Origin of the sequence: Staphylococcus sp. HL28 (genome assembly GCF_021117155.1) — a bacterium.
Lineage (GTDB): Bacteria > Bacillota > Bacilli > Staphylococcales > Staphylococcaceae > Staphylococcus > Staphylococcus warneri.
In genome coordinates this window covers 865,073-922,743 of the sequence record NZ_CP088218.1, presented here as the reverse complement: position 1 = coordinate 922,743, position 57,671 = coordinate 865,073, and the positions used below count along the sequence as shown (strand labels likewise).

Sequence of the window (57,671 nt, the reverse complement as noted above, 5' to 3'; positions counted from 1 at the left end):
GATATCCTACTGTTACTGCACCGCTCGCATTATCGATACTGATTCCTGTTGGCGTCTCATTTAATATCCACTGATTGCCTACTTTTGTTGCGATTACTTCTTTTGGATCGCCGTTTGGCGCAATATAGTGCACCGTCATTTTATCTGCATCACCTTGTGGTATGACTGTTACACTCGCATTCACTTCATCTTGGGTAACAACAGGCGCCGTCGGCGTTGCTTCTTTCACTGGTACATTCGCTCTTACTTCTGGACTTGCATCACTATTACCATGTGTTTCGCTTGCGCTGACTTCGCTGCCATTTTGAATGCCTTTATAACTGACAGTTACTACGCCACTTGTATTATCGATACTGATACCTGTTGGTATCTCATTTAATGTCCACTGATTGCCTACTTTAGTTGCGATAACCTCTTTTGGATCGCCATTCGGTGTCACATAATGAATTGTCATCTTATCTGAATCAACTTGTGGTGTAACTGTTACACTCGCATTTGCTTCATCTGGTGTTATCACTGGCGCCATCGGCGTTGCTTCTTTCAATGGTACATTTGCTCTCGCTTCTGGACTTGCGTCACTATTGCCATGTGTTTCACTCGCGCTTACTTCGCTACCATTTTGGATGCCTTGATAACTGACAGTTACTGCTCCGCTCGTATTATCGATACTAATTCCTGTTGGTATCTCATTTAATGTCCACTGATTGCCTACTTTAGTTGCGATAACTTCTTTCGCATCTCCATTTGGCGCAACATAGTACACTGTCATCTTATCCGCATCACCTTGCGGTACTACCGTTACACTCGCATTCGCTTCATCAGATATGATTGTTGGCGCCATTGGCGTTGCTTCTTTCACTGGTACATTCGCTCTCGCTTCTGGACTTGCGTCACTGTTACCATGACTCTCATTGGCTGTGACTTCACTTCCATTTTGGACGCCTTGATAGCCTACTGTTACTGCGCCACTTGTATTATCAATACTTATTCCAGTCGGTGTCTCATTTAATGTCCATTGATTACCTACTTTAGTTGCGATTACTTCTTTTGGATCGCCATTCGGTGCCACATAATGAATTGTCATCTTATCTGAATCAACTTGTGGTGTAACAGTTACACTCGCATTTGCTTCGTCTGGTGTTATCACTGGCGCCGCCGGCGTTGCTTCTTTCACTGGAACATTCGATCTAGCTTCTGGACTTGTATCACTATTTCCATGTGTTTCGCTTGCTCTGACTTCGCTACCGTTTTGTACGCCTTGATAACCTACTGTTACTGCGCCACTCGTGTTATCGATACTTATTCCAGTCGGTGTCTCGTTTAATGTCCACTGATTGCCTACTTTAGTTGCGATTACTTCTTTCGTATCTCCATTTGGTGCCACATAATGCACCGTCATTTTATCCGCATCACCTTGTGGTGTAACTGTTACACTCGCATTTGGTTCATCTGTTGTTATCACTGGCGCCATCGGCGTTGCTTCTTTTATCGGTACATTTGCTCTTACTTCTGGACTTGCGTCACTGTTGCCATGTGTTTCGCTTGCGCTGACTTCGCTACCGTTTTGTACTCCTTGATAACCTACTGTTACTGCGCCACTTGTATTATCGATACTGATGCCAGTCGGTGTCTCGTTTAATGTCCACTGATTGCCTACTTTAGTTGCGACAACTTCCTTCGCATCTCCATTTGGTGCCACATAATGCACCGTCATTTTATCCGCATCACCTTGTGGTGTAACTGTTACACTCGCATTTGGTTCATCTGTTGTTATCACTGGCGCCATCGGCGTTGCTTCTTTTATCGGTACATTTGCTCTTACTTCTGGACTTGCGTCACTGTTGCCGTGGGTTTCGCTTGCGCTGACTTCGCTACCATTTTGGACACCTTGATAGCCTACTGTTACTGCGCCACTTGTGTTATCGATACTGATGCCAGTCGGTGTCTCGTTTAATGTCCACTGATTGCCTACTTTAGTTGCGATAACTTCTTTTGGATCGCCGTTTGGTGCCACATAATGCACCGTCATTTTATCCGCATCACCTTGTGGTGTAACTGTTACACTCGCATTTGCTTCATCTGTTGTTATCACTGGCGCCGTCGGCGTTGCTTCTTTCACTGGCACATTTGCTCTCGCTTCTATACTTGCGTCACTGTTACCGTGGGTTTCGCTTGCGCTGACTTCGCTACCATTTTGGACACCTTGATAGCCTACTGTTACTGCGCCACTTGTGTTATCGATACTTATTCCAGTCGGTGTCTCATTTAATGTCCATTGGTTGCCTACTTTAGTTGCGACAACTTCCTTCGCATCTCCATTTGGCGCAATGTAATGCACTGTCATCTTATCTGAATCACCTTGTGGTGTGACTGTTACACTTACATTCGCTTCGTCTGGTGAAATTGTTGGCGCCGCCGGCGTTGCTTCTTTCACCGGTACATTCGCTCTCGCTTCTGGACTTGCATCACTATTGCCATGACTCTCATTGGCTGTGACTTCACTTCCGTTTTGGATACCTTGATAGCTTACTGTCACTGCGCCACTTGTATTATCGATACTAATTCCTGTTGGTGTCTCGTTTAGTGTCCATTGATCGCCTGTCTTTGTTGCGATAACTTCTTTTGGATCGCCATTCTGTGCCACATAATGTACAGTCATCTTATCCGCATCACCTTGTGGTGTGACTGTTACACTCGCATCCGCTTCATCTGGTGTTATCAATGGCGCCGTTGGCGTTGCTTCTTTCACTGGCATATTTGCTCTCGCTTCTGGACTTGCATCACTGTTGCCATAACTCTCATTGGCTGTGACTTCACTTCCATTTTGAACGCCTTGGTAATTCACTGTTACTGCGCCACTTGTATTATCAATACTTATTCCAGTCGGTGTATCGTTTAGTGTCCATTGATCTCCTGTTTTTGTTGCGATTACTTCCTTCGCATCTCCATTCGGTGCCACATAATGCACGGTCATCTTATCTGCATCACCTTGTGGTGTAACTGTTACACTTGCATTTGCTTCATCTGGTGTTATCACTGGTTCTGGTGGTGTATTTTGTTTTAAAGGAACATTTTTTCTAACCTCATCACTTGGGTCACTATTACCACTTGTATCATATGCAGAAACTTCACTTCCGTTTTGTACACCTTGATAATTGACTGTCACAGAACCATTTGTATTATCAATACTAAAACCTGTTGGTGTGTCATTCAATCTCCATTGATTTCCTGCTTTAGTAGCAATAACTTCCTTAGTATCTCCATTTGGCGCAATATAGTGCACTGTCATCTTATCAGAATCTCCTTGTGGAGTAACCGTTAAACTTGCATTTGCTTCATTAGTAGTCATTACTGGTGTAGAAGGTGTAAGCCGTTTAAGTTTGATTTTTTCGTGTTCAATTTCTGTAGTAATTTGATTGATAAAATCTTGATTTTTTCTATCTGCCATTGGCACATTATTGTTAGCTTCATCTAAAATAGCTTTTGCTTCATCAAGTTTTAGTTTTAAATTATTAACTGAAACTGTTGTATAATCGGCTTCATTAATTGTATCCAAATATTGTTTCGTATCATTATATTTGTTTCTTAAGTCTTCTTTATACATTAATATCGCAACTTGTTGTTGCTCTACTTCATCTATACCTGATTTTTGTCTATCATTTCCTCGGAATGAAGCATCTGTTCTATAAGTTACATTTCCATCTAAATCTACAATACTTGGTTTAATAGCTGGAAAATCAACTGTATACGATATCGTCTTAGTGGTGCCAGCAGCTACTTTTCCTGCATTAAGCGTTAATAAACTTGTTGCCTCATTATAGTTTGTACTCGCGTTTGTTGCAGAAACAAATTTTGTTCCTTGAGGTAATGTTACTCGATAAATAGTTTCATTTGAGCTTGTATGACCTTTATTTTCAAGAATTACTGTAATCGTGCCACGTGCATAATTTGAAGTTGATGATTCACTCGTAAAATCGTATTTGACTTCAGTTACTCTAGATACAACATAAGCACCACTATTAACATTAACCCTACTAACAGCACCACCATACATGTAATTTGGATTATCTCCAAAACCATACGCACTACTTGTTTGGTTAGAAGTTAATGTGTATGAATTTGAAATTGGAATAAAAGATAGTCTAACTCTGTTAACATCACTCGGTATATTAATCATGAGATTAAGCTTTCCAGTTGGGTATTTACCCATACCATTTATTTGTTTATCAAATAATACTCGATTACCGTCTGGCGTTGTAATTTTGGCTTTTACACCAGGCCAAGCATTAATTGTTGCTAAAGCTGATGATATGAAATCTACGACTAATTCTGAATTAGGTGCAACATCAATATCTTGATAAATACCAGCTACTCTAGGGTCAGGTACACGTCTTTCAAATCCATCTGTAGTTCTTGCTAGCACGACACCATAAGGCGCAGAACTATCACTCATAAATGTTGGGTAGTTTCTAACTTTAGTAGTCATTACAATTGGAAATTCTTTATCTGGATCTGTAGATAAACTCGTCCATCCTATAACATCTTTAACAACCGTTAAACTTGTATTTTGATTGGGTAAATTCCCTCCAGAAACTTGATCAAAGTGTCCGTTAATCACACCTGTATTAGTTTCATTGTATTTTAATGGGTCATTGCTGTTTTGATTAGGTACAGCTCTAAAACTTGTACCGTTTGATTGTCGTACAACGTGAGAATGTTGATTATTTCTTGATGGTTCTGTATTTGTTGCTGGTATACCTTTATTGTCATTTTGTTCTTTTCTAATTTGAAATTCATTATTATTCTTTTTTCTTTTTAATTTAGATGCACTGTTAATAAAATTTCTGTAATAGTCATCAATTTCTGATTGAGTAGATTGATTTTGTAAAAATTTTTCAGCATTAGAAATATCATTGCTAAATTCTTTTATTGATTCATCTGTTTTATCATCTAAATTTATTTTTTTATACTGTTGAATTAATTGTTTTAATTGATCATTATTTCCACTTATTGATTGATTAGAAGTCACCTGTTTATGATCCATTTTTTGCGCTGCTTCATTGTTTGTATTATTTGGTGTTCCATTTGGTGTTTCATTTATTTTTTCGTTATTTTGATTAAGTTGTTTCTCATCTTGCTTATCTTCAATCACTTTACTATTTGTATAGTTAATTTCTATTTCATTAGGTTGATTGATTTCTGCTGCATTTGCCATATTGGAATGTCCAAATATTAAATACAAAGAAGCTACAGTAATACTTGTTACGCCATACCCTTTTAATTTTCTAATGGAAAAATAGTTTATTTTTTTATTTTCTTGGTTGTCTTTTCTAGGGTGTTTCAATTATGACTTCCTCCTCGTTATTTGATTGTCAAAAAGAATAAAGTATTAATTCAAGCTAACATATCGACTTCGAATTAAAACATTTATTTATAAAAATCACAATAAATAATATAACACTTAAGAAGTGGTGTCACAACTATTTTGTTCTATGTATTTTTTGCTATTTTATTTGAAAAAGTTGTTATTATTTATACTAACTAGCTTAAAAACGCATAATTTTCGATAAATAAAAAACTTTCTAGTGTAATATATCACTAGAAAGTTTTTATTATCTTTATGTCTAATTTATGAAGTTTTTATCAATTGCCCAATGCGATGGAGTGAACTTACATCATACCTGGCATGCCGCCACTCATTCCAGCTTGTTCTGATTGATCTTTTTCTGGAATAGTTGCTACTACTGCTTCTGTTGTTAAGAACATTGCTGCTACACTTGCTGCATGTTGTAATGCTGAACGTGTTACTTTGGTAGGGTCTACAATACCTTCTTCAAGCATATTAACCCATTCATTTGTTGCTGCATTGAAGCCAACGCCTGCATCTGCATTTTTAAGACGTTCTACAATAATGGAACCTTCTAAGCCAGCATTTTCTGCAATTTGTCTAACTGGTGCTTGCAATGCTTTTAGAACAATATTAACGCCTGTTTCAACATCGCCAGTTGCATCAATTTCGCTTACTTTTTTATAAATATTTACTAACGCTGTTCCACCACCAGCTACGATACCTTCTTCAACAGCTGCTCTAGTTGAGTTTAAAGCATCTTCAATACGTAATTTGCGTTCTTTTAATTCAGTTTCACTAGCAGCACCTACTTTGATTACTGCAACACCACCAGCTAATTTAGCAAGACGTTCTTGTAGTTTTTCTCTATCAAAGTCAGAATCAGTTTCTTCAATTTGTGCTTTGATTTGGTTAACTCTTGCATCGATATTATTTTCATCACCGTCTCCATCAACGACAGTCGTATTATCTTTAGTAACTTCAACTTTATTAGCGCTACCTAACATATCAATTGAAGCATCTTTTAATTCTAATCCTAAATCATCTGTAATGACTTGTGCACCTGTTAAGATTGCTAAGTCTTCTAACATTGCTTTACGACGATCTCCAAATCCTGGTGCTTTAACTGCTACTGCTGTAAATGTACCTCTCATACGGTTTAATACAATATTAGTTAATGCATCGCCTTCTACTTCATCAGCTACAATTAAAATTGGACGATTAGATTGAACAACTTGTTCTAATAAAGGTAAAATATCTTGGAAAGAAGAAATTTTCTTATCAGTAACTAAAATATATGGGCGTTCTAATTCCGCAATCATTTTATCTGAGTCAGTGACCATATATGGTGATTGGTAACCTCTATCAAACTGCATACCTTCTACAACTTCTAATTCAGTATTAAAACCACTAGATTCTTCTATAGTAATAACACCGTCATTGCCTACTTTTTCCATAGCTTCCGAAATATATTTACCAATTTCTTCATCTGCTGCAGAAATGGCACCTACTTGAGCAATTTCATTTTTATTTTCTACTTTTTGAGAAATCTCATGTAAAGCTTCAACCGCTACTTGAACTGCTTTATCAATACCTTGTCTTAAACCTACAGGGTTTGCACCACTAGTTACGTTTTTTAATCCTTCTTGAATCATTGCTTGTGCTAATACTGTTGCAGTTGTAGTACCATCACCAGCAATTTCATTCGTTTTGTTAGCTACTTCTTGAACTAATTTTGCGCCCATATTTTCATACGGATCTTCTAATTCAATTTCTTTTGCAATTGTAACACCATCATTTGTAATTAACGGCGCTGTATATTCTTTATCTAATACAACATTGCGTCCTTTTGGTCCAATTGTCACTTTCACGGCATTTGCCAATTTATCTACACCACGTAACATTGCTTGACGTGCGTCTTCTGAGAATTTTAAATCTTTAGCCATTATGTCTAACCTCCAGTATTGTCAATCTACTTACTTTTTATAATACGTTTATTTTATGCTTCAATAATTGCTAAAATGTCATCTTCATTTAATACGATGAATGTTTCATCGCCACGTTTAACTTCTGTTCCTGCATATTGTTGGAATACTATAGTATCCCCTTCTTTTACTTCAGGAGCAACTCTAGAACCATCGTCTAATAAGCGACCTTTTCCGACTGCTTTAACGATGCCTTCATTTGATTTTTCTTTAGCACTATCTGTTAATACGATACCACTTTTAGTTGTTTGTTCTTGTTCTTTTCTTTCAATAATCACACGATTTCCTAATGGTTTAAGCATGATTGTTCCTCCTTGTTGAGTACGAATTTTAGCACTTAAACTTTTAGAGTGCTAAACTACTTTTATAATAATCAAATTTGGTCAATATTTCAAGCAGGACGGCTCTGAATTTATTTTGTACATAATGATTATTTACGATAAAATAAACTATAAACAGAAAATCGGAGGTCCAATATGAAAAGATTTTGGGTGTCATTATTAACAGTATTAATTTATGCCTTAGCTCAATTTTTACCAGGCATGTTATTACGAAGTGGATTAATCCATCCAGAAAAAGGTATGGAAACAACTCAATTTATGATATATACACAAGTATCATTATTTATTATTGCTGCTATATTAATCATATTAATTAACTTATATATAAAAAATCCTACTCGATTGGAAGCAGGTCATAAAGAATCTAAACGATACATCATCAGTTGGGCATTACTTGGATTTTGTATCGTCATGGTATATCAAGTTATTGTAAGTTTAATTTATACATTAGTTTTAGGACAACAACAACAAAGTCCTAATACTGAGCGATTAATGGCTATAGCTAAACAAATGCCGGTCTTTATTATTTTAATTTCAGTAGTTGGTCCAATTTTAGAAGAATATGTATTTAGAAAAGTGCTTTTTGGCGAATTATATAATGCTATCAAAGGTAATCGTATCCTTGCGTTTCTAATAGCTTCCATTGTAAGCTCACTTCTTTTTGCATTAGCACATAATGATATTAAATTCTTACCTATGTATTTCGGTATGGGAATGTTGTTCTCATTAGCTTATGCATATACTAATAGAATCGCTATACCGATTGGCATTCACATGTTACAAAACGGTACCGTTGTCATTATGCAAGTCTTCGGTGGTGAAACACTTAAAAAAGTACAAGAACAAGCGAACTTTATCATCCAAATTATATTTAATTAAATATAAATTAATAGAGCCAGTCACTCATATGTACTGAATCCCAAAGTTGTACTTTGGTTTAGTATAATAAAGTGATTGGCTCTATTTTAATATTACTATTTTATTTTGCACCTTCATCATGCTTACGACGTTTTAAAAGAAATGCAATGATTACACCAATGAATATTGCAACAATACTTGTACCTAATGTCATTAATAATCGATTAGTTTTCTGCTCTTTTTGATAACTTTCTTTTTGTTGATTTGATGTACTTATTTTGTCATCGCTATGATTTTTGAAAGAACTTTTATCACTTGATTCTTTATCTTCAGGTTTCTTCAAATCAGGCATAGATCCTATATCACCAGTAATTAAAGCTAAGACTTGATCATCTAAATTTTTATAATATTTCTTTGAATCTAATGGATTAAAATACTGAAATCTAAAATAATTAGATGATTGTTGTAATGAATTTAAATATTGATTTCCACTAAAAGTTTCTTTTCTAAAAATATTATAAATATCCTTATCTGAAACAGCACCATTGGAGTTATCAAGTTGATGTATTTGATGAATCACAAATGGATTATATTTGTATGAACCTTCCGCTAATGAGTTAAATCTTCTTATTAAAGACTGTTGATTGGATGTATGCTCAAAGCCTTTTTGATTGTTTAAAATCGAATCCGGTCTTTGCCACATGAAACGATTGCTATCATAATTAGGTGTATTAGATTGTGACTGATAATGTGAATTTGATTTTCTCACAGGTCCTAAAACTTGATTTTGAGTATCGTATCGAGGCATTAATTGAACTGAATTATGATTAGAATTCTGATATTGACCATTTCTTATATTTTGGTTATTTGTATTTTGCCAATGATTGGGTCTTTGATAATTTGGCTGACCTTGATTCTTAGATCCTGGTCCATTAGTTTGATGATTCGAATTATCTATACCAGGGGATTGTGAATTTCCACCTTGAGATGTTTGTTGACCATGATTTGTTGGTGGTTGCTGGTTGCCTGGTTTAGGTTGTTGATGATTATTTTGTCCTGAACCAGGTTGTGTACTCGGTTTACCACCATTTGGTTTGTCTGTATTATTAGATCCATTGGGTTTGTCTTGTCCATTTTGGTTAGACCCAGGCTTGTCAGTATTGTTGTTTCCATTTTGGTTTGAATTAGAATCATCATTTTTTCCATTATCATTGTTGTCTTTATCATTTGGATTATCATCAGGTTTAGTACCCGGTTTATCTTGGTTTGAATTAGAATCTTGATTATTATCTGCCCCATCATTTTGGTTATCATTTGGCTTATCTTGGCCATCATCAGTCTGATCCTGACCATCTTGATTTCCAGGTTTATCATTATTATCAGAAGATCCACCGTTTGAATTAGAGTTATCGTTTGAATCGGAACCATCATCTTGTCCTGAATTTTGGTTATCATCTTTACTACCGTCTGAAGTATTATTACTATTATTTGGATTATTTTGATCTTGGTTAGATTGATTTGAATCATCTTGATTTGAATCAGAAGGTTGAGACGTATCCTTTTTATCATTAGTTGATGGTTCATTATTATTACTATCATTTGTTGTATTATCAGTTTTATTCTGATCATTGTTATTCCGATTTGAATCACTTGTTTGAGTTGTATCTGATTGAGGTGGCTTATTTGAATTATCAGCAGCAAAAACTGACGGATTTAGAAATGATGTACTTAATATTAATGCAAATCCAGGTACCATTAATTTATGTTTTAACTTTTTCTGCATCAAAAGTCACCTCCTATTATTATTTCTCTACTAAACCAAGTATATATAAAGTAATCAAAGAATGCATTGATATATGTTTATTGATAAAAAATATTAATATTTTTGAAATTTTCCAGTAATTATTAGTTTACTTTGCCGAGTATAATATTTATACTTAAGGTATAAATAGTTCTTAACTATAACAAAGGAGATTGATTATGGGTTTATTTAATAAAAAGAACAATGACGTTTCATTTAATGACGCTATGGAGCAAAGACGCACAATATACAATTTAGAAAGTACTATTTCAATTGACGATTCAGAGTTAGAAGAGTTAATTGCACATGCAGTTAAACATGTACCTTCAGCATTCAATTCTCAATCTACTCGTATCGTTTTATTATTAAATGATAAAAATGAAAAATTCTGGGAAAACACGAAAGCTATTTTAAAAGAAACAATGGGTCCAGACCGTGATTTTGAACCTACACGTCAAAAAATTGATAACTTCAAACATTCATACGGAACGATTCTTTACTATGAAGATCAAGATGTTATTACAGGATTACAAGAAAAAATGCCAAACTTCTATGACAATTTTGAAATTTGGTCTAATCAAACAAATGCTATGCATCAATATGCGATTTGGACTGCATTAGCAACTAAGGGTATTGGTGCTTCATTACAACATTATAATCCAATCGTTGACGAAGCAACTGCAAATGAATTTGGCATTCCTAAAACATGGAAATTAGTAGCTCAAATGCCATTTGGTAATGTACGTGAGCAAGCTGGCGAGAAAGATATTAAACCAGTTGAACCACGCTTCCTTATTAAAAAATAATTAAATCATTTAAATTTTAAGTGGGTGTATATTTCGTACAGAAATTACCCCACTTTTTTGCTATCTAGATTTAATTTTAGTATCTTATAATTAACCATTTAAGAGGAGTGATATATATGAAAGTTCAACTATTTCAAATATATATCGAATATGGACAATCTGAGAAAAATATGGCAAAAATTGAACAATGGTTTCAAGATAAATTAGAGAGCGACACAGATGTTGTAGTTATCCCTGAAATGTGGAACAACGGCTACGCATTAGAGAAATTAAATGATTTAGCAGATGAAAACTTAAACAATAGTTTGCCATTTATTAAGAATCTAGCTCAAAGGTATCATGTTGATATTGTTGCAGGCTCTGTATCAAATAAAGTTGATCAAAATATTTATAATACAGCCTTTACAGTTTCATCTAATGGTAAATGTATTAATCATTATAATAAAATACATTTAGTTCCAATGTTAAGAGAACCTGATTTTATGTCGCCAGGTGTGAAAGTTCCCGAACCTTTTGCTTTGTCTGATGGGACTTTGGCTACTCAAATTATTTGCTATGACCTAAGATTTCCAGAATTACTACGATATCCCGCTCGTAGCGGCGCAAAAGTAGCTTTTTATGTTGCACAGTGGCCAACAGTAAGATTAAATCATTGGCTCGCTTTACTAAAAGCACGCGCAATTGAAAATGACATGTTCATTATCGGTACAAATAGTTGTGGCAATGATGGAGAAACAGATTATGCTGGGCATTCTATTGTTATCAATCCTAATGGTGAAATCATTGGAAGTTTAGAAAGTAAAGAAGATATTCTAAGTGTAAATATAGATATTAACGAAGTAACAAAGCAACGCCAATCAATTCCAGTATTTGATAACCTTAAACTTGATTTATATAAGTAATACATGAATTATTCCCACTCGATGATACTCATTGAGTGGTTTTTTGTCATCTATATGAATAAGCCGTGAGCTTGGGAGGGGCTCACGGCTTTTGATAACTTATTATTAAGGGAATGTTTTTACAGTTATTTTTTCAATCTATTTTTTGGGGATGTTATTAATTATGAAAAAATTTTAGTGAATTTATCTCTTTTTATAATGATAAATTGAATGTTGTTTTACGATAGCTTACATGTTAGAAAAATACCTAATTAAAGGTAGCTAAGAATAATACGTAACACTGAGTCCAAGGAAAACTACAGTCATATTAGTAAATGTTTGGTCACCTACTAATGTTGCAAGTTATTAAGTTGGGATGGCTTAATAACTCACCTTTTATACGAAGAAAACAAAGTTACAATGAATTTCTACTATTATTTAGTGAATTTTTTTACTGTATCTAAAATCCATTTTACAAAATCACCAATTGTTGAAATGATATCTGCAGTCATTGAAATCACTCCTTCCATTTGAATTATTGTAAACCCTAAATACTCATCTTAACTAACTAGAAAAAATTATTTTTGGAATTTTTTCACAGTGTTAATGATTAATTTTACTAAATCACCGATTGTTGAAATGATATCTGCTGCCATTGAAATCACTCCTTCCTTCAAGTAATGGAACTAGAATTACTTTGAAAAATAATTCTAATAAGTAGATTAAGCAAATTTTCAACTCTATTTCCATCACATCTCTGTGATATGAGTCTATTAAAACATGGTTATAACCCTTTGACTTAAAAAATTCCTAACTTGCAATATTTTATACTAAACTGTAAGCCTTTTTATGATAAAATACTTTTTAGAAAGTACATTATACAGTTAAGTATTTATTTTTGACAGTTAGGCATAAAATCCAAAATAAGTTGCGCAAAATTGTATAATGATACTTAAGGAGAGTAGTGAACAAGTGAAAATAATAGATAAAAAAATTGATCAATTTGCCAACTACTTACAACGTAGAAATAACTTGGATCGCATACAATTTCTAAAAGTTCGTTTAGGTATGCAAGTTGTAGTAAGTAATATAGCGAAATTTATAGTAACTTATGGGTTAGCGATAATATTTCATATTTTCTGGTATACGTTAACTGCACATCTTGCTTATGTTCTTATTCGTTTTTTTGCACATGGTGCACATGCAAAATCTTCACTATTATGTCATATACAAAATATTATTTTATTTATCATCATACCATGGTTAATAGTTGCATTTAAAATTAACTTCATAATATTTTTAATCATTTCAATATTTGGCTTAATATTTGTTTGGCTTTACGCACCAGCAGAAACGAAGAAACAACCTATACCTAAGCGTCTGATTAAGAGAAAGCATGTACTCTCCATCATTTTTTATATTTTATTAGTGATTTTAAGTATTATTATAGTAATGCCTTATTCTATCTTGATTTTGTATGGTATTACTTTATCAGCAATAAACTTATTACCCATTTTTATATCCAAGGAGGAGTAACATTATGGAATTCTTATTTAACTTCGTATTAAATATCTTCACTAAAATTTTTGAAACAATCGGCTTAGTTGCTGGTGCAAATCCATGCGTAATGTATTATGATGAACCAGAAGTACCTGAAGAATTAAGCAAAATCTATGAGTAAAAGTATATTTTGGAAAGTGTGTAAGTTATGGATCCATTAAATTTCTTACCTTTTGCAAGCATTCAGACAGCTTTATTAATATTTTTAACAAAAACTATTGTAAATCTTAAATTTTATTTAAAGGATTATTTATTCTCACTAGGATTAATAATCCTTTCTACTTTAATGTATTACTTTTTAGGAAATAGTTTCTTATTATTTTTAGTAGCTTTACTAATCATATTTTTCTACAGAAAAATAAAACTTTATTCAATTATCGTTGTATTAATTAGTAATTTGATAATGTATTTGACAAATTTTATTTCTGTTATTTTTTACCTAACTGCTAAGAATACCATTGAAAATAATATAATAGTATTCATTTCCTATTTTATAGTATTTATAACTTTAGCTATTATTTTAGGTTACTTTATCAAATTTTTATTTACTAAATTAAAAGAATCTTACCTATCAATTAATACTACTTATATTACAGTAATAGTTCTTGTATTAGCTATTTCTTTTATGTTCTTTTACATAATTTCTCAAACAGATATGAGCGCACCAAATAGTTTGAGATTATATGCTATTATTTTTGTTGGTTTAATTATCTTTTTAAGCATCATCATTTTCATTCTTTCAATGTTCACTTTACGTGAAATGCGTTATAAACGTAATCTTCAAGAGATTGAAACGTATTATGAATATACTTTGAAAATTGAATCTATTAATAATGAAATGCGTAAGTTTCGACATGACTATGTCAACATTCTTTCTACGATGTCTGAATTTATTCGTGAAGATGATATGACAGGCTTACGTCAGTATTTCAATGAACAAATTGTACCGATGAAAGATAACTTAGAAACACGTTCACTTAAACTTAATGGTATTGAGAAGCTCAAAGTTCGTGAAATCAAAGGTCTTATTACAACGAAGATCCTTCAAGCTCAAGAAAAAGAAATCGCGATTAGTATTGAAGTACCTGATGTTATTGAACGCATTGATATGAATACCATAGAATTAAGCCGTATGATTGGTATTACATTGGATAATGCGATTGAAGCATCAGAATCATTAGAAGATGCTCTTATTCGTATCGCCTTTTTCAAAGAAGATGAATCAGTAACGCTTATTATCATGAATAAATGTAAAGATAACATTCCTCGTGTGCATGAATTATTTGAAGAAGGTTTTTCTACAAAAGGTGATAATCGAGGTTTAGGTTTATCTACACTTAAAGAAATCACTGATAATAATGATAATGTATTATTAGATACAGTCATTGAAAATGGCTTTTTTATTCAAAAAATAGAAATAATCGATAAAGAATCATAAGGATGTGAAATCATGAAAATATTCATTTGCGAAGATGATCCAAAACAACGAGAAAATATGGCTTCAATTATTAAAAATTATATTATGATTGAGGAAAAGCCTATGGAGCTTGCTCTCGCAACTGATGATCCTTATGAAGTGCTTGAGCAATCCAAAAATATGAACGACATCGGTTGTTATTTCTTAGATATTCAACTTGAAGCTGATATTAATGGCATTAAATTAGGTAGTGAAATTCGAAAACATGATCCCGTAGGTAATATCATTTTTGTAACAAGTCATAGTGAATTAACATATCTCACTTTCGTTTATAAAGTGGCTGCAATGGATTTTATATTCAAAGATGATCCTGCAGAACTGAAAACACGTATTATCGATTGTTTAGAAACAGCTCACACAAGACTCAAATTATTATCTAAAGAAAGTAATGTAGAAACAATTGAGTTAAAGCGTGGTAGTAATTCAGTTTATGTACAATATGACGATATTATGTTTTTCGAATCATCTAGTAAATCACACCGATTAATTGCACATTTAGATAATAGACAAATCGAATTTTATGGTAATCTTAAAGAATTAAGTCAATTAGATGATCGTTTCTTTAGATGCCATAATAGCTTTGTGATTAATAGGAGAAATATTGAGTCCATTGATTCTAAAGAACGCATTGTCTATTTTAAAAATAAAGAGCACTGTTATGCATCAGTTCGTAATGTCAAAAAGATATAATTCCATTAATAATATAAATAATCAACCATCCGTCATCGTAAAACGGATGGTTGTTTTATTATGCGTTATCAATTTCTTCTAATGTAGGAATACTTTCAATAGCCCCATATTTTGTTGTAACTTTTGCTGCAACAAGATTACTAAATTGCAAGATTGATTCACCCTGTTGTTTAAATAGTGACTCTATAGCCACATCTTGTTGTGTTAACATTTGACTTATTACGGCACCTATAAAAGCATCTCCAGCACCAGTAGTATCGATAGCTTTGACTTTAAAGCCTTTATGATGTTTAACGGTACCATCTTTCAAATATATTGAGGCGCCCTTATCCCCTTGAGTATAAATTACCGCTTCAACATTGCCTACAAATAGTGATTCAATTGCTTTAGATTCATCTTGCTCTCTCGTAATAAATTCAATTTCTTCATCTGAGACTTTAATGACATGTGCTTTAGGTATAAATGTCAATATAGCGTTACGACAATCCTCTTCATTATCCCATAAAGGTAAGCGAACATTAGGATCAAAAACAATGGTTCCTTGTTGTTGATTAAATTTCTCGACCAATGCTAAATGTGCTTGTTTCATTGGGCTATCTACTAAATCAACCGAACAGAAATGTAAAACATCACCCTTACTTACGTCTATATTTTCAATATTTTGAGCTTCATATAACATATCTGCGGATGGTTTCCGATAAAATGAAAAGTCTCTTTGCCCGTCTGCCTTTAAACTCACAAATGCAAGTGCTGTATTCGCTTCATCTGTTCTCTTAATATAATCTGTACCAACACCAATATGATGCAGTGTCTCAACGATAATATCTCCAAACGCATCATTGCCGAGTTGCGTAATCATTTCAGCATGTGCACCTAATTTTTGAACTGTACAAGCAACGTTACAAGGTGCACCTCCTACTTGACGAGAAAATTGTTCAACGTCTTTTAGTGCAGTATCAGTTACTGTTGGCATAAAATCTATTAACGCTTCACCTATTGCGAATAAACGTCTCATGAAAGATCACCTTTCAAATTATATTTTGTAAATTGTAAATAGACTTGTCCTGATTCAGTCGAAGTCTTAATACCTGTTGCTTCCTCTGAAGGGAAAATTCTTGATGTTAAGACACGTTCACCATCATTACAGAAAATTTCTATACTAGAAGTATCTACAAAGATTCGTAACTGTGTTAATGTTGAGTCTAATTTTGTACTACGTGTAGTACCTTCCACATTACCTGGTAATACACCGCTATCAGTTCGATCAAGTGTCACTTTATTGTCTTGTTTATTATAAGAAATCATTGTCGATTGATGTCTTGATGTTCTTAACTCAAAATATATTTCAGAGGCATCATTTTCCAAAATATCAATGATCAATTCGTACTGTTTACCTTCATAAGGATGTAACTTCGTTGTAAATTTATTAGCGTAACCTAAAGCTGTTTCTTTGTTATATCTTAATTTTTCTATGCTTTGAATAGGTCTTTGTTTCAACTTACCATTTTCAATATTTAATACTCTTGGAATAGTTAAACAATGCGCCCAACCTTCTTCATCTGTAGGATATGTTGTTTCTGGTAATCCCATCCAACCAATTAAGATACGTTGACCATTTTTATCAACAAATGTTTGTGGTGCATAAAAATCAAAACCTCTGTCCAATTCTAAAAATGATTGATGATCAAATTCTAACGTATCTAGATTTAAATCACCCATAATATAGCCAGATTGATAAATATTACGATACTTATCTTCATCACTATCAAGACCTTGTGGGCAGAACATAATGACATCATGGCCATCTAGTTCAAAATAATCAGGACACTCCCACATATAACCAAACTGATTTAATGATGTTTTAATTTCTCCTTGGAAATGCCAATTCACTATATCTTTCGAGCGATATAATAACAATCTACCAAATTCATCTATAGTTTGCGCACCCAAAATCGCATAAAATTCATCCTCAACTTGAAATACTTTTGGATCTCTAAAATGACTTGTATAGCCTTCCGGTTGTTGACTAATAACAGGTTTAGGAAATTTCTCTACTGATCCGTCAGCTTTCATTCTAGCAATCATTTGTGATGAATGTCTTTGCCATGCGTGGTCACGGTGATTCCCAGTGTACATATAATATAAATGGCCCTGATATTCAAAAGCACTTCCGCTATAAACGCCATGACTATCGAATTTAGTATCTGGACTTAGTATCACACCTTGTGGTTCGAAATGAACCAAATCGTCACTTGTATAATTAAACCAATACTTTAAACCATGTACGGCACCTAAAGGGAACCATTGATGTGAGACATAATATTTTCCATTAAAATAAATTAAACCATTGGGATCATTTAATAAACCCGTTTCTGGTTGAATATGAAAAGTTTGTCTATACGGAGATAGTTGTACTTGTTGTTTTAAATTTAATAATTTATCGCTATCTGCATCTTCAATGCGTTGATAACGTTCTTCTTTTGTCCATTCAGTCATTCATATCCCCCTATTTTTATAGTAATCTTTTAAGTTTATGGAGTTAAGTTTATAAATAATAAAGAACCACTTAAACATGTCATTTTGTTCAATTATAAATATTAAACAAAACTTGAAATTAAATGCTAAGTCATACGCGTTTCTATAAATGTATGTCTTTATCATTGTTTTCCCCAACTTGCATTATCTTTAGAATTTCTTGTCGAAATCCTATTTACTTGAGTCATTTGACCCGATAAGAATGATGTATCTATTTTATCATTTCTACTGGTATCGGTTCCATATAAATTGAAGATATTCTCTATAATTTAACTGGTATCACAATAGTTTCTTCAATAGCTTCACCCTTTATCAACTGTCTAACTTCTAGCATGGCACGTTGTCCCGCTTCAAAATAATTAAACTGTATCGTACGAATAATTGGTGAAACAATTTGCGTCATAGGGTCGCCACCAAAACCATGAATCATTGTTGGTTTTAATAATTGATCTGAATTAAAACTATATTTATGAATAGCCAACGCAATTGCATCGGTCGCACCTATAATGACATCAGCTTCATTGATTTTTGATAACGTTTGCTCAATGTCTTGTAATGCTTCTTCATATTTAAAAGAGGTTTCAAATATATCTGGTTTAATTTGATACTTTGATAAGCCCTCGACTAATCCACTTTTTCTATGCACACCCACCGCAATATCTTTCTCAGTTACACTAAAAAATACAACACGTCGTGGTCGTCTTTGACCTATCCATTCACCCACTGTTAATCCTGCTTGATAATCATCATGCGTAATACTATGTAAACCAGGGTATTCTTGTCCAACAATAATGACAGGTACGTTAGCTTTATCAATCACTTCCAAGTGTTTATCAGTAATATCGGTTGCCATTAAAATAATTGCATCCACTTTACTACGAGATAACGTTTCAATTGCTTCTATTTCCGCATCCAAATGTAAACCGGTATAGTTGAGCAGTAATTGATAGTTATGTTGTTGGCATTGATCTACGATGCCCTTCACTGTTTCATCAACAGCATAAGAGTTCATCCTTGGAATAATCGCACCTATGATACGTGTTTGAGTCGCTCTTAGGCTTTGTGCAAATTGATTCGGTTGGTAGTCATGCTCATTAATAATTCTGCTTAATTTTATACGCGTCTTTTGACTTACAGATCCATTATTTAAATACCTAGAAACTGTACTTTTTGATACTCCTGCTAATTTTGCGATATCCGATATATTTTTCATAAAAGTTACTCACCCATCATATTTTGGAAAACTTATATTTATTCTATCACACATGTAATCGCTTTAAATACTATTTTCTAGTTCTATGAAATGAAAAAGAGCACCCTATGTAGGATGCTCTGTCTATATTTTCACTACTTTACGCTTTTTGAACAGTAATTGTCCAAGATGCATCACCGAGTTGTTCATAATTAGTAACAGGGTAACCATTTTCTGCCGCCCAATTAGGGATTGCCTCAGTCGCCTGCGTGCAATCAAAGTCAATTTTTAATTCATCACCAGAATCTAATTCAGTCATTTTCTTTTGAGCTTCTATTAATGGGAAAGGACAAACCATCCCAACTGTGCCTAATTCATATACCATTATAAATCCTCCTTATGTCGTTTGTGTTTGTTGTTTAACTGTTGTTTGTTGATTTTTAGTCGATTGTTGTAATTGTTTCATAGGTTTAATAAAAATAAAATAACTCATAAACCATACACCTAGAATCATTGAACCTAAGCCAATCCAGCCTTGCCAGCTCATTGTTGCCGTTTCAACTAAACCATTACCGATTGAGCAACCACCTGCAACAGAGGCTCCAAAGCCCATTAAAATACCACCAATTGCACTATTTCTTATTGTTTTCTTATCTGGTAAACGCCATTTGAATTCTTTTGAACCTTTAGCAGCAATATAAGAACCAAGGAATATACCTACAACTAAAAATGCACCCCAATCTATGAGTTTTGTATTTCCAGTAATTAAGAAATTAACAATATTGGCTGAAGGCGTCGTAATTCCTAATCCATAATCTCTACCTGTAGAACTACTCATTGGCCAAGCTAGTAATGCGATTAATCCTACTGCAATGGCTGCTAGAAATGGATGATACCTTCTTTCAAATAAATAATGTCTTAAACCTGAATACTTCTGTTTTAATTTAGGAACGGCTACTTTAGGTTTTCTAAGTGTTTTAGTCACTAATATTAAAGTAATAATCGTTGTAAGAATGACTAAAATCCAATTTGGAATATGCAATGTATCTGCCATACTTGCATTTACATTTGTGGGTTGGTTAATTACTTTTAGAACTGGCGATAAAATACCTGACTTAGTCATAGCACTTGTTAATGCATATAATATAAGTGCAACCCAACTACCTATTAAACCTTCTCCCGCTCTATAATATGTTCCAGTAGCACAACCTCCTGCTAATACGATACCTATGCCAAAGACAAAAGAACCGATAACTGTACCAACAATTGGAAATGTATGTGCTGGAACATTAACTAAGCCTAAACTTGTTAAAATTAATAAACCAATACTTTGAACTGTAATCGCAACAAGCAAGGCATAGAACATTTTATTACTTTTTTGTACATACATATCTCTAAAACCGCCTGCTAAACAAAAGCGAGTTCGTTGCATAACGAATCCTAATAGTACACCGACAATCAAACCGCTTATAATCATCCAAATCACATTATCACCCTTTTCCGATATAAATACTAAGTTATTTTACAGGATAAAGTGTTATATTTCAAGTTCACTATCTAAATTATTTCTCCCACTGTATATCTTTATTGAATGTAGCTTTTACTTTAATAAAAAAATAGCACACCTCGATCAGATGCACTATTAATTATCGCTATTTTAAAGCGCTTGTATTTCGTCTATATGATGAACTAACATTTGTAAGTCATTTGCTTTAAATTGACTGAATTTATACCAAGTCTGGTTATAATAAATAAATAATTTATGACCTAATAATCCCTTACGTACTTGGTAACGAATTATTTTTTTAACATCAATATCTAAATTTAAAGGATTATGATTTGTATAATAAGACTTGAAAACTAATGTATGATTTTGCAACTCCAATTGGCCAGGAATGTATATCAATGTAGGTAAATGTGCTTTATACATACAACCTACTTGAATCAAAATTTTACCATTCATAAAGCGTCCTCCTAATGATCAATACGCTATTTCATTGATTCATCATAATTTCTCATAAAGAAAAGTAAGGACTGTAATTCAATACCTAAATCAATATGATGTACTTGTACATCAGTTGGCGTAGTCACTCTTGCTGGCGTAAAATTCATTATACCTTTAATACCGGATTCAACAAGCTCGTCTGTCACACTTTGCGCAACATGTTCAGGAGTAGTGAGAATAACTACATCAATATCTTGATTTGATAGCGTTTGTTTTAAAGTTTTACTATCTTTAACAACTACACGACCTACTTGTTCACCGATGACATCTTGATTCACATCAAATGCTTCAGTAATTGTCATTTCATCGTGAATTGAGAAGTTATATGTCAATAATGCTCGACCTAAGTTACCCACACCAACAATTGCAATTTTAATATCATTGCTACCACTAATTTCAGATTTAAAAAATTCAATTAAACTATCTATATTATAGCCATATCCTTTTTTACCTAATTCGCCAAAATATGAAAAATCTCTACGAATCGTAGCTGAATCTATTTGTAATGCTTCGCTAATAGCTTTAGAATTAACACGGTCAATACCTTTAGTTTTTAGATTACTCACAAATCTATAATATAACGGTAAACGTTTTAAAGTTGCTCGAGGAATTTTAACGTTACTTGCCATTTTATTTGTCTCCCTTCGACGCTAAACGGTTTCAATTTTAATTAATTTTATGTATATATATGTTTGCAACAATAAAAATCCAAATAATTGTTTACAATGAATACTTGCTAATTATACATTAATAAAATTTAAAAATAAATATCCTAGTTTCAAGACACAGCTTAATACTGTAAAATAAATATTAATATGATAAATAAAAATTTAAACATATCAAACTATATGTATAGTTTATAATGATATCGCATATTTAGAAAGGTGAAGTCGGATGATACTTTTACAACTTAATGACATCTCTAAATCGTTCGATGGTGAAGATATCTTTACTAACGTTGATTTTGAAGTGAAAACAGGCGAACGTATAGGCGTTGTTGGACGAAATGGTGCCGGTAAATCAACACTAATGAAAATCATTGCTGGCGTTGAAGATTATGATAGTGGTCATATTTCAAAGATTAAAAATCTTAAAATGGGCTATTTAACACAACAAATGACGCTGGACTCAAACGCCACTGTATTTGAAGAAATGTCAAAACCATTTGAACATATCAAAAATATGGAACTATTAATCAAACAAGAAACAGATTGGTTAGCTGCTCATGCAGATGAGTATGAAACCCCAACTTATCAAGCACACATGGAAAAATATGAATCTTTATCAAATCAATTTGAGCAACTAGAAGGTTATCAATATGATAGTAAAATTAAAACCGTTCTTCATGGGTTGAATTTTAATGAAGATGACTTTAATAAACCTATTAATGACTTTAGTGGTGGTCAAAAAACAAGATTATCACTTGCACAAATGTTATTAAATGAACCAGATTTATTATTACTTGATGAACCTACCAACCATCTAGATTTAGAAACCACAAAATGGTTAGAGGATTATTTACGCTACTTTAAAGGCGCAATTGTCATTATCAGTCACGATAGATATTTCTTAGACAAAATCGTTACACAAGTTTATGACGTCGCTTTAGGTAGCGTCAAACGATATATTGGTAATTATGAAAAATTTATTCAACAACGTGATAAATATTATGAAAAACGTATGCAAGAATATGAAAAACAACAAGAAGAAATTAAAAGATTAGAAACATTTGTAGAAAAAAATATTACAAGAGCTTCAACAAGTGGCATGGCAAAAAGTCGTCGTAAAACGTTAGAAAAAATACAACGTATAGATAAACCTATGATTGATGCAAGAAGTGCCAATATTCAATTTGGATTTGATAGAAATACCGGAAATGACGTCATGCATATCAAACAATTAGAAATTGGTTATGATGATACCCCTATTACTAAACCTATTAATATGGAAGTATCCAAAGGTGATCACATCGCAATTATTGGGCCAAATGGTGTCGGTAAAACCACTCTAATTAAGACCATTGCTCAAAGACAACATCAACTCGGTGGCGAAGTCACATTTGGTGCTAATTTGAAAATAGGTTACTATGATCAAAAACAAGCTGAATTTAAATCAAATAAAACCATTTTAGATTATGTGTGGGACCAGTATCCAAATATGAACGAAAAAGATATTCGAGCAGTATTAGGACGCTTTTTATTCGTACAAGATGATGTCAAAAAAATCATCAATGATTTATCAGGTGGCGAAAAAGCAAGACTACAACTAGCCTTATTAATGTTACAACGTGATAATGTACTTATTTTAGATGAGCCTACCAATCACCTCGACATAGATTCGAAAGAAATGTTAGAACAAGCTTTAGAGCATTTTGCAGGTACTATAATATTTGTATCCCATGATAGATATTTCATCAATCAATTAGCCAATAAAGTATTTGACTTAGATCATGATGGTGGCAAAATGTATCTTGGTGATTACCAATATTATATTGAAAAAACAGAAGAAGCTGCTGCCCTAAAAGCTAAGGCAGAAAGTAAAATTGAGTCTACAAATAACTCAAATATAAATCAGACATCAACATCATCATATGAAAATCAAAAACAACGTCGTCGCGAACAACGCAAAATAGAACGTGAAATCGAACAACGTGAAGCTATCATCGAATCCTGTGAAGCAAAGATTGAAGACATTGATTATCAACTAACACAACCTGACGTTTATAGCGACCCTATTAAATCCAATGAATTAGCGGAATTAAAATCAAACACCGAACAAGAATTAGAACAAGCAATGATTGAATGGGAAGAATTACAAGAAAAATTATAAATAACCATTATTTTGCCAGACATTAAAAAGTAGATTTTCTACTTTTTAGTGTCTTTTTTCTAATGTTTTATTGATTATTATTAACAATGATTTTTGCCTATATGAAAGCTATCCACAGAGTTATCCTAGTTATCCACAAGTAATATGTAACCAATTTTTAAAGTTATTCAGATAAAAATATACTATATCCACAAAAATCAACACCACTTATCCACAACTTGTGCACTTATTGTTGATAAGTACGCATGTTCCCTATTGACATAACTTCTAACTTCTCATTATTGTCATTGATTGTTTCACATTAAGTGATATGAAATAATTAAAATAACTATATATAAAGGAGTTTTTCAATGAACGATGCACAGTTATTTTTATTATTTGTATTAGGCATTATTATTTTAACTACAGTCGTTAGTATTATTACATCTATCATCAATAGAAGACAGTTCATTAATAAAATTAACGGCTTATGGCCTAAACAAGAAAAGATAGAAAAATTTATCAGACCGAATGCGAAATATGATTATCAATTTCAAACATATAGTGATAACTATAATGAACATCAACTTATAGATGACAAGACATGGTCTGACTTAAATATGGATGCCCTATTTCAAAGTATGAATTTCAATTTCACAGCTCTTGGTGAAATGCGCATGTATGCTACTTTACGTAGGATGTATAAAGTAAACAATAAAATATTACTCAAACGTTTTAAAGAAGATACATCGTTTAGGAATCAAGTTTCATTACGGTTAGGTTTAGTAGGTAAAAGTGTTTATCCCCATTTTCCCGATCAACTCACACCTATTAAGTGTCAAAAAATATTTATGCTAGCACCATTATTACCGATTATCTCTTTAATTTATACATGCTTTGATGCGTCAAATGGCATTCTGATATTCGTCATGGCATGCATAATTAATATCATTTTATCGGTCAGTTTAAAACGAACATTTGAACAAGATTTAAAAACCATTTTTTATACTTCTTATATTTTAAAACAGTGTAAAAATCTTACTGAGATAGAAGGAACACCACAAGTAGACGTCAATTTCAATCACTTTAAAACCGCACGTTATTTGAGTGGCATATTAGCCAAAGTCGAAAGTACTGACTTTGTATCAGCCTTTGTTTTATTGATTAAAACTATATTTATGTTAGATTATTTAATTTTCCATACTATTCAACATAGTTACTATAAATACATAGATGAAGTATTAAAATGCTATGATTATATAGGCCATTTAGATAATCATTATGCCATTGCTCTATATCAAGAGTCATTGCAAGAATATTGCGAACCAGAAATCATTCAAAATAGTAATACTCATCAACAATTATGTGAATTTAATCAACTTGTACATCCATTAATCAACAATGCTGTTCCAAATGATTTAAATCTCAATCGAAATATTTTATTAACAGGCTCGAATGCGTCTGGTAAATCAACCTTCATGAAGACTGTTGCACTTAATCTTATTTTGGCTCAAACAATTGACACTGCAACAGCCTCTCAATTTAAATATGTACCCGGATTAGTATACACATCTATGGCTAATGCGGATGATGTCTTATCAGGAGATAGTTATTTTATGGCTGAACTAAAATCAATTCGTCGGTTATTCAATATTTCTACAAAGAATCAGGTATACTGCTTCATTGATGAAATATTTAAAGGAACCAATACTACAGAACGTATTGCCGCTTCCGAATCGGTATTAACCTACTTATCTCATCTGCCTAATTACTATGTATTAGCAGCAACTCATGATATTGAATTATCAAATTTATTAAATATATCTTATACAAATTATCACTTTAATGAATCAATTAAAGATGATTCCATTGCGTTCGACTTTAAAATCAAACCAGGTAAAGCTAATACAAGAAATGCAATCGAATTGTTAAGACTGACACAATTCCCTTCTGATATTTATGAACGTGCCAAACAACAAGTTAAGGATATATAATAAAAAGTCAGTAGTATGAGATTCTATTTAATCTCGCACTACTGACTTTTATATTATGATAAGGATTCAATTGAAAAATCTTCAATATCGATGTTATTTTGTCCATTCATTGACATATCACCACGAATGCCTGCTAAATAAAGGTAATGACCTGCTGCACCAATCATCGCTGCATTGTCAGTACATAGTTTCGGTGTAGGTATGGTTAATTGAATTTGATTGTCTTCACATTGTTTAGCAATACTTTCTCTTAATCCACGATTACTTGCCACACCACCAGCAACGATTAGCCGCTTAACGTTATACGCTTTGCAAGCATGTATAGCTTTAGTCGTTAACACTTCAACAACACTGTTTTGGAAGCTTGTAGCTACATTTTCTGGTACAATATCTTGTCCTTTTTGACGTTGATTATGCAATTGATTAATAACCGCGCTTTTTAGTCCACTAAAACTAAAATCATAACTTTCCTTTTCTAACCAAACTCTAGGAAATTGATACGTATCTTCGCCTTTAGCTGCTAATTGATCAATTTGAGGTCCACCTGGATATGGTAAATCAATAGTACGTGCTACTTTATCATAGGCTTCACCTACCGCATCATCTCTTGTTTCGCCTATGACCTCGAAATTTAAATGATCTTTCATATAAACCAATTCTGTATGACCACCTGAAACAATTAAAGCCATCAATGGAAATGTTAATGGCGTTTCTAAATGATTCGCATAAATATGGCCTGCAATATGGTGAACTGGTATTAATGGCAAATCATATGCAAATGCAAGTGCTTTCGCCGTATTAATACCTATGAGCAACGCACCTATAAGTCCAGGCCCTTGAGTTACAGCAATAGCATTGATATCATTCATGGTCACATTTGCAGTTTGTAAAGCGGTATCTATTGTCGTTGTAATCCCTTCGACATGATGACGACTAGCAATTTCTGGTACAACACCGCCAAAGCGCTTATGACTTTCAATTTGGCTTAACACTGTGTTAGATAATATTTCTGTACCATTTTTAATAACACTTACACTTGTTTCATCACAACTTGTCTCTATTGCTAAAATTAATGTCTGTTGATTATTCACGTAAATTCACCCACATGACTAATGCATCCTGCCCTTCTCCGTAATAATTTTTTCGTTTTCCACCATATTGAAAACCTAAATTTTGATAAACATGTTGAGCGACTGTATTATCCACTCTAACTTCTAAACTCATGACATCACATTGATGACTTGCGTAATTCATAACGTATTTTAATAATAATTGTCCTAAACCATATCCTCTAAAATGCTCTGTAATGGCAACTGTTGTTATTTGTGCTTGATCAATGACAACCCATAATCCTAAATATCCAATAATCGTCTGATTAAATTCTATTACAAAATAATTAGCAAACTCATTCTTTTCGATTTCATGATAAAATGCATCAATTGACCATGAACTATCATTAAAACTGCTTCTTTCAATGTCAAAGACTGCTGGAACATCATCTTTACTCATTCTTCTAATATTTAATTGTTCTTCTGTTGGTCTATCCAATTTCTTTCCGCCTCAGTTATTTTATGATATTTAGGAACAAAACTATGGATTTCAGTGGGCTCGGTAATTAAATTACTCATCACTGACGCTTGTGGTAATTGATTAATCCCCTCAGCATCTATTAAATGTGCTAATTTAACTGTATCTTCACCGATATATACATAGGGCTGATTAAGTTCATGTAATTTCTGTTTCAAGTCGTTGATTGAAATATACTGATCATCTAATACAGTTTCTAATAGTCCATTTTTTTGTTGATATATCCCTGCATATACCGCTTCACGTCTTGCGTCAAAAATGGGTACTAAAAGTTTGTTATTCTCACTAATAGTTGCTGCCAAAGCTTTTAATGAAGAAACACCATATAATTTACAATTTAATGCATAGGCCAGCGTTTTAGCAGTCGTCACACCAATTCTTAATCCAGTATATGAACCAGGACCTTCAGCAACTACGATGCCATCAAGATCATTTTTTGACATATTACTTTCATTAAATAAACGTTCAATCATAGGCATTAGTTGCACTGAATGATTCGTCTTTGAATTGTTGGTAATTTCAGCTAGCACATCATTGCCATCTGTTAATGCAACAGACAAAGGCTGATTGGACGTATCTATCAATAATAATTTCATTGTTCTAACGCCTCCTTCATTGCTTTATAATGTTCGCCTTTAGCTTCTATCGTGATGTGTCGCTTCATTTCATCAATCACTTCAATATTTATTGTCAGCGATTCATTAGGTAATAAATCCTCAATAAATTGGCTCCATTCAATTACTGTTAACGCATCATCTTCAAAATATTCATCAAAACCTAAATCTTCATCCGAATCTTCGAGTCTATAGCAATCCATGTGATGTAACTTTAAATTTTTACCCTTGTAAGACTTAATAATATTAAATGTAGGTGAATTGATTGTTCGTTTAACTCCTAAAGCTTCACCTATAAATTGAGTGAATGTTGTTTTACCAGCACCTAAATCTCCATTAAGTAAAACTAAATCTCCAGGTTGCACTAGTGCTACTAATCTTGTAGCAAAATGTTTCATTTCATTTTTATCTTTAATACTAATCATAGGTCATTCTCCTATTTTCTTTTTAACTACTCAAGAAATATATTAACTTAATAAGTGTAACAAATTTTGTCTTATATTTCTTCGTAAATATTTTTAACAAAATAGATTTAGAATTGTTAGAAAATTCTAAATTATCATTGACATCATTTTCGACTTATAGTAAATTAAGTTTATAAATTTTAAAACAATTCAAACTATTTAGAATAAATAACCATTCAACGAAAGGAGTATAATAAAATGAGACATTTTACAACTCAACATTCAACGACAACTTCAAATATTATTATTTTATTATACTCTCAAGGGCTCGAACTTTAGTAATTTTTTCATTTACTAAATGTTTAAGTCCTATTTGTAATTGAATGGGACTTATTTAACGTCCCAATAATCATTGGGACGTTTTTTATTTTCTTATAGTACAAAAAATACGGGGGAATTTATTATGCGAAGCGACATGATCAAAAAAGGAGATCACCAAGCTCCAGCAAGAAGTCTTTTACATGCTACGGGCGCTCTTCAAAATCCAACAGATATGAACAAACCTTTCGTAGCTATTTGTAATTCATATATTGATATTGTTCCTGGACATGTTCATTTAAGAGAATTAGCTGATATTGCAAAAGAAGCTATTCGAGAGGCAGGCGCCATTCCATTTGAATTTAATACCATTGGTGTAGATGACGGTATTGCGATGGGTCATATTGGAATGAGATATTCCTTACCTTCTAGAGAAATTATTGCTGATGCAGCAGAAACTGTCATCAATGCCCACTGGTTTGACGGTGTGTTTTATATTCCAAACTGTGACAAAATCACACCAGGCATGTTCCTAGCAGCAGTGAGAACTAATGTACCTGCAATTTTTTGTTCAGGTGGTCCGATGAAAGCTGGTTTATCTGCTCAAGGTAAAGCATTAACATTATCTTCTATGTTTGAAGCGGTTGGAGCTTTTAAAGAAGGTTCTATTTCTAAAGAAGAATTCTTAGATATGGAACAAAATGCTTGCCCTACTTGTGGTTCATGTGCAGGAATGTTCACTGCCAATTCAATGAACTGTCTCATGGAAGTGCTTGGTTTAGCACTACCTTATAATGGTACAGCCTTAGCAGTTAGTGACCAACGTCGTGAAATGATTCGTCAAGCCGCATTTAGATTAGTAGAAAACATCAAAAATGATATTAAACCTAGAGATATTGTTACCAAAGAAGCGATTGATGATGCATTTGCACTTGATATGGCTATGGGTGGTTCTACAAATACTGTACTACACACATTAGCCATTGCTAATGAGGCTGGCATTGAATATGATTTGGAACGTATTAATGAAGTCGCTAAAAAAACACCTTACTTATCTAAAATTGCACCAAGTTCTTCATACTCAATGCATGATGTACACGAAGCTGGTGGTGTTCCAGCAATTATCAATGAATTAATGAAAAAAGAAGGTACATTACATCCAGATAGAATTACAGTGACTGGAAAAACTTTAAGAGAAAATAATGAAGGTAAAGAAATCAAAAATTTTGATGTTATCCATTCCCTTGAAAAGCCATACGATAAAGAAGGTGGTTTATCTATCTTATTTGGTAACCTGGCTCCTAAGGGTGCAGTTATCAAAGTTGGTGGTGTAGATCCTTCTATTAAAACATTCACTGGTAAAGCGATTTGCTTTAATTCACATGATGAAGCAGTTGAAGCGATTGATAATCATACAGTAAGAGAAGGACATGTGGTCGTTATTAGATATGAAGGACCTAAAGGCGGACCAGGTATGCCTGAAATGTTAGCCCCTACTTCTTCAATTGTCGGCAGAGGATTGGGTAAAGATGTCGCATTAATTACAGATGGTCGTTTTTCTGGAGCAACACGAGGCATTGCAGTAGGACATATTTCCCCTGAAGCCGCATCTGGTGGACCAATCGGACTCATTCGAGATGGTGACGATATCACAATCGATTTAACAAATCGTACTCTTAATGTTGATCAACCTGAAGAGGAATTATATCGTCGTAGAGAACAATTAGAACCATTTAAAGCAAAGGTTAAAACTGGTTATCTTGCCCGTTATACATCATTAGTAACAAGCGCCAATACTGGTGGCATTATGCAAGTACCTGAGAACCTTATCTAAATAATAGGAGTTGATTTTAATGACTAAACTTAGTGATATGTCAGAACAAAATACGGAAACATCGAACCAACCTGTAGATACCATGAAAGTTGCTGAATCTAGCAAACCTGAATATATGAAGAGTCAGACTATAAATGAGATGCGTCCTGGTTCAGAGTTATTAGTTGAAGCACTTCAAAATGAAGATGTCGATTTTATCTTTGGTTATCCAGGTGGTGCTGTATTACCCTTATATGACACATTTTATGACGGTAAAATCAAGCATATTTTAGCTAGACATGAACAAGGTGCAACACACGCTGCTGAAGGATATGCAAGAATTTCTGGTAAAACTGGTGTGGTCGTGGTAACTAGTGGTCCTGGAGCTACGAATGCTATAACAGGCATCACTGATGCTCATAGTGATTCATTACCATTAGTAGTCTTTACAGGACAAGTCGCGACACCAGGTATTGGTAAAGATGCTTTCCAAGAAGCAGATTTATTATCAATGACCGCTCCTATTACTAAACAAAATTATCAAGTAAAAAAAGTAGAAGATATTCCTAGAATCGTTCACGAAGCATTTCACGTAGCGAACTCTGGTAGAAAAGGTCCTGTAGTCGTAGACTTCCCTAAGGATATGGGCGTATTATCTACCAATGTTGGATTATCTGACGATATCGATTTACCAGGATATCAAGTTAATACTGTAGCTAAATCAAGTGATATTAATACACTAGTCCAATATTTAAATGATTCTAAAAAGCCTTTAATTTTAGCAGGTGCTGGTGTCAATCATTCAAAATCTAATGAATTACTGACTCAATTTGTTACTCAACATCAAATCCCAACTGTCACAACACTTTTAGGGCTCGGTGCTATTCCTTACGAACATCCCCTATTTTTAGGAATGGGAGGTATGCACGGTTCATACGCAAGTAATATGGCATTAACCGAGTGTGACTTATTAATTAACTTAGGTAGTCGTTTTGACGATCGACTTGCCAGTAAACCAGATGATTTTGCGCCTAATGCCAAAGTGGTTCATGTAGATATAGATCCATCTGAAATCAACAAAATCATAGCCACTGATTTAGGTATCGTGGCAGATTGTAAAAATGTGCTAGAACAACTTGAAACAGCTCAAGTTAATGTTCCATCACATGATGTATGGTTACAATACTGTCAATCAAATAAAGCCAATCACCCATTTAAATATGACAAAGATGACAAAGACATCTTTTGTAAACCTCAAGAGGCAATAGAATACATTGGAAAAATCACAAATAGTGACGCCATTGTCACAACAGATGTGGGTCAACACCAAATGTGGGCAGCACAATTCTATCCATTCAAAAGTCACAGTCAATGGGTAACTAGTGGCGGTCTAGGTACTATGGGATTCGGTATTCCATCTGCTATTGGTGCACAACTCGCTTCACCAGATAAAACAGTCGTTTGTTTCGTCGGAGATGGTGGGTTCCAAATGACAAATCAAGAAATGGCACTTTTACCAGAATATGGTTTAAATATTAAAATTGTCCTCATCAACAACGATACATTAGGTATGGTTAAACAGTGGCAAGATAAGTTCTTTAAGCAACGTTTTTCACATTCAGTATTTAATGATCAACCTGATTTCATTAAAATGTCGGAAGCTTATGGCGTTAAAGGATTCTTAATTGATCAACCAGACCAACTTAAATCTAAACTTGATGAAGCATTTAAGTATGAAGGTCCAGCACTTATTGAAGTCCGTATCTCTCCTATTGAACCAGTTAATCCAATGATTCCAAGTGGTAAAGCTAATAATGAAATGGAGGGATATTAATGAAAAGACATTTAAAATTTGAAGTAATGAACCAGGTAAGCACCTTAAATAGAATTACAAGTGCATTCGTCAGATTGCAATATAATATTGAAGAATTACATGTAAAAAAACGTGACGATAATCCTAACATTTCAGATATGGAACTTATTGTAAATATTGAAGATGAGAATGTTTTAAATATTTTATTAAACAAATTACAACAACAAATAAACGTTTTAAATGTAGAACAATACTCTGCTTAATATAAATGGTAAAACTTCGATGCGCTAGTGTTCTAAAAAAGCATATTAACCGAACAGCTATCATCCTATGTTTATCACTCATTATAATTTTCGGAATATTGCTAATTTTTAATTATTTTGGAGGAATGTATTATGACAACAGTTTATTATGATGAATCAGTTAAAACAGACGCTTTAGAAGGTAAAAAAATTGCAGTGATTGGTTATGGTTCACAAGGCCATGCTCATGCGCAAAACTTAAAAGATAACGGATATGATGTTGTTATCGGTATCCGTCCAGGCCGTTCTTTTGATAAAGCTAAAGAAAATGGTTTCGATGTATATCCTGTAGCAGAAGCAACGAAACAAGCTGACGTTATCATGGTTTTAATTCCAGATGAAATCCAAGGTGATGTATATAAAAAAGAAATTGAACCAAATTTAGAGGCTGGTAATGCCCTTGCATTTGCTCACGGTTTTAATATTCATTTTGGTGTTATTCAACCCCCTGCAGATGTTGATGTTTTCTTAGTTGCACCAAAAGGACCAGGCCACTTAGTTAGACGTACATTTGAAGAAGGTAGTGCTGTACCATCATTATTTGGTGTTCAACAAGATGCTACAGGTCATGCAAGAGATATTGCACTAAGTTATGCAAAAGGTATCGGATCTACAAGAGCTGGTGTAATTGAAACAACATTTAAAGAAGAAACAGAAACAGATTTATTTGGTGAACAAGCTGTGCTATGTGGTGGTATCCACAAATTAATTCAAAGTGGATTTGAAACATTAGTAGAAGCTGGTTATCAACCAGAATTAGCCTATTTTGAAGTATTACATGAAATGAAATTAATCGTTGATTTAATGTATGAAGGCGGAATGGATAATGTACGTTATTCAATTTCTAATACTGCAGAGTATGGTGACTATGTATCTGGTCGTCGTATCATCACACCAGATGTCAAAGACAATATGAAAGCTGTATTAACAGATATTCAAAACGGTAAATTTGCTAATAGTTTTGTTGAAGATAATAAAAATGGATTTAAAGAATTCTATAAAATGCGCGAAGAACAAGCTGGACATCCAATTGAAAAAGTGGGACGTAAATTACGTGATATGATGCCATTTATTAAATCAAAAAGCATTGAAAAGTAATGGATTAAGGAGTTGATTAAAATGAGTAGCCATATTCAAATATTTGATACCACTCTTAGAGATGGTGAACAAACACCTGGAGTGAATTTTACATTCGATGAACGTTTAAAAATAGCACAACAACTTGAAAAATGGGGTGTAGATGTTATCGAAGCTGGCTTCCCTGCTTCTAGTACAGGTAGTTTCAAATCAGTGGAAGCTATTTCTAAAGCCTTAACAACAACTGCTGTTTGTGGCTTAGCTAGATGTATCAAATCTGATATAGATGCAGTCTATGAAGCAACAAAACATGCTGCTAAACCTTTAGTACATGTTTTTATTGCGACATCCCCTATTCATCTAGAGCACAAATTGAAAATGTCTCAAGAAGAAGTTTTAGATTCTATAAAAGAACATGTCACTTATGCTAAGCAATTGTTTGATATCGTTCAATTCTCACCTGAAGACGCAACGCGAACAGATATGGACTTTTTAATTAAAAGTGTACAAACAGCTGTAGATGCTGGTGCAACTATTATTAATATTCCTGACACTGTAGGCTTTAGTTACCCAAATGAATATGGACAAATTTTTAAAACTTTAACTGAATCCGTGCAATCTGATAATGAAATTATTTATAGTTCACATTGTCACGATGACCTAGGTATGGCTGTTGCTAATAGTCTAGCTGCAATTGAAGGTGGTGCGAGACGCGTTGAGGGTACTGTAAATGGTATTGGCGAGCGTGCTGGTAATGCAGCACTAGAAGAAGTCGCTTTAGCACTATATATTCGTAAAGATCATTATGGAATAGAGTCACAAATTGAATTAAAAGAAACTAAGAAAACTTCTGACTTAATTTCTCGCTATGCAGGTATTCGTGTACCCAGAAATAAAGCTATCGTTGGACAAAATGCATTTAGTCATGAATCTGGTATACATCAAGATGGTATTCTTAAACATCGTGAAACATATGAAATTATGACACCTCAATTAGTTGGTGTTAGTACTACAGAATTACCTTTAGGAAAACTTTCAGGTAAACACGCCTTTGCTGAAAAATTAAAATCATTAGGCTATGACATTAATCCAGACGATCAAATTAATTTATTTAAACAATTTAAATCTATTGCTGATAAGAAAAAATCAGTTTCTGATCGCGATATTCATGCTTTAATTCAAGGCTCAGAACATGAACAAAGTGCGATTTATCAATTAGAAGCATTACAACTTCAATTCGTTTCTAATGGACTTCAAAGTGCAGTCGTTGTAATTAAAGATAAAGATGGCAGTATTTATCAAGACTCTAGTATTGGTACAGGTTCCATTGTCGCAATTTATAATGCAGTTGATCGTATCTTTAAACGTGAAACAGAATTAATCGACTATCGTATTGATTCTGTTACAGAAGGTACAGATGCTCAAGCAGAGGTACATGTTAATCTTGTAATCGATAATAAAGAAGTTAATGGTATAGGTATTGATCACGATATTTTAAAAGCTTCATGTAAAGCTTATATTGAGGCACATGCAAAATACGCTGCAGACGCTAAAGAGAAAGAAGGTATCCAATCATGACCTATAACATCGTTGCTTTACCTGGAGATGGCATAGGCCCAGAAATATTAAATGGGAGTTTAGAAGTTCTAGAAAAAATCAGTCAAAAATATCATTTTAAGTATCAAGTAGATACACATCATTTTGGAGGAGCTGCCATAGATGCCTATGGCACACCTCTTACAGATGAAACATTAAAGGCTTGTGAAAACGCTGATGCGATCTTATTAGGTGCAATTGGAGGTCCAAAATGGACTAATCCTAACGTACGTCCAGAACAAGGATTATTAAAATTAAGAAAATCACTTAATTTATATGCTAATATTCGCCCTACTATTGTGACTGATGGCACAAGTCATCTTTCACCTCTCAAACAAGATCGAGTTGAAGGTACAGATTTAGTTATCGTTAGAGAATTAACGGGCGGTTTATATTTCGGAGAACCACGTGAATTAAGTGATCATCATGCATTAGATTCTTTAACTTATACGCGTACTGAAATTGAACAAATTGTTAGAGTCGCATTTGAAATAGCACAACAACGACACAAGAAGTTAACGTCAGTCGATAAAGAAAATGTACTTGCTTCAAGTAAACTATGGAGAAAAACGGTTGAAGAAGTAAAACATGACTATCCAGATGTAGAGGTAGAATATTTACTTGTAGATGCCTGTAGTATGCATTTGATTACACGTCCAACACAATTTGACGTCATTGTCACTGAAAATCTATTTGGAGACATCTTAAGCGATGAAGCTTCAGTCATTCCAGGTTCTTTAGGATTATCTCCATCAGCAAGTTTTGGTAAAGATGGCACAAGATTATATGAACCTATTCATGGCTCTGCGCCTGATATTGCTGGTCAAGATAAAGCCAATCCTTTTGGAATGATATTATCTTTAGCAATGTGTTTACGTGAAAGTTTCAATGAAGTTGAGGCAGCTAAAGAATTAGAAAACAATGTATATCAGCTTATTAGAGATGGAAAATGCACAGCTGATTTAGGTGGTAAGTATACTACATCTCAAATTATTAAACTTTTAAAAGAATTTTATACTTAAGGGAGGCGTCATCTTATGGGACAAACACTATTTGACAAAGTATGGGATAAACATGTCTTACATGGAAATGTAGGTGACCCTCAATTATTATATATTGATTTACATTTAATACATGAAGTAACATCACCACAAGCGTTTGAAGGATTGAGAATACAAAATAGACGCTTACGACGTCCCGATTTAACATTTGCTACATTAGATCATAATGTCCCAACAGTAGATATTTTTAATATCAAAGATGAAATTGCAAATAAGCAAATTACCACGCTACAAAAAAATGCAAAAGATTTCGGTGTACACATATTTGATATGGGATCAGATGAACAAGGTATCGTGCATATGGTTGGACCTGAAACTGGACTAACACAACCAGGAAAGACCATTGTATGTGGTGATTCTCATACTGCTACACATGGCGCTTTTGGTGCCATAGCTTTTGGTATCGGAACGAGTGAGGTAGAGCATGTCTTTGCTACACAAACGCTTTGGCAAACAAAACCTAAAAATTTGAAGATTGATATCAATGGAAACTTACCTAAGGGTGTATACGCTAAAGATATTATTCTTTATCTTATTAATCAATACGGTGTAGATTTTGGTACTGGCTATGCTTTAGAGTTCACTGGCGAAACAATCAAAAGCCTATCAATGGAAGCTAGAATGACAATATGCAATATGGCTATAGAGGCAGGTGCAAAATATGGAATTATGCAACCAGATGAAACTACATTTGAATATGTAAAAGGTAGACCATATGCTGACAATTTCGAACGCTCAATATCTGAATGGAAACAACTTTATTCTGATGAGGATGCTGTTTTTGACAAAGTCATTGAAATGGATGTTTCAGATTTGGAACCTCAAGTAACTTGGGGCACTAATCCTGAAATGGGTGTTAATTTTAATACCCCCTTCCCTGACATTAAAGATTCTAATGACGAACGAGCTTATCAATACATGGGGTTGGAACCAGGACAAAAAGCTGAAGATATTGAATTAGGTTATGTATTTTTAGGATCATGTACTAATGCTAGAATTACTGACTTGATCGAAGCTAGTCATATTGTAAAAGGTAATCATGTACATCCTAATATTACAGCTATAGTTGTTCCAGGATCACGAACAGTTAAAAAAGAAGCAGAATCAATGGGTCTTGATAAAGTATTTAAAGAAGCGGGCTTTGAATGGCGTGAACCAGGTTGTTCAATGTGTCTAGGTATGAATCCAGACCAAGTACCTGAAGGCGTTCATTGTGCATCTACAAGTAACCGCAACTTTGAGGGTAGACAAGGTAAAGGAGCTAGAACACATCTCGTCTCCCCTGCTATGGCCGCAGCAGCAGCAATTAATGGGCGTTTTGTTGATGTTAGAAAGGTGGTCGTTTAGATGGATATTAAACCAATCACAACTTATCAAGGTAAAATTGTTCCTCTATTTTACGATAATATTGATACAGATCAAATTATTCCAAAAGTTCATTTAAAACGTATTTCAAAAACTGGATTTGGCCCATTCGCTTTTGATGAATGGCGTTATTTACCAGACGGAAGCGATAATCCAGACTTTAATCCAAACAAACCTGAATATCAAGGAGCTAGTATTTTAATCACTGGAGATAATTTCGGTTGTGGTTCAAGTAGAGAACATGCTGCTTGGGCATTAAAAGACTATGGTTTTAGTATCATCATTGCTGGAAGTTATAGCGATATTTTTTATATGAATTGTACTAAGAATGCCATGCTCCCTATCGTTTTAGATAAACCTTCGCGTGAACATCTTGCATCATTCAAAGAGATCACAATAGATTTACCTAATCAAACTGTATCATCAACAGAACAAACCTTTCATTTTGATATCGATGAAACTTGGAAAAATAAACTAATCAATGGACTTGATGATATTGATATTACTTTGCAATATGAAGATTTAATTGAAAAATATGAAAAAGCACATTAAGGTGGGAAAATAATGACAGTAAAAACAACAGTTTCAACCAAAGATATTGACGAAGCTTATTTACGTCTTAAGGATATAGTTAAAGAAACGCCTTTACAATTAGATCACTATTTATCTCAAAAGTATGATTGTAAGGTATATTTAAAAAGAGAAGACTTGCAATGGGTACGCTCTTTTAAATTACGTGGTGCTTATAATGCTATTTCAGTACTTTCTGATGACATTCAAAGTAAAGGTATTACATGTGCTAGTGCTGGAAACCATGCTCAAGGCGTAGCTTACACAGCTAAAAAACTTAATCTAAATGCTGTCATTTTCATGCCAGTCACAACGCCTTTACAAAAAATTAACCAAGTTCAATTCTTTGGAAATGGTAATGTTGAAATTAAATTGACTGGTGACACATTTGATCATTGTTTAGCAGAAGCGCTTGAATATACTAAACAAAATAATATGACTTTTATTGATCCATTTAATAATGTTTATACTATTGCAGGTCAAGGCACCTTAGCTAAAGAAATGATTTCACAATCTCGCAAGGAAAATATCAATTTTGATTATTTATTTGCAGCTATTGGTGGTGGCGGCTTAATTTCAGGTATCAGTACTTATTTTCATGACTATTCTCCACAAACTAAAATCATTGGTGTAGAACCTGCTGGAGCTAGTAGTATGTATGAATCTGTGGTAGTTAATAACAAAATTGTAACATTAGAAAACATCGATAAATTTGTTGACGGTGCATCAGTTGCTAGAGTTGGTGATATTACATTTGAAATTGCTAAATCATTCGTACATGACTATGTACAAGTGGATGAAGGTGCAGTTTGTTCAACAATCCTAGATATGTACTCTAAACAAGCAATTATTGCCGAACCTGCTGGAGCATTAAGTGTAGCAGCATTAGAAGACTATCGAGAATTAATCAAAGGAAAAACAGTGGTTTGTATCGTAAGTGGTGGTAATAATGATATTAATCGTATGAAAGAAATTGAAGAACGTTCATTATTATACGAGGAAATGAAACATTATTTCATTCTTAATTTCCCACAAAGACCTGGTGCACTTAGAGAATTCGTTAATGATGTACTAGGCCCACAAGATGATATTACTAAATTTGAATATTTAAAGAAATCATCTCAAAATACTGGTACTGTAATTATCGGTATTCAACTTAAAGATCATACAGACTTACAACAATTAAAAGAAAATGTAAACCAGTTTGATTCTTCAAACATTTACATTAATGAAAATAAAATGCTATATTCATTATTAATTTAAAATAGACGAAGCTATGCCAACATGCATGGCTTCGTTTTAGTTTCTACTTTACTATTAGCTCGACTAAGCTCGTTGCGCTCTTTCTTCAATTCATTGTCTAAACGCATTTGCTCTGCGTTGAATTTCTTATTTTTAGGCATAAAAAAAGAGACCTTGCGGTCTCAATGCGGCTCATCGCATCCTATTATTTGCCTGGCATGGACTATTGATCTTAATAGCTTATGCTATTAAGTAAGTAAAACGTGTGATTTTCAATCACTGTTTTGCTTTAGAACGTTAGTCTGCTACCTTCGACGCTAAGGACCTTTTTCAACTTGAGAGAAATGCGCTTATACTTCTTCATTTTCATCTCTCACTTACTCACTTAGCTCGACTAAGCTCGTTGCGCTCTTTCTTCAATTCATCGTCTAAACGCATTTGCTCTGCGTTGAATTTCTTATTTTTAGGCATAAAAAAAAGAGACCTTGCGGTCTCAATGCGGCTCATCGCATCCTATTATTTGCCTGGCAACGTCCTACTCTAGCGGAACGTTAGTCCGACTACCATCGGCGCTAAGGAGCTTAACTTCTGTGTTCGGCATGGGAACAGGTGTGACCTCCTTGCCATTGTCACCAGACAAATGGAATGTGTTATGCATTCAAAACTAGATAGTAAGTAAAATGATTTTGCGTCGCAAAACATAAATTTTGATTAAGTCTTCGATCGATTAGTATTCGTCAGCTCCACGTGTCACCACGCTTCCACCTCGAACCTATTAACCTCATCATCTTTGAGGGATCTTATAACCGAAGTTGGGAAATCTCATCTTGAGGGGGGCTTCATGCTTAGATGCTTTCAGCACTTATCCCGTCCATACATAGCTACCCAGCTATGCCGTTGGCACGACAACTGGTACACCAGAGGTATGTCCATCCCGGTCCTCTCGTACTAAGGACAGCTCCTCTCAAATTTCCTACGCCCACGACGGATAGGGACCGAACTGTCTCACGACGTTCTGAACCCAGCTCGCGTACCGCTTTAATGGGCGAACAGCCCAACCCTTGGGACCGACTACAGCCCCAGGATGCGATGAGCCGACATCGAGGTGCCAAACCTCCCCGTCGATGTGAACTCTTGGGGGAGATAAGCCTGTTATCCCCGGGGTAGCTTTTATCCGTTGAGCGATGGCCCTTCCATGCGGAACCACCGGATCACTAAGTCCGTCTTTCGACCCTGCTCGACTTGTAAGTCTCGCAGTCAAGCTCCCTTATGCCTTTACACTCTATGAATGATTTCCAACCATTCTGAGGGAACCTTTGAGCGCCTCCGTTACCTTTTAGGAGGCGACCGCCCCAGTCAAACTGCCCACCTGACACTGTCTCCCACCACGATAAGTGGTGCGGGTTAGAAAGCCAACACAGCTAGGGTAGTATCCCACCAATGCCTCCACGTAAGCTAGCGCTCACGTTTCAAAGGCTCCTACCTATCCTGTACAAGCTGTGCCGAATTTCAATATCAGGCTACAGTAAAGCTCCACGGGGTCTTTCCGTCCTGTCGCGGGTAACCTGCATCTTCACAGGTACTATGATTTCACCGAGTCTCTCGTTGAGACAGTGCCCAAATCGTTACGCCTTTCGTGCGGGTCGGAACTTACCCGACAAGGAATTTCGCTACCTTAGGACCGTTATAGTTACGGCCGCCGTTTACTGGGGCTTCGATTCGTAGCTTCGCAGAAGCTAACTACTCCTCTTAACCTTCCAGCACCGGGCAGGCGTCAGCCCCTATACATCACCTTACGGTTTAGCAGAGACCTGTGTTTTTGATAAACAGTCGCTTGGGCCTATTCACTGCGGCTCTTCTGGGCGTTAACCCTAAAGAGCACCCCTTCTCCCGAAGTTACGGGGTCATTTTGCCGAGTTCCTTAACGAGAGTTCGCTCGCTCACCTTAGAATTCTCATCTTGACTACCTGTGTCGGTTTGCGGTACGGGCACCTGTTATCTATCTAGAGGCTTTTCTTGGCAGTGTGAAATCAACGACTCGAGGAAACAATTTCCTCTCCCCATCACAGCTTGACCTTATGAGTGCCGGATTTGCCTAACACTCAGTCTTACTGCTTGGACGTGCAATCCAATAGCACGCTTCGCCTATCCTACTGCGTCCCCCCATCGATTAAAACGATACTAGGTGGTACAGGAATATCAACCTGTTATCCATCGCCTACGCCTGTCGGCCTCAGCTTAGGACCCGACTAACCCAGAGCGGACGAGCCTTCCTCTGGAAACCTTAGTCAATCGGTGGACGGGATTCTCACCCGTCTTTCGCTACTCACACCGGCATTCTCACTTCTAAGCGCTCCACATGTCCTTGCGATCATGCTTCGACGCCCTTAGAACGCTCTCCTACCATTGTCCTACGGACAATCCACAGCTTCGGTAATATGTTTAGCCCCGGTACATTTTCGGCGCAGTGTCACTCGACTAGTGAGCTATTACGCACTCTTTAAATGATGGCTGCTTCTAAGCCAACATCCTAGTTGTCTGGGCAACGCCACATCCTTTTCCACTTAACATATATTTTGGGACCTTAGCTGGTGGTCTGGGCTGTTTCCCTTTCGAACACGGACCTTATCACCCATGTTCTGACTCCCAAGTTAAATTGATTGGCATTCGGAGTTTGTCTGAATTCGGTAACCCGAGAAGGGCCCCTCGTCCAAACAGTGCTCTACCTCCAATAATCATCACTTGAGGCTAGCCCTAAAGCTATTTCGGAGAGAACCAGCTATCTCCAAGTTCGATTGGAATTTCTCCGCTACCCTCAGTTCATCCGCTCACTTTTCAACGTAAGTCGGTTCGGTCCTCCATTCAGTGTTACCTGAACTTCAACCTGACCAAGGGTAGATCACCTGGTTTCGGGTCTACGACCAAATACTAAACGCCCTATTCAGACTCGCTTTCGCTACGGCTCCACATTAGCTGCTTAACCTTGCATCAAATCGTAACTCGCCGGTTCATTCTACAAAAGGCACGCCATCACCCATTAACGGGCTCTGACTACTTGTAAGCACACGGTTTCAAGTTCTCTTTCACTCCCCTTCCGGGGTACTTTTCACCTTTCCCTCACGGTACTGGTTCACTATCGGTCACTAGAGAGTATTTAGCCTTAGGAGATGGTCCTCCCAGATTCCGACGGAATTTCACGTGCTCCGTCGTACTCAGGATCCACTCAAGAGAGTATATATTTTCGACTACAGGATTATTACCTTCTTTGATTCAACTTTCCAGATGATTCGTCTAATATATACTTTTGTAACTCCGTATAGAGTGTCCTACAACCCCAACAAGCAAGCTTGTTGGTTTGGGCTCTTCCCGTTTCGCTCGCCGCTACTCAGGGAATCGATTTTTCTTTCTCTTCCTCCGGGTACTAAGATGTTTCAGTTCTCCGGGTCTGCCTTCTGATATGCTATGTATTCACATATCGATAACATGACATAACTCATGCTGGGTTTCCCCATTCGGAAATCTCTGGATCAACGCTTACTTACAGCTCCCCAAAGCATATCGTCGTTAGTAACGTCCTTCATCGGCTTCTAGTGCCAAGGCATCCACCGTGCGCCCTTAATAACTTAATCTATGTTTCCATCCTACAGGAAACGCGTTATTAATCTTGTGAGTGTTCTTTCGAACACTAGCGATTATTTCTTATGAATTCAAGCTTTAAAACTCTAATTCACTCGGTTTTGCTTGGTAAAATCTATTTTACTTACTTATCTAGTTTTCAATGTACAAGTTCTATTTCCAGTCAAGCGTTTGCATACTGCTTTGTTATCATTACTTTAAATACTCATTTACTCTAGTAAACTCCGCTTTAAAGTAACTCAACGCATTGTCTGCGAATCGCTTTCTTTGAAAAAGAAGATATGTTGAATGTTATATAAACATTCAAAACTGAATACAATATGTCAATGTTATTCCTTCATCTTCTACGAAGATGTTCCGAATATATCCTTAGAAAGGAGGTGATCCAGCCGCACCTTCCGATACGGCTACCTTGTTACGACTTCACCCCAATCATTTGTCCCACCTTCGACGGCTAGCTCCATAAATGGTTACTCCACCGGCTTCGGGTGTTACAAACTCTCGTGGTGTGACGGGCGGTGTGTACAAGACCCGGGAACGTATTCACCGTAGCATGCTGATCTACGATTACTAGCGATTCCAGCTTCATGTAGTCGAGTTGCAGACTACAATCCGAACTGAGAACAACTTTATGGGATTTGCTTGACCTCGCGGTTTAGCTGCCCTTTGTATTGTCCATTGTAGCACGTGTGTAGCCCAAATCATAAGGGGCATGATGATTTGACGTCATCCCCACCTTCCTCCGGTTTGTCACCGGCAGTCAACTTAGAGTGCCCAACTTAATGATGGCAACTAAGCTTAAGGGTTGCGCTCGTTGCGGGACTTAACCCAACATCTCACGACACGAGCTGACGACAACCATGCACCACCTGTCACTTTGTCCCCCGAAGGGGAAGACTCTATCTCTAGAGCGGTCAAAGGATGTCAAGATTTGGTAAGGTTCTTCGCGTTGCTTCGAATTAAACCACATGCTCCACCGCTTGTGCGGGTCCCCGTCAATTCCTTTGAGTTTCAACCTTGCGGTCGTACTCCCCAGGCGGAGTGCTTAATGCGTTAGCTGCAGCACTAAGGGGCGGAAACCCCCTAACACTTAGCACTCATCGTTTACGGCGTGGACTACCAGGGTATCTAATCCTGTTTGATCCCCACGCTTTCGCACATCAGCGTCAGTTACAGACCAGAAAGTCGCCTTCGCCACTGGTGTTCCTCCATATCTCTGCGCATTTCACCGCTACACATGGAATTCCACTTTCCTCTTCTGCACTCAAGTTTTCCAGTTTCCAATGACCCTCCACGGTTGAGCCGTGGGCTTTCACATCAGACTTAAAAAACCGCCTACGCGCGCTTTACGCCCAATAATTCCGGATAACGCTTGCCACCTACGTATTACCGCGGCTGCTGGCACGTAGTTAGCCGTGGCTTTCTGATCAGGTACCGTCAAGATGTGCACAGTTACTTACACATTTGTTCTTCCCTGATAACAGAGTTTTACGATCCGAAGACCTTCATCACTCACGCGGCGTTGCTCCGTCAGGCTTTCGCCCATTGCGGAAGATTCCCTACTGCTGCCTCCCGTAGGAGTCTGGACCGTGTCTCAGTTCCAGTGTGGCCGATCACCCTCTCAGGTCGGCTACGTATCGTTGCCTTGGTAAGCCGTTACCTTACCAACTAGCTAATACGGCGCGGATCCATCTATAAGTGACAGCAAAGCCGCCTTTCACTATTGAACCATGCGGTTCAATATGTTATCCGGTATTAGCTCCGGTTTCCCGAAGTTATCCCAGTCTTATAGGTAGGTTATCCACGTGTTACTCACCCGTCCGCCGCTAACGTCAAAGGAGCAAGCTCCTTATCTGTTCGCTCGACTTGCATGTATTAGGCACGCCGCCAGCGTTCATCCTGAGCCAGGATCAAACTCTCCATAAAAAATTATGATGTTTGATTAGCTCATAAAACTAAATTAATTGTTGTAACTTTCGTTACATTATTGGAATTAACGTTGACATATTGTCATTCAGTTTTCAATGTTCATTTAATTAAATCTTGGAGCGGGTGATGGGAATCGAACCCACAACATCAGCTTGGAAGGCTGAGGTTTTGCCATTAAACTACACCCGCATATATAATTTGAAAAGTTATTTTGGTGCGGCCGAGAGGACTTGAACCTCCACGGGATTTCTCCCACTAGGCCCTCAACCTAGCGCGTCTGCCATTCCGCCACGACCGCTGGCAAAACGCATTCAAAAGTATATCGATTTCTCAATAGCATAATAAATTGTAAATCATTTATTAAGTAATGTCAATAACTTTTTAACATGAAATTAACAAAATTAATTATCTTGTAATGTTCGCTCATTTATTAATGCAACGTTATTTATAATAAATCATCGTAAAAGTTATGTCAATACTTATTTTTGATATAAATAGAGGACACTAAATATTTTTTCTTATTAGTGCCCTCATTCTAATTCATATCCAATTTCTTTTTAACAGACTATGACTTACTTCAACTTTTTTCTAATTAACTTTAATTTTCCGCCACATTTGCCACATCTCATGATACTTACATTCACTCTTTTTATTCTTACATACTTAGTCTTACATTCAGTACACATATATTCATAATTAGCACGTTCCTCATATGATTGCGTTGGTGTGCAAAATCTTGGTGCTCCGACTTTAGTACTTAAGTTTTTAAAATCTCGATCTTTATGTTTATAACCTTTACCTAAAATATGCAAATGATAATGGCAAAGTTCATGTTTTACAATATCAATAATAGCTTCTTTACCATAATGCTCATATTGCTTGGGATTAATTTCTATATCATGTGATTTTAGTAAATATCTACCACCTGTGGTTCTTAAGCGACTATTAAAATAGGCATTATGTTTAAAGGGAATTTTAAAATACTTTAAGGAAATATCACATACTAAACTTTGTAATTCCTGATTATTCATATGGATTTATCATTGTCAATGATACTTTATCTTTTTGCTTATCTATGCTAATTATCCAAACATCGACAATATCTCCTACGCTTACAATGTCCATTGGGTTCTCAACAAATTTTTTAGATAGTTTTGATACATGGACAAGTCCATCTTGTTTGACACCAATATCAACAAACGCACCAAAATCCACTACATTTCTTACAGTACCACTAAGTTTCATTCCTTCTGATAAATCCTCAATTGATAAAACATCTGATTTTAAAATTGGAGTTTCAAATTCATCACGAGGATCCCTATTTGGTGCTTTTAAAGATTTAATAATATCTTCTAATGTTGGTATTCCTATATTTAATTGGTTAGCAATTTCATGAATATCAATGGAGTCTAATGTATTTTTTAACGTTTCACTACCCAAATCTTCAACTTTAAGATTTAACTGGTTAAGTAATTGATATGTTACATCATAACTTTCTGGGTGAATAGATGTATTATCTAACGGTTCTGTGCCATCTACAATTCTCATGAAACCAATACTTTGTTCGAATGTTTTGGCACCTAAACGTTTAACTTTAGCAATATCTTTATGATGTTTAATAGCACCATTTTCTTCTCTATAATCTATTAGATTTTGGGCAATCTGTGATGAAAGTCCTGATACATATTGTAGTAGTGAACGAGAAGCTGTATTAACATCCACGCCGACTTGGTTTACCGCTGTTTCAACAACAAATGTTAATGCCTTCTCTAATTCTTTTTGATTCACATCATGTTGATATTGACCTACACCTATTGATTTTGGATCTATTTTAACTAATTCACTTAAAGGATCTTGTACCCTTCTACCAATTGAAACAGCACTTCTTTCTTCGACTTGGAAATCAGGAAATTCTGCACGTGCAATTTCTGATGCTGAATATACTGAAGCGCCTGCTTCATTTACTATAATGAATTGAACTTTAAGATTAAATTTATTAATAACATTAGCAATAAATTGTTCTGTTTCTCTACTAGCTGTCCCATTACCAATTGCAATTAATTGAACATCATAATCATTAATCATTTTTACTACAATTTTTTCAGCTTTTTCTGTTTTATTTACTGGGGGATGCGGATAAATCACATTCTTAGCCACGAATGTGCCATATGGATTAATAACTGCTAGTTTACATCCTGTTCTAAAAGCTGGATCTAAGCCAAGTATTTGCTTTCCTTTCATTGGCGGTTGTAAAAGTAAATGTCTCAAATTCTCACTAAAAACATCTATAGCATGATTTTCAGCTTTTTCTGTTAAGTCCCCTCTGATTTCACGTTCAATAGATGGCATTATTAATCTTTTAAGGCTATCTTTAATTGCGTCTCTTACAATGGCTGCCGCTTCAGTTTCTCTTTTTATTTCTTGTTTTTCTATGTCTTTTTCTACTAGTTCTGTATCAAATTCTATTTTTACAGATAATATTTTTTCTTTTTCTCCTCTATTAATCGCTAAAACTCTATGATTAGCTATCTTTTTAATCGGTTCTGCATAATCATAATACATGGAGAATATTTCTTTTTCATCTTCAGCTTTTTTCTTTTTAGTAGTTACAATTTGTCCTTGATGGTAAACATTTTTTAATATTCTTGAACGATATTTAGGGTTATCAGAAATTTGTTCTGCAATGATGTCTTGTGCACCTTGAATGGCTTCTTCAACGTTTTTCACTTCTTCGTTAAGATATGTTTGTGCTTTTGTTTGAACATTTTCGTCAAGTTGAGATTGTAATATCCATTGAGCTAAAGGTTCTAAACCTTTTCTTTTTGCTTCAGTTGCACGTGTTTTTTTCTTTTGTTTATACGGTCTATATAAATCTTCAACACGTTGTAATTTAGTTTGTTTAAGAATATCGTTTTGTAATTCGTTAGTTAGCATACCTTGTTGCTCAATACTATGAATCACTTCTTCTTTTCTTTTTTGTAAGTTAAACATATATTGATATTCATCAGATATTTGTTTAATTTCTACTTCATCTAAACCACCAGTTTGTTCTTTACGATATCTGGCAATGAATGGAACTGTATTTTTATCTTCTAATAGTTTCAATACAGAAGTAATTTGCTTTTCTGTAAAATTATATTTTTCGATAATTGATTTTATTAAATGATTGTCCATAGTTCTACCACACTTTTTCTTTAATTTATCTTTTTATTTTAACATAGTTGCTAACTGTAATTATAAATACTGATACTCTTATTTTTTGTTTCCCTGAGTATAAAAATTAAAAAATAAGATTACTATTACTTCAGCAGTACTACACTTAACTATGTAGTATCTAACTAAAGTAATAATAATCTTATAAATATTATTATTAATTACTTTTAAATAATTATTGTTTAGCTGCTTCTTGCAACTTTTTAATAGCAGTTCGCTGTAATCTAGACACATGCATTTGACTTAGACCTATTCGTTCACCAGTTTCTTTCTGACTTAATCCTTCGATGAATGTGCACTGAATGATTTCTTTTTCTCTATCAGATAAAATAGGTAAAATTCTTTCTAGTATCATGCGCTTTTCTGTAAGATCATAGTTATCATCTTGTTGACCCATAATATCTAGTAACGTAACCGTAGAACCGTCTTTATCCGCTTCTATTGAATGATCTACACTTAATGCATTATAACTTTGGCCCATTTCCATTGCTTCAAGGACTTCTTCATCTGTAACTTCCAAACGAGCAGCAATTTCACTTATTGAAGGTGAACGTTCTAATTCGTTAGTAAGTTCATCGCTTACCTTCTTTATGCGTGGACCTATTTCTTTTATACGTCTAGGTACATGAACACTCCATGTTTTATCTCTTAAATACCTTTTTATTTCACCAATTACAGTTGGCACTAGGAATGCTTCAAATTTTCGATCAAATGACAAATCAAATCTATTTATAGCACCTATTAAACCAACCATTCCCACTTGAACTAAATCTTCATGATGTGATTGACCTTTAGAATATTTATAAGCTAAAGATTCGATTAGTTTACGATAATGCCTTACTAACTTATCTTGAGCCCCGCTATTTTGGTCTTCTTGGTGTTCTTTAATCCATTGGTTAATCTGTTCAGGTGATACATCATTAACTGATTTCGACTCTTTCGTCATTATTTCGCACCTGCTCTTTTTTTATATACTTAATCATGCTTATTGTAACACCAGACTCTTTATAAACAGTTACTTCATCCATTAGTGACTCGATTAAGAATAACCCTAATCCACCCTCACGTAAGAAATCTATATTTTCGTTATCATTATAAGGTCCTAAATTAGATTTAGTTGTCTCATAATCAAAGCTTTCACCTTGATCTGAAATCACAATTTTAATTTTATCTTCAAAAACTTCAAAACACAAATTTATCATGCCTGTTTCAGGATTATGTTTGTATGCATGTTTAACTGCATTCGTAACTGCTTCACTTACTGCAATTTTTGAATCTTCTATATCATCGTATGAAGCACCTGCTCTAGTAAACACTCCAGATAGTGTTAATCTAATTAGACTTACATATTCGGCAGAAGCTGGTAACCGCATTTCAATATAGTCTTGTTTTGATTGCATGTTACTCTACCTCCGTTCCTTCATTAACATGCATTAAATCTTTTAATCCGGTAATATCAAATAATCTACCAATACGGTCAGAAACACCTAAGATATATAAATCTTTACCGTTTTGATTTAATGCTTTAAGAGTACCTACAAATAGTCCCAAGCCTGTTGAGTCCATATAACTAACATTCGCTAAATTAACATGAATATCGTGTGTACCTTCCTGTCTCATGGGTACTAACACTTCTTCTAATTCAGGTACTGTATAAACATCTAATTCTCCGCCAACTTTAACTTCATAATATGTATCATGTGTGACAGTTTCTATATTAAGATTCATTTGGTTACACTCCTAATTGTATTTCAAATCTACTAGTTTACTATTCAAGAATAATTATACCCAAAGTTAACGTTACTTAATCATAAAATAAAATTTAATTTACTCTTTTAATAATTAAAATAGTCATATCATCTTTTTTATTAGGATTTTGTACTTTTAATATTGCTTCATAAATTATTTGCACAATATCTTGAGGGTGCATATGTTTATATTTCTTGATTAAATTTAATAAGGTATCTTTCTTAATAAATTCGCCTTCTTTATTTCTTGCTTCTGTAACGCCATCAGTAAAAATAATCACCAAATCATCAATATAGATTGGAATTTCCTGCTGACTATATCTTGTTTGTTGATTAACACCTAAAACACGGCCTCTTACTTCAATTTCTTGAAACTCTTCAGTTTCTGCTCTATATACATAGCCTGGTTCATGTCCAGCTGAACTACAATATAATAAATGGTTCATCTCTTCATACAAACCATAGAACATCGTAACAAACATATTCTGATTGACGTTTTTTTCTACAACTCGATTGAGCCTCTTTAACCCTTCACTTGGTAACTGAGAATGTCCATATGAGTCCATTCCGAATTTTATCATGCTCATTGCTAGCGCAGCTGGTATTCCTTTTCCAATGACATCTGCAACTGCAAAACTCATAGTACCGTCATTGTGGTCAATTAAGTTAAAATAATCACCACTTACCTTTTGAGCTGCAACTGATATCACACCAATTTGAATACTATCGAATTGAGGGATATCTGTTTTCAACATAGTTTGTTGAAGTCTAGAAGCTAAATCTATTTCTTTATCGTGGTATTGTAGTTTATTCACTAATTTTTGGTAATCTCTATAACTATAACCAAAGCCTTTTACAACTTCTTGTAGTACATCTAAAGTACCAAGCGCTTCGTGATCAGTAACGTCTAATGAAGATATATAATTTTTATGTATTTCAACAATATCTTCTGGCAAAATATCCTTTTTTATAACTTCATTAGTAAATTCTTCACACTTTTTTATTAATTGAGTTTTATTATTCGTGCTTAAACTTTCATCAATCAATTTTTTATAATCTTTTTTAAATTCTTCCACGATTTTGCCTCCTCAATACAACTTCAACGCTCAATTTCTAACGTTCAATCAATATATCTTTTTTATAATTAGTAAAAAAAACTAAAACTTCTATACATCTAAAAAAGACTTTAGGGATGGAATACCTAAAGCCGTAAAACTTAAGACATCCTTTTATAATAAATAATACTTCGAAATAACTATCATTGCTCATAATATGTTAAAAATTCAAGGCTCAACGTGATAAATAAATCTCTTTTTATACATTTAAGCAGTTGTAATTATTATAAAGTTATTGTCTTTTATTTCATTATTTTATTTGTATTGGAATAATACATACAATTAATTATGTCTTAGAATGATTGAAATTATGTAAACCTAGACTGATGTCTAGGGCGTAATCTACTTCTTTCATTTTGTTATCAGACAAATATGTGAGTTTTTCTTTTAAACGATTTTTATCTAAAGTACGAATTTGTTCTAGTAAAATAACTGAGTCCTTATCAAGTTTGTACTTTTTCTTTTCAATTTCAACATGTGTAGGTATCTTAGCTTTATTAATCCTTCCAGTAATTGCAGCAACAATAACAGTAGGACTATATTTATTGCCTGTGTCATTTTGGATAATGACGACGGGTCTTACTCCCCCTTGTTCTGACCCTTGAACAGGCGATAAATCTGCTAGATAAACATCTCCTCTTCTAATCATTCATTCTTAGCGTTAGAAGTTAAATATGTTTCATTGCAATCGCACGCTTCACACTCAATAGGAAAAGCTTCGGTTGCTAGGGAGAGATTTAAATCAGCCATTTGTGCATAACCTTCTTTTAAAGATTGCTCTAAACTGTAACTTCTATTTTGATTAAAAGATAACATACAAAGAACCTCCATCTGATTCCAAAAGTTGCATTATTAAGATTTCTTAATTTAACTTAATAATAACAAATTTTGAAAACAGTGACTATACTTATTTTAATAATTCATTAGTTATCTCTGTATCATCTTCTATATGATAAATGCGAGGTAATCGTCTTGATAAATTACATAGAACTTCATAATTTATTGTATCTTGCTGATTAGCTAATGCTTCAACTGATTGGTCTGTGTCCACATGGTTATCTAATAGGATTACTTTATCTCCGACTTTTACTGTATCAGGAATTTTGACCATCGTTTGATCCATACATACTCTTCCTATTACTTCGCATTGATGACCATTCACGTTTACATTTGATCCTTGCATTGAACGTAAATAACCGTCTGCATAACCAATTGGTAATACTGCTATTCTCGTTGGCTCCGTTGCAGTAAAAGTGCTACCATAACTTACAGAGTCTCCAACATTTAATGTTTTAGTTTGTACAATTTCACTTACTAACTGTGCGCTTGGTTTCAAATGTACTTTAACATTGTCTTTAACATATTCTGAAGGGTAATATCCGTAAAGAGATATACCTAAACGAATCGCATTGCAGAACTGACCATCCATTAATAGAGCGCCTGCTGAATTTTGAGTGTGTATATAAGTTGGTTTTTCAACTTGTTCTACAAGTTCTTTGAATTTTTGATATTGTGTAGCCATCGAATCTCCAGGTTCGTCAGCACATCCAAAATGAGTATATACACCTTCAAATACAAGTTGATCATATTTGCTAATAATATCTATAACCTCTTTGTATTCTTCAACATCCTTCATACCTAGTCTACCCATACCCGTATCAAGTTTTAAATGTAACCAAAGCGCTTTTTCATTTTCATCTGATATATTCTTAATTGCTTCTTTTAACCATGATTTTGAAGGGACTGTCAATGCGACACGGTGTTGTATAGCTTTATTAATATCTTTAGGTGGAATTACTCCTAAAATTAAAATTTTAGCTTTAATACCGTGCATACGTAGTTCTATTGCTTCATCTAATGTTGCAACAGCAAAAAATGAAGCACCATTCTCCATTAAGTGTTGTGCAATTCTTACACTACCTAAACCATAACCATTAGCTTTAATGACTGATATAACAGTCTTATTAGCATGCAATTTATCAAAGGTTTGATAATTAGATAAGATTGCATTCAAATCTATATTTAAATACGTCGATCTGTAAAATTTTTCTGACATAATGTCATTACCTCCTTTAAAACCTAACAAAGCGAATACAAATAAGTTAGCCTACATATCATCATTATCATCTTGTATTTCTAAAAGAACTTGACTCATCGCGTAATTTTCAGTATGGGTAATACTCACATGAACCCGAAAACCACTATAGTCGATACATGGTTTCCCAAGATGATCGTTATAGCAGTTGATATCATGAAATGCAATTGTTTTCCCTAAACCAGTTCCTAGGGCTTTACTAAACGCTTCTTTAGTAGCAAATCTCCCTGCAAGATACTCAATCTTTCTTTTTTGTTGTGAAAAACCATTAAATTTGAGTTGTTCTTCTTTAGATAAAATACGTTCAACAAACTTCTGTTTTTGCTTATAATAAACTTTTTCAATTCTCTCAATTTCTATTAAATCTAATCCAATACCATATATCATAGGACGCCTCGTTATCTTTTATCATTCTATTCTTACAATTTTACATCATTTTGTTTCAGATTTTCACTATTTCGTCTTTCTTTAATTAAATGTTTGATTTCTTCAGCTTTATCTTTGTTTATGAGTAATAATTCAGAGTTACCACCTGCTGTTGATAAAGTAATTGTAGCTAATCGATATTTTCTCATAATAAATCCTTCGCTTATATCAATATTTTGAATTCTAAAAAACGGTATAATATTAGTATTAATAAAGATGATTCCTTTTCTTACATGTATCTCATTATTCTTTATTTTATATTTAAAATTCTTATATCTAAGTGTAGGTATGACAAGCAACATTGTAATACTGCAAACAAGTAAAAGTGTTAAACCTCCAATTGCGATTGACCTGCTATCTGTCAAATGCAAAAACTTCCAATTTAAAACTAGAATGCATATCAAAACAAGTAAAAGTATGATCAACCATATTGAATTAGCCAAAATCATAGATTTCTTAGCATTATCATCCATATAATTATAATTCGACACGTTGATCGCCTCCGACATACCATTTTTTAAGGTTTTCTATTGAATTTTCATCTAAGAATTTTAATCCAATAGATTGATTTGTAGCACCTTTAGAAATTAAAAAATTGAAATTACCTAAATGATTTCTTATTAAAAACGGATGAGCTTTGATTTCCATCCCTATAATTTTATCGTATTTTAAATAATATCTTTTAATACTAAACAAATTCACTTTCTGTATAGTCAGTTCGTCATTTTCAAGTTGAAATCCAGATAAACGAATATAAAGTAATGCCTTAATAATTAATGCTAAAATAATTACACCTATTATTAAAAAAGACCAAGCTGACCAATAGTAAAACCCTATGCTACCAATTAAAATCAATATCAGTGAAGGTATTAAAAAGTGTCTATGGAAACCTCTCCAAGACATACCTTTATGTGCAGGTTTGAAATCCATTTCTGGAATTAATGCCTTAATTATTCCATATGCCTCTTTACGTTTAATGAAAGGAATAATCATAATGTTTCCACCTATAGACGAATCATCTTCCATCTTCTCTTCAAAATCACTCGTAATCAATACATGTATAGCTGTATAACCGAATAATTTCCTTATATATGATTGATGTTCGACAACTGCTTGAATACGATCTGATGGTACTGTTATATTCTTTTTAGTAAACAAACCATATTGTATTTTTAACTGATGATTCTCTTGAGATAATGTATATCCAAAATATCTAATGAAATTGATAAGTGCACCTATGATATAACTCGCTACTAATATCACTCCAATGATGATACTTACAATTAATGCGATAGCATTAGCCAAATGAGTTATTTCTTCAGTAATACTCTTCCACGGAATAATATTAGACACACTGCCTATAATAGGTGAAATAGCTGCTATGGCAATTCCTATAGCGCCACTTGTTAATGACATTAAAATTAAATCTTTGATTGACAATTTAAATACTCGACGCTTTTTTGATGACTTATCAAACGATTCATTATTATGTAATTCATTATTTTCATCAGTATTATTAATACTATTGGCATCTATTTCAATTTCGGGATCTGCCAATTGTACCTGGATATCTTTGATTGTTTGTTCTAATTCAATACTTTGTGATTTGGATATGGTTGATAATTCTATCCCATCACTTGGTGTTTTGATTTGTAATTGAACACCACCTACGATTTGGTTAATCATACTTTGTGATGTATCTACAGATTGAATACGACTGATATCTAATTCTTTACGTTCTTTGTTAAAAATACCTGTTGTTAATATAAAATGATTATTTTCAATCCAATATCTCGTCTGATAAACTTTCAATATTTGTCCAATAAATGATATTAAGAAAAATATTGACAACACTGCAGGTACAATATATTCACGAATATTGGTGAAATCAAAGTCTTTAAAGTTAAAAACTAAAAATATAATAATTACAATAATATTTTGTTTAAAAGCTTCAATTAAGCCTGATATATAAGAAATCGGATGTAATTTTTGTGGGCTAAACATCATATTCAGCTCCCCTCAACTGACTAAAAATTTGTTCTTCTATATATTCTGCTTCTTTTTCAGATACAAAAGGTAGTTCAATAGAATGTCCTGCAGAAATAAATGAAACTTCATTAATTTTAAATATTTTAGCTAGCGGATTAGTACTAATTTGTAAGAATTGAAGTCTTTCTACTTTAGTGATATCTTGACGTTTAAAGAAAAAAGTAGATTTAATCTCTAAAATATTATGATGAATTCGATAATATAAAAAGTAATAATTGATTAAAGGAACATAAAAGAATCTAATGAAACTTATCCCCCATAAAAGGAAATATATGTAAATGATGAAGTGCCACCAATTAAATTGATTCCATAAATAAAATAGAATAGTAAAAATAATAATTTCAAAAATCAAGTTAAGTCCTGAGGTTATAAAATAGTATATCAAAGCATTTTTTGGACTTTTATGAAATGTATTATCCATTAATAAGCTCCTTTTCATTTTAGTCACATTATATCATAGACAATTTCCCTTCTAAATGCTCCTCATTACTTATTAACGTACTTTAAATCAAATTTACTTTAGTACATTGTACAAACAAAATAAAAAAGCATACATTTAGTTTAATCTAAATGCATGCTCTATTTTTAATACAAATATATATTGAGTATTGATAAATTAATTATTTTTGATGGTCAGCAAATGTGCGACCTTTCATTGTTTTGTTTGAACCTTGAGATGATTTATCTTTGCGGTCAAATTTCTTGTTACCATTTTTCTTAGAAGCAAAACCTTTTGATGAACGTCTGTTTTTATTATCAAACTTACCGCCACCGCGTTTATTGTTGCCTCTTCTAGAGTTATTGTTGCCTTTTGAATTGCGACCTTTACGTGAAAGTGGTTTTTCAAAAGTTAATTGAACTTCAACTTCATCATTTGCTTCTACTAACTCTTGTAATAATGATGCAACTAACTCAACATCATTGTATTCTTCAAGTAGTTCAGTTGAAATTCTTTGTAAACGAGGTTCATTGTCTTTAGACATCCAGTTTTGAACTTTTTCTTTAATATCGTCTTCTCTTGCTTTCAATACTTCTTTACGATGAGGCGGTCTTAAAGCTGTCATTCTTCTATTGTTAGCATCTTCGATTTGTCGAATGTAATCCATTTCAATTGGATTTACAAAAGTAACTGCGATACCTTCTTTACCAGCACGACCAGTACGTCCAATTCTGTGTGTATAACTTTCAGTATCTTGAGGAATGTCAAAGTTATAAACATGACTAACGCCTGAGATATCTAAACCACGTGCTGCTACATCTGTTGCTACAAGAATGTCAATTTGATCATTTTTGAATTTTTTCAATACTTCTAAACGTTTAGCTTGCGTGATGTCACCATGTAACCCTTCAGCTTTATATCCTTTAGAAAGTAACGCGCTTGTTAATTCGTCTACACGACGTTTTGTACGACCAAACAC

Annotated in this window: 49 protein-coding genes, 2 tRNA genes and 3 rRNA genes (2 of these 54 running past the window's edge); 18 read left to right on the top strand and 36 right to left on the bottom strand. The window is 34.2% G+C overall.

From position 1 onward, the window contains the following. The 3 genes from LPC11_RS04425 to groES form a co-directional block, all read right to left on the bottom strand. A protein-coding gene (locus tag LPC11_RS04425) for a SasC/FmtB family protein (RefSeq protein WP_231307366.1) crosses the window boundary here: on the bottom strand, positions 1-5,344 show its 5' portion. Its footprint begins 4,109 nt before the window's first position; the window shows 5,344 of its 9,453 coding nt (coding positions 1-5,344); its start codon is at positions 5,342-5,344; its stop codon lies beyond the left edge, outside the window. A 326-nt stretch (positions 5,345-5,670) separates the two neighbouring features. Beyond that, positions 5,671-7,293, bottom strand: coding sequence for a chaperonin GroEL (gene groL, locus LPC11_RS04420; RefSeq protein ID WP_023373228.1), 1,623 nt, complete (start codon positions 7,291-7,293; stop codon positions 5,671-5,673). A 53-nt stretch (positions 7,294-7,346) separates the two neighbouring features. Then, a complete protein-coding gene (gene groES, locus LPC11_RS04415; RefSeq protein WP_023373230.1) occupies positions 7,347-7,634 on the bottom strand; it encodes a co-chaperone GroES in 288 nt (95 codons plus the stop codon). Positions 7,635-7,808: 174 nt separating this feature from the next. Between groES and mroQ the strand changes: the two genes are divergently transcribed. After that, positions 7,809-8,552 (top strand): intramembrane glutamic endopeptidase MroQ, encoded by a 744-nt coding sequence (gene mroQ / locus LPC11_RS04410; RefSeq protein ID WP_023373232.1) that lies wholly within the window; start codon positions 7,809-7,811, stop codon positions 8,550-8,552. A gap of 100 nt (positions 8,553-8,652) precedes the next feature. Here mroQ and LPC11_RS04405 read toward each other — a convergent pair whose 3' ends face one another. Beyond that, positions 8,653-10,314 carry an SdrH family protein gene (locus LPC11_RS04405; RefSeq protein WP_104681693.1) on the bottom strand — a complete coding sequence of 554 codons (1,662 nt, stop codon included), beginning with the start codon at positions 10,312-10,314 and terminating at the stop codon, positions 8,653-8,655. A gap of 197 nt (positions 10,315-10,511) precedes the next feature. On the opposite strand from LPC11_RS04405, the gene LPC11_RS04400 reads away from it, so the two are divergent. Both LPC11_RS04400 and LPC11_RS04395 read left to right on the top strand, forming a co-directional pair. Then, the gene (locus LPC11_RS04400; RefSeq protein WP_002466261.1) at positions 10,512-11,138 is read left to right on the top strand and encodes a nitroreductase family protein; all 627 of its coding nucleotides are present in this window, start codon (positions 10,512-10,514) and stop codon (positions 11,136-11,138) included. A gap of 116 nt (positions 11,139-11,254) precedes the next feature. Beyond that, positions 11,255-12,040 carry a carbon-nitrogen family hydrolase gene (locus tag LPC11_RS04395; RefSeq protein WP_023373235.1) on the top strand — a complete coding sequence of 262 codons (786 nt, stop codon included), beginning with the start codon at positions 11,255-11,257 and terminating at the stop codon, positions 12,038-12,040. Between the two features lie 413 nt (positions 12,041-12,453). On the opposite strand, the gene LPC11_RS04390 is transcribed toward LPC11_RS04395, so the two are convergent. Together LPC11_RS04390 and LPC11_RS04385 are read right to left on the bottom strand one after the other, a co-directional pair. Further along, on the bottom strand, positions 12,454-12,531 hold the full coding sequence (locus LPC11_RS04390) for a delta-lysin family phenol-soluble modulin (RefSeq protein ID WP_015364841.1): 78 nt from the start codon (positions 12,529-12,531) through the stop codon (positions 12,454-12,456). Between the two features lie 66 nt (positions 12,532-12,597). Next, entirely contained in the window at positions 12,598-12,675 is a 78-nt protein-coding gene (locus tag LPC11_RS04385; RefSeq protein WP_015364840.1) for a delta-lysin family phenol-soluble modulin, read from the bottom strand. Positions 12,676-12,991: 316 nt separating this feature from the next. Here LPC11_RS04385 and LPC11_RS04380 point away from each other — a divergent pair, with 316 nt between their 5' ends. Genes LPC11_RS04380 through agrA form a run of 4 tightly spaced genes read left to right on the top strand, consistent with a single transcriptional unit; the run spans position 12,992 to position 15,746 of the window. Next, positions 12,992-13,555, top strand: coding sequence for an accessory gene regulator AgrB (locus tag LPC11_RS04380; protein WP_041613618.1), 564 nt, complete (start codon positions 12,992-12,994; stop codon positions 13,553-13,555). Between the two features lie 4 nt (positions 13,556-13,559). Further along, the gene (gene agrD / locus LPC11_RS04375) at positions 13,560-13,700 is read left to right on the top strand and encodes a cyclic lactone autoinducer peptide AgrD (RefSeq protein WP_023373239.1); all 141 of its coding nucleotides are present in this window, start codon (positions 13,560-13,562) and stop codon (positions 13,698-13,700) included. Between the two features lie 27 nt (positions 13,701-13,727). Beyond that, positions 13,728-15,017: a quorum-sensing sensor histidine kinase AgrC gene (gene agrC, locus LPC11_RS04370; protein WP_023373241.1), complete on the top strand. Its 1,290-nt coding sequence runs from the start codon at positions 13,728-13,730 to the stop codon at positions 15,015-15,017. Positions 15,018-15,029: 12 nt separating this feature from the next. Further along, the gene (agrA, locus tag LPC11_RS04365; protein WP_002466277.1) at positions 15,030-15,746 is read left to right on the top strand and encodes a quorum-sensing response regulator AgrA; all 717 of its coding nucleotides are present in this window, start codon (positions 15,030-15,032) and stop codon (positions 15,744-15,746) included. A 58-nt stretch (positions 15,747-15,804) separates the two neighbouring features. On the opposite strand, the gene LPC11_RS04360 is transcribed toward agrA, so the two are convergent. The 7 genes from LPC11_RS04360 to LPC11_RS04330 form a co-directional block, all read right to left on the bottom strand. After that, positions 15,805-16,761, bottom strand: coding sequence for a carbohydrate kinase family protein (locus LPC11_RS04360; RefSeq protein ID WP_023373242.1), 957 nt, complete (start codon positions 16,759-16,761; stop codon positions 15,805-15,807). Then, positions 16,758-18,242 carry a sucrose-6-phosphate hydrolase gene (locus LPC11_RS04355; protein ID WP_114599611.1) on the bottom strand — a complete coding sequence of 495 codons (1,485 nt, stop codon included), beginning with the start codon at positions 18,240-18,242 and terminating at the stop codon, positions 16,758-16,760. The genes LPC11_RS04360 and LPC11_RS04355 overlap by 4 nt, the downstream gene beginning before the upstream one ends. A gap of 301 nt (positions 18,243-18,543) precedes the next feature. Next, positions 18,544-19,494 (bottom strand): LacI family DNA-binding transcriptional regulator, encoded by a 951-nt coding sequence (locus tag LPC11_RS04350; RefSeq protein ID WP_023373246.1) that lies wholly within the window; start codon positions 19,492-19,494, stop codon positions 18,544-18,546. Between the two features lie 139 nt (positions 19,495-19,633). Next, complete coding sequence (locus tag LPC11_RS04345) at positions 19,634-19,858, bottom strand: sulfurtransferase TusA family protein (protein WP_002452012.1); 225 nt, start codon at positions 19,856-19,858, stop codon at positions 19,634-19,636. Positions 19,859-19,870: 12 nt separating this feature from the next. Next, the gene (locus LPC11_RS04340) at positions 19,871-20,959 is read right to left on the bottom strand and encodes a YeeE/YedE family protein (RefSeq protein WP_041613620.1); all 1,089 of its coding nucleotides are present in this window, start codon (positions 20,957-20,959) and stop codon (positions 19,871-19,873) included. 171 nt (positions 20,960-21,130) lie between these two features. Further along, a complete protein-coding gene (locus tag LPC11_RS04335) occupies positions 21,131-21,436 on the bottom strand; it encodes a hypothetical protein (RefSeq protein ID WP_023373250.1) in 306 nt (101 codons plus the stop codon). 26 nt (positions 21,437-21,462) lie between these two features. Then, a complete protein-coding gene (locus LPC11_RS04330) occupies positions 21,463-22,107 on the bottom strand; it encodes a redox-sensing transcriptional repressor Rex (protein ID WP_023373252.1) in 645 nt (214 codons plus the stop codon). Positions 22,108-22,372: 265 nt separating this feature from the next. On the opposite strand from LPC11_RS04330, the gene LPC11_RS04325 reads away from it, so the two are divergent. Next, positions 22,373-24,307 (top strand): ABC-F family ATP-binding cassette domain-containing protein, encoded by a 1,935-nt coding sequence (locus LPC11_RS04325; protein WP_023373254.1) that lies wholly within the window; start codon positions 22,373-22,375, stop codon positions 24,305-24,307. A gap of 350 nt (positions 24,308-24,657) precedes the next feature. Further along, positions 24,658-26,280, top strand: a complete 1,623-nt coding sequence (locus tag LPC11_RS04320) for a MutS-related protein (protein WP_023373256.1) — start codon at positions 24,658-24,660, stop codon at positions 26,278-26,280. A 53-nt stretch (positions 26,281-26,333) separates the two neighbouring features. Here the strand turns inward: LPC11_RS04320 and tsaD are convergent, their stop codons facing one another. Genes tsaD through tsaE form a run of 4 tightly spaced genes read right to left on the bottom strand, consistent with a single transcriptional unit; the run spans position 26,334 to position 28,906 of the window. Next, on the bottom strand, positions 26,334-27,371 hold the full coding sequence (tsaD, locus tag LPC11_RS04315) for a tRNA (adenosine(37)-N6)-threonylcarbamoyltransferase complex transferase subunit TsaD (protein ID WP_023373258.1): 1,038 nt from the start codon (positions 27,369-27,371) through the stop codon (positions 26,334-26,336). Continuing rightward, on the bottom strand, positions 27,364-27,789 hold the full coding sequence (rimI, locus tag LPC11_RS04310) for a ribosomal protein S18-alanine N-acetyltransferase (protein WP_374101328.1): 426 nt from the start codon (positions 27,787-27,789) through the stop codon (positions 27,364-27,366). Before rimI ends, tsaD begins: the two co-directional genes overlap by 8 nt. An 11-nt stretch (positions 27,790-27,800) precedes the next feature. Then, positions 27,801-28,463: a tRNA (adenosine(37)-N6)-threonylcarbamoyltransferase complex dimerization subunit type 1 TsaB gene (gene tsaB / locus LPC11_RS04305; protein WP_023373262.1), complete on the bottom strand. Its 663-nt coding sequence runs from the start codon at positions 28,461-28,463 to the stop codon at positions 27,801-27,803. Continuing rightward, positions 28,460-28,906, bottom strand: coding sequence for a tRNA (adenosine(37)-N6)-threonylcarbamoyltransferase complex ATPase subunit type 1 TsaE (gene tsaE / locus LPC11_RS04300; protein WP_023373264.1), 447 nt, complete (start codon positions 28,904-28,906; stop codon positions 28,460-28,462). The genes tsaB and tsaE overlap by 4 nt, the downstream gene beginning before the upstream one ends. A gap of 442 nt (positions 28,907-29,348) precedes the next feature. On the opposite strand from tsaE, the gene ilvD reads away from it, so the two are divergent. The 9 genes from ilvD (at position 29,349) to ilvA (ending at position 40,063) form a co-directional block, all read left to right on the top strand. Beyond that, complete coding sequence (gene ilvD / locus LPC11_RS04295) at positions 29,349-31,037, top strand: dihydroxy-acid dehydratase (RefSeq protein ID WP_231307365.1); 1,689 nt, start codon at positions 29,349-29,351, stop codon at positions 31,035-31,037. Positions 31,038-31,074: 37 nt separating this feature from the next. After that, the gene (ilvB, locus tag LPC11_RS04290) at positions 31,075-32,850 is read left to right on the top strand and encodes a biosynthetic-type acetolactate synthase large subunit (RefSeq protein ID WP_041614024.1); all 1,776 of its coding nucleotides are present in this window, start codon (positions 31,075-31,077) and stop codon (positions 32,848-32,850) included. Further along, positions 32,850-33,092, top strand: coding sequence for an ACT domain-containing protein (locus LPC11_RS04285; RefSeq protein ID WP_231307364.1), 243 nt, complete (start codon positions 32,850-32,852; stop codon positions 33,090-33,092). Before ilvB ends, LPC11_RS04285 begins: the two co-directional genes overlap by 1 nt. Positions 33,093-33,224: 132 nt before the next feature. Next, a complete protein-coding gene (ilvC, locus tag LPC11_RS04280) occupies positions 33,225-34,229 on the top strand; it encodes a ketol-acid reductoisomerase (RefSeq protein WP_002466254.1) in 1,005 nt (334 codons plus the stop codon). Between the two features lie 21 nt (positions 34,230-34,250). Beyond that, positions 34,251-35,786 (top strand): 2-isopropylmalate synthase, encoded by a 1,536-nt coding sequence (locus LPC11_RS04275; RefSeq protein ID WP_023373270.1) that lies wholly within the window; start codon positions 34,251-34,253, stop codon positions 35,784-35,786. Next, positions 35,783-36,826, top strand: coding sequence for a 3-isopropylmalate dehydrogenase (leuB, locus tag LPC11_RS04270; protein WP_023373272.1), 1,044 nt, complete (start codon positions 35,783-35,785; stop codon positions 36,824-36,826). Before LPC11_RS04275 ends, leuB begins: the two co-directional genes overlap by 4 nt. Before the next feature lie 15 nt (positions 36,827-36,841). Beyond that, positions 36,842-38,212, top strand: coding sequence for a 3-isopropylmalate dehydratase large subunit (leuC, locus tag LPC11_RS04265; RefSeq protein WP_023373274.1), 1,371 nt, complete (start codon positions 36,842-36,844; stop codon positions 38,210-38,212). Then, entirely contained in the window at positions 38,213-38,782 is a 570-nt protein-coding gene (gene leuD / locus LPC11_RS04260; RefSeq protein ID WP_023373276.1) for a 3-isopropylmalate dehydratase small subunit, read from the top strand. Between the two features lie 12 nt (positions 38,783-38,794). Further along, entirely contained in the window at positions 38,795-40,063 is a 1,269-nt protein-coding gene (gene ilvA / locus LPC11_RS04255) for a threonine ammonia-lyase IlvA (RefSeq protein ID WP_106913160.1), read from the top strand. A gap of 501 nt (positions 40,064-40,564) precedes the next feature. On the opposite strand, the gene rrf is transcribed toward ilvA, so the two are convergent. The 19 genes from rrf to cshA form a co-directional block, all read right to left on the bottom strand. Next, positions 40,565-40,679, bottom strand: a 5S ribosomal RNA gene (gene rrf, locus LPC11_RS04250). Between the two features lie 70 nt (positions 40,680-40,749). Beyond that, positions 40,750-43,671: ribosomal RNA gene (locus LPC11_RS04245) — 23S ribosomal RNA — on the bottom strand. Positions 43,672-44,051: 380 nt separating this feature from the next. Then, positions 44,052-45,604: ribosomal RNA gene (locus LPC11_RS04240) — 16S ribosomal RNA — on the bottom strand. The 16S, 23S and 5S rRNA genes sit together here with 2 tRNA genes alongside, the layout of an rRNA operon. A gap of 118 nt (positions 45,605-45,722) precedes the next feature. Beyond that, positions 45,723-45,796 (bottom strand) — tRNA-Gly (locus LPC11_RS04235). 23 nt (positions 45,797-45,819) lie between these two features. Further along, a tRNA-Leu gene (locus tag LPC11_RS04230) sits at positions 45,820-45,905 on the bottom strand. A gap of 274 nt (positions 45,906-46,179) precedes the next feature. Next, positions 46,180-46,638: a SprT family protein gene (locus tag LPC11_RS04225; RefSeq protein WP_023373280.1), complete on the bottom strand. Its 459-nt coding sequence runs from the start codon at positions 46,636-46,638 to the stop codon at positions 46,180-46,182. Further along, positions 46,631-48,781 carry a Tex family protein gene (locus LPC11_RS04220; protein ID WP_231307363.1) on the bottom strand — a complete coding sequence of 717 codons (2,151 nt, stop codon included), beginning with the start codon at positions 48,779-48,781 and terminating at the stop codon, positions 46,631-46,633. Before LPC11_RS04220 ends, LPC11_RS04225 begins: the two co-directional genes overlap by 8 nt. A 214-nt stretch (positions 48,782-48,995) precedes the next feature. Next, a complete protein-coding gene (gene sigB / locus LPC11_RS04215) occupies positions 48,996-49,766 on the bottom strand; it encodes an RNA polymerase sigma factor SigB (RefSeq protein ID WP_002451621.1) in 771 nt (256 codons plus the stop codon). Continuing rightward, the gene (gene rsbW, locus LPC11_RS04210) at positions 49,741-50,220 is read right to left on the bottom strand and encodes an anti-sigma B factor RsbW (protein ID WP_002466768.1); all 480 of its coding nucleotides are present in this window, start codon (positions 50,218-50,220) and stop codon (positions 49,741-49,743) included. The genes sigB and rsbW overlap by 26 nt, the downstream gene beginning before the upstream one ends. A gap of 1 nt (position 50,221) precedes the next feature. Then, positions 50,222-50,548 carry an anti-sigma factor antagonist gene (locus LPC11_RS04205; protein ID WP_002466754.1) on the bottom strand — a complete coding sequence of 109 codons (327 nt, stop codon included), beginning with the start codon at positions 50,546-50,548 and terminating at the stop codon, positions 50,222-50,224. Between the two features lie 94 nt (positions 50,549-50,642). Then, complete coding sequence (locus LPC11_RS04200; protein ID WP_023373284.1) at positions 50,643-51,644, bottom strand: SpoIIE family protein phosphatase; 1,002 nt, start codon at positions 51,642-51,644, stop codon at positions 50,643-50,645. Between the two features lie 325 nt (positions 51,645-51,969). Then, positions 51,970-52,332, bottom strand: a complete 363-nt coding sequence (locus tag LPC11_RS04195; protein ID WP_002451625.1) for a type II toxin-antitoxin system PemK/MazF family toxin — start codon at positions 52,330-52,332, stop codon at positions 51,970-51,972. Continuing rightward, on the bottom strand, positions 52,329-52,499 hold the full coding sequence (mazE, locus tag LPC11_RS04190) for a type II toxin-antitoxin system antitoxin MazE (protein WP_002451626.1): 171 nt from the start codon (positions 52,497-52,499) through the stop codon (positions 52,329-52,331). The genes LPC11_RS04195 and mazE overlap by 4 nt, the downstream gene beginning before the upstream one ends. A gap of 91 nt (positions 52,500-52,590) precedes the next feature. Continuing rightward, positions 52,591-53,739, bottom strand: coding sequence for an alanine racemase (gene alr, locus LPC11_RS04185; RefSeq protein WP_231307362.1), 1,149 nt, complete (start codon positions 53,737-53,739; stop codon positions 52,591-52,593). Between the two features lie 51 nt (positions 53,740-53,790). Then, positions 53,791-54,165, bottom strand: coding sequence for a holo-ACP synthase (acpS, locus tag LPC11_RS04180; RefSeq protein WP_023373287.1), 375 nt, complete (start codon positions 54,163-54,165; stop codon positions 53,791-53,793). A gap of 32 nt (positions 54,166-54,197) precedes the next feature. Further along, a complete protein-coding gene (locus LPC11_RS04175; protein WP_226956363.1) occupies positions 54,198-54,569 on the bottom strand; it encodes a PH domain-containing protein in 372 nt (123 codons plus the stop codon). Between the two features lie 112 nt (positions 54,570-54,681). Further along, positions 54,682-56,208, bottom strand: a complete 1,527-nt coding sequence (locus LPC11_RS04170) for a PH domain-containing protein (RefSeq protein WP_023373291.1) — start codon at positions 56,206-56,208, stop codon at positions 54,682-54,684. After that, entirely contained in the window at positions 56,201-56,674 is a 474-nt protein-coding gene (locus tag LPC11_RS04165) for a PH domain-containing protein (protein WP_023373293.1), read from the bottom strand. The genes LPC11_RS04170 and LPC11_RS04165 overlap by 8 nt, the downstream gene beginning before the upstream one ends. A 199-nt stretch (positions 56,675-56,873) precedes the next feature. Next, positions 56,874-57,671 carry the 3' portion of a degradosome RNA helicase CshA gene (cshA, locus tag LPC11_RS04160; RefSeq protein WP_015364831.1) on the bottom strand. The gene runs 732 nt beyond the window's last position, so only the last 798 of its 1,530 coding nucleotides appear in the window; its start codon lies off the right edge, out of view — the gene reads right to left on this strand; its stop codon occupies positions 56,874-56,876.

What these genes read in the sequence shown, in the direction of transcription:
- groL (WP_023373228.1), bottom strand. Translation starts at nt 7,293, where the DNA reads ATGGCTAAAGATTTAAAATTCTCAGAAGACGCACGTCAAGCAATGTTA.
- groES (WP_023373230.1), bottom strand. Translation starts at nt 7,634, where the DNA reads ATGCTTAAACCATTAGGAAATCGTGTGATTATTGAAAGAAAAGAACAA.
- mroQ (WP_023373232.1), top strand. Translation starts at nt 7,809, where the DNA reads ATGAAAAGATTTTGGGTGTCATTATTAACAGTATTAATTTATGCCTTA.
- LPC11_RS04405 (WP_104681693.1), bottom strand. Translation starts at nt 10,314, where the DNA reads ATGCAGAAAAAGTTAAAACATAAATTAATGGTACCTGGATTTGCATTA.
- LPC11_RS04400 (WP_002466261.1), top strand. Translation starts at nt 10,512, where the DNA reads ATGGGTTTATTTAATAAAAAGAACAATGACGTTTCATTTAATGACGCT.
- LPC11_RS04395 (WP_023373235.1), top strand. Translation starts at nt 11,255, where the DNA reads ATGAAAGTTCAACTATTTCAAATATATATCGAATATGGACAATCTGAG.
- LPC11_RS04390 (WP_015364841.1), bottom strand. Translation starts at nt 12,531, where the DNA reads ATGACTGCAGATATCATTTCAACAATTGGTGATTTTGTAAAATGGATT.
- LPC11_RS04385 (WP_015364840.1), bottom strand. Translation starts at nt 12,675, where the DNA reads ATGGCAGCAGATATCATTTCAACAATCGGTGATTTAGTAAAATTAATC.
- agrD (WP_023373239.1), top strand. Translation starts at nt 13,560, where the DNA reads ATGGAATTCTTATTTAACTTCGTATTAAATATCTTCACTAAAATTTTT.
- agrC (WP_023373241.1), top strand. Translation starts at nt 13,728, where the DNA reads ATGGATCCATTAAATTTCTTACCTTTTGCAAGCATTCAGACAGCTTTA.
- agrA (WP_002466277.1), top strand. Translation starts at nt 15,030, where the DNA reads ATGAAAATATTCATTTGCGAAGATGATCCAAAACAACGAGAAAATATG.
- LPC11_RS04360 (WP_023373242.1), bottom strand. Translation starts at nt 16,761, where the DNA reads ATGAGACGTTTATTCGCAATAGGTGAAGCGTTAATAGATTTTATGCCA.
- LPC11_RS04355 (WP_114599611.1), bottom strand. Translation starts at nt 18,242, where the DNA reads ATGACTGAATGGACAAAAGAAGAACGTTATCAACGCATTGAAGATGCA.
- LPC11_RS04350 (WP_023373246.1), bottom strand. Translation starts at nt 19,494, where the DNA reads ATGAAAAATATATCGGATATCGCAAAATTAGCAGGAGTATCAAAAAGT.
- LPC11_RS04345 (WP_002452012.1), bottom strand. Translation starts at nt 19,858, where the DNA reads ATGGTATATGAATTAGGCACAGTTGGGATGGTTTGTCCTTTCCCATTA.
- LPC11_RS04335 (WP_023373250.1), bottom strand. Translation starts at nt 21,436, where the DNA reads ATGAATGGTAAAATTTTGATTCAAGTAGGTTGTATGTATAAAGCACAT.
- LPC11_RS04330 (WP_023373252.1), bottom strand. Translation starts at nt 22,107, where the DNA reads ATGGCAAGTAACGTTAAAATTCCTCGAGCAACTTTAAAACGTTTACCG.
- LPC11_RS04325 (WP_023373254.1), top strand. Translation starts at nt 22,373, where the DNA reads ATGATACTTTTACAACTTAATGACATCTCTAAATCGTTCGATGGTGAA.
- LPC11_RS04320 (WP_023373256.1), top strand. Translation starts at nt 24,658, where the DNA reads ATGAACGATGCACAGTTATTTTTATTATTTGTATTAGGCATTATTATT.
- rimI (WP_374101328.1), bottom strand. Translation starts at nt 27,789, where the DNA reads ATGAGTAAAGATGATGTTCCAGCAGTCTTTGACATTGAAAGAAGCAGT.
- tsaB (WP_023373262.1), bottom strand. Translation starts at nt 28,463, where the DNA reads ATGAAATTATTATTGATAGATACGTCCAATCAGCCTTTGTCTGTTGCA.
- tsaE (WP_023373264.1), bottom strand. Translation starts at nt 28,906, where the DNA reads ATGATTAGTATTAAAGATAAAAATGAAATGAAACATTTTGCTACAAGA.
- ilvD (WP_231307365.1), top strand. Translation starts at nt 29,349, where the DNA reads ATGCGAAGCGACATGATCAAAAAAGGAGATCACCAAGCTCCAGCAAGA.
- ilvB (WP_041614024.1), top strand. Translation starts at nt 31,075, where the DNA reads ATGTCAGAACAAAATACGGAAACATCGAACCAACCTGTAGATACCATG.
- LPC11_RS04285 (WP_231307364.1), top strand. Translation starts at nt 32,850, where the DNA reads ATGAAAAGACATTTAAAATTTGAAGTAATGAACCAGGTAAGCACCTTA.
- ilvC (WP_002466254.1), top strand. Translation starts at nt 33,225, where the DNA reads ATGACAACAGTTTATTATGATGAATCAGTTAAAACAGACGCTTTAGAA.
- LPC11_RS04275 (WP_023373270.1), top strand. Translation starts at nt 34,251, where the DNA reads ATGAGTAGCCATATTCAAATATTTGATACCACTCTTAGAGATGGTGAA.
- leuB (WP_023373272.1), top strand. Translation starts at nt 35,783, where the DNA reads ATGACCTATAACATCGTTGCTTTACCTGGAGATGGCATAGGCCCAGAA.
- leuC (WP_023373274.1), top strand. Translation starts at nt 36,842, where the DNA reads ATGGGACAAACACTATTTGACAAAGTATGGGATAAACATGTCTTACAT.
- leuD (WP_023373276.1), top strand. Translation starts at nt 38,213, where the DNA reads ATGGATATTAAACCAATCACAACTTATCAAGGTAAAATTGTTCCTCTA.
- ilvA (WP_106913160.1), top strand. Translation starts at nt 38,795, where the DNA reads ATGACAGTAAAAACAACAGTTTCAACCAAAGATATTGACGAAGCTTAT.
- LPC11_RS04225 (WP_023373280.1), bottom strand. Translation starts at nt 46,638, where the DNA reads ATGAATAATCAGGAATTACAAAGTTTAGTATGTGATATTTCCTTAAAG.
- LPC11_RS04220 (WP_231307363.1), bottom strand. Translation starts at nt 48,781, where the DNA reads ATGGACAATCATTTAATAAAATCAATTATCGAAAAATATAATTTTACA.
- sigB (WP_002451621.1), bottom strand. Translation starts at nt 49,766, where the DNA reads ATGACGAAAGAGTCGAAATCAGTTAATGATGTATCACCTGAACAGATT.
- rsbW (WP_002466768.1), bottom strand. Translation starts at nt 50,220, where the DNA reads ATGCAATCAAAACAAGACTATATTGAAATGCGGTTACCAGCTTCTGCC.
- LPC11_RS04205 (WP_002466754.1), bottom strand. Translation starts at nt 50,548, where the DNA reads ATGAATCTTAATATAGAAACTGTCACACATGATACATATTATGAAGTT.
- LPC11_RS04195 (WP_002451625.1), bottom strand. Translation starts at nt 52,332, where the DNA reads ATGATTAGAAGAGGAGATGTTTATCTAGCAGATTTATCGCCTGTTCAA.
- mazE (WP_002451626.1), bottom strand. Translation starts at nt 52,499, where the DNA reads ATGTTATCTTTTAATCAAAATAGAAGTTACAGTTTAGAGCAATCTTTA.
- alr (WP_231307362.1), bottom strand. Translation starts at nt 53,739, where the DNA reads ATGTCAGAAAAATTTTACAGATCGACGTATTTAAATATAGATTTGAAT.
- acpS (WP_023373287.1), bottom strand. Translation starts at nt 54,165, where the DNA reads ATGATATATGGTATTGGATTAGATTTAATAGAAATTGAGAGAATTGAA.
- LPC11_RS04170 (WP_023373291.1), bottom strand. Translation starts at nt 56,208, where the DNA reads ATGTTTAGCCCACAAAAATTACATCCGATTTCTTATATATCAGGCTTA.
- LPC11_RS04165 (WP_023373293.1), bottom strand. Translation starts at nt 56,674, where the DNA reads ATGGATAATACATTTCATAAAAGTCCAAAAAATGCTTTGATATACTAT.